44 protein-coding genes and 3 tRNA genes (1 of these 47 running past the window's edge) are annotated in these 57,671 nt (G+C 64.1%); 11 read left to right on the top strand and 36 right to left on the bottom strand.

Going from position 1 to position 57,671, the window contains the following annotated elements; translation table 11 throughout:
• Together hrpB and htpG are read right to left on the bottom strand one after the other, a co-directional pair.
• Positions 1–894 carry the beginning of an ATP-dependent helicase HrpB gene (gene hrpB, locus ABXH26_RS08295; protein ID WP_353566584.1) on the bottom strand. Its footprint begins 1,677 nt before the window's first position, so the window shows 894 of its 2,571 coding nt (coding positions 1–894); the start codon lies at positions 892–894; the stop codon falls past the left edge of the window.
• Positions 895–1,149: 255 nt separating this feature from the next.
• Entirely contained in the window at positions 1,150–2,994 is a 1,845-nt protein-coding gene (gene htpG / locus ABXH26_RS08290; protein WP_353566583.1) for a molecular chaperone HtpG, read from the bottom strand.
• A gap of 265 nt (positions 2,995–3,259) precedes the next feature.
• Here htpG and ABXH26_RS08285 point away from each other — a divergent pair, with 265 nt between their 5' ends.
• Entirely contained in the window at positions 3,260–3,826 is a 567-nt protein-coding gene (locus ABXH26_RS08285) for a fasciclin domain-containing protein (RefSeq protein ID WP_353566582.1), read from the top strand.
• 241 nt (positions 3,827–4,067) lie between these two features.
• Positions 4,068–5,072 carry a BON domain-containing protein gene (locus ABXH26_RS08280; RefSeq protein ID WP_353566581.1) on the top strand — a complete coding sequence of 335 codons (1,005 nt, stop codon included), beginning with the start codon at positions 4,068–4,070 and terminating at the stop codon, positions 5,070–5,072.
• Between the two features lie 14 nt (positions 5,073–5,086).
• Here ABXH26_RS08280 and ABXH26_RS08275 read toward each other — a convergent pair whose 3' ends face one another.
• From ABXH26_RS08275 to ABXH26_RS08260, 4 genes are all read right to left on the bottom strand, one after another.
• Positions 5,087–6,049, bottom strand: coding sequence for a PhoH family protein (locus ABXH26_RS08275; RefSeq protein WP_353566580.1), 963 nt, complete (start codon positions 6,047–6,049; stop codon positions 5,087–5,089).
• Positions 6,046–7,746 carry a dihydroxy-acid dehydratase gene (gene ilvD / locus ABXH26_RS08270; protein ID WP_353566579.1) on the bottom strand — a complete coding sequence of 567 codons (1,701 nt, stop codon included), beginning with the start codon at positions 7,744–7,746 and terminating at the stop codon, positions 6,046–6,048. Before ilvD ends, ABXH26_RS08275 begins: the two co-directional genes overlap by 4 nt.
• An 82-nt stretch (positions 7,747–7,828) precedes the next feature.
• Positions 7,829–10,024, bottom strand: a complete 2,196-nt coding sequence (locus tag ABXH26_RS08265) for a transglycosylase domain-containing protein (RefSeq protein ID WP_353566578.1) — start codon at positions 10,022–10,024, stop codon at positions 7,829–7,831.
• Entirely contained in the window at positions 10,021–11,901 is a 1,881-nt protein-coding gene (locus ABXH26_RS08260) for a peptidoglycan D,D-transpeptidase FtsI family protein (protein WP_353566577.1), read from the bottom strand. The genes ABXH26_RS08265 and ABXH26_RS08260 overlap by 4 nt, the downstream gene beginning before the upstream one ends.
• Before the next feature lie 208 nt (positions 11,902–12,109).
• On the opposite strand from ABXH26_RS08260, the gene ABXH26_RS08255 reads away from it, so the two are divergent.
• The gene (locus tag ABXH26_RS08255; RefSeq protein WP_353566576.1) at positions 12,110–13,576 is read left to right on the top strand and encodes an OmpA family protein; all 1,467 of its coding nucleotides are present in this window, start codon (positions 12,110–12,112) and stop codon (positions 13,574–13,576) included.
• 4 nt (positions 13,577–13,580) lie between these two features.
• Here ABXH26_RS08255 and ABXH26_RS08250 read toward each other — a convergent pair whose 3' ends face one another.
• A complete protein-coding gene (locus ABXH26_RS08250) occupies positions 13,581–13,940 on the bottom strand; it encodes a hypothetical protein (RefSeq protein ID WP_353566575.1) in 360 nt (119 codons plus the stop codon).
• 400 nt (positions 13,941–14,340) lie between these two features.
• On the opposite strand from ABXH26_RS08250, the gene ABXH26_RS08245 reads away from it, so the two are divergent.
• Positions 14,341–14,571 carry a hypothetical protein gene (locus ABXH26_RS08245; RefSeq protein ID WP_353566574.1) on the top strand — a complete coding sequence of 77 codons (231 nt, stop codon included), beginning with the start codon at positions 14,341–14,343 and terminating at the stop codon, positions 14,569–14,571.
• Positions 14,572–14,665: 94 nt separating this feature from the next.
• Here ABXH26_RS08245 and rpoC read toward each other — a convergent pair whose 3' ends face one another.
• The 12 genes from rpoC to ABXH26_RS08185 all read right to left on the bottom strand — a co-directional run bounded on the left by rpoC (position 14,666) and on the right by ABXH26_RS08185 (position 28,729).
• On the bottom strand, positions 14,666–18,826 hold the full coding sequence (rpoC, locus tag ABXH26_RS08240; protein ID WP_353566573.1) for a DNA-directed RNA polymerase subunit beta': 4,161 nt from the start codon (positions 18,824–18,826) through the stop codon (positions 14,666–14,668).
• Positions 18,827–18,861: 35 nt separating this feature from the next.
• Positions 18,862–22,812: a DNA-directed RNA polymerase subunit beta gene (rpoB, locus tag ABXH26_RS08235; protein ID WP_353566572.1), complete on the bottom strand. Its 3,951-nt coding sequence runs from the start codon at positions 22,810–22,812 to the stop codon at positions 18,862–18,864.
• Between the two features lie 207 nt (positions 22,813–23,019).
• The gene (gene rplL / locus ABXH26_RS08230) at positions 23,020–23,400 is read right to left on the bottom strand and encodes a 50S ribosomal protein L7/L12 (protein ID WP_353566571.1); all 381 of its coding nucleotides are present in this window, start codon (positions 23,398–23,400) and stop codon (positions 23,020–23,022) included.
• Between the two features lie 137 nt (positions 23,401–23,537).
• On the bottom strand, positions 23,538–24,050 hold the full coding sequence (gene rplJ, locus ABXH26_RS08225) for a 50S ribosomal protein L10 (RefSeq protein WP_353566570.1): 513 nt from the start codon (positions 24,048–24,050) through the stop codon (positions 23,538–23,540).
• A gap of 11 nt (positions 24,051–24,061) precedes the next feature.
• Complete coding sequence (rplA, locus tag ABXH26_RS08220; protein ID WP_353566569.1) at positions 24,062–24,763, bottom strand: 50S ribosomal protein L1; 702 nt, start codon at positions 24,761–24,763, stop codon at positions 24,062–24,064.
• Between the two features lie 80 nt (positions 24,764–24,843).
• Positions 24,844–25,272 carry a 50S ribosomal protein L11 gene (gene rplK / locus ABXH26_RS08215; protein WP_353566568.1) on the bottom strand — a complete coding sequence of 143 codons (429 nt, stop codon included), beginning with the start codon at positions 25,270–25,272 and terminating at the stop codon, positions 24,844–24,846.
• Positions 25,273–25,313: 41 nt separating this feature from the next.
• Positions 25,314–25,883, bottom strand: coding sequence for a transcription termination/antitermination protein NusG (nusG, locus tag ABXH26_RS08210; RefSeq protein WP_353566567.1), 570 nt, complete (start codon positions 25,881–25,883; stop codon positions 25,314–25,316).
• Positions 25,884–25,928: 45 nt separating this feature from the next.
• Positions 25,929–26,156, bottom strand: a complete 228-nt coding sequence (locus ABXH26_RS08205) for a preprotein translocase subunit SecE (protein ID WP_353566566.1) — start codon at positions 26,154–26,156, stop codon at positions 25,929–25,931.
• Between the two features lie 31 nt (positions 26,157–26,187).
• A tRNA-Trp gene (locus ABXH26_RS08200) sits at positions 26,188–26,263 on the bottom strand.
• Positions 26,264–26,393: 130 nt separating this feature from the next.
• Positions 26,394–27,578 (bottom strand): elongation factor Tu, encoded by a 1,185-nt coding sequence (tuf, locus tag ABXH26_RS08195; protein ID WP_353566565.1) that lies wholly within the window; start codon positions 27,576–27,578, stop codon positions 26,394–26,396.
• 45 nt (positions 27,579–27,623) lie between these two features.
• Positions 27,624–27,698, bottom strand: a tRNA-Thr gene (locus ABXH26_RS08190).
• 197 nt (positions 27,699–27,895) lie between these two features.
• On the bottom strand, positions 27,896–28,729 hold the full coding sequence (locus tag ABXH26_RS08185; RefSeq protein ID WP_353566564.1) for a TIGR00282 family metallophosphoesterase: 834 nt from the start codon (positions 28,727–28,729) through the stop codon (positions 27,896–27,898).
• Positions 28,730–28,783: 54 nt separating this feature from the next.
• On the opposite strand from ABXH26_RS08185, the gene ABXH26_RS08180 reads away from it, so the two are divergent.
• Positions 28,784–30,082 carry an N-acetylmuramoyl-L-alanine amidase gene (locus ABXH26_RS08180; protein WP_353566563.1) on the top strand — a complete coding sequence of 433 codons (1,299 nt, stop codon included), beginning with the start codon at positions 28,784–28,786 and terminating at the stop codon, positions 30,080–30,082.
• A gap of 4 nt (positions 30,083–30,086) precedes the next feature.
• Positions 30,087–30,929, top strand: a complete 843-nt coding sequence (locus ABXH26_RS08175; protein ID WP_353566562.1) for an NAD-dependent epimerase/dehydratase family protein — start codon at positions 30,087–30,089, stop codon at positions 30,927–30,929.
• On the opposite strand, the gene ABXH26_RS08170 is transcribed toward ABXH26_RS08175, so the two are convergent.
• The 3 genes from ABXH26_RS08170 to queD are packed head-to-tail and all read right to left on the bottom strand — an operon-like array spanning position 30,881 to position 33,425.
• Positions 30,881–31,771 (bottom strand): YihY/virulence factor BrkB family protein, encoded by an 891-nt coding sequence (locus tag ABXH26_RS08170; protein ID WP_353566561.1) that lies wholly within the window; start codon positions 31,769–31,771, stop codon positions 30,881–30,883. The genes ABXH26_RS08175 and ABXH26_RS08170 overlap by 49 nt on opposite strands.
• A 13-nt stretch (positions 31,772–31,784) precedes the next feature.
• Positions 31,785–33,011 carry an AI-2E family transporter gene (locus ABXH26_RS08165; protein ID WP_353566560.1) on the bottom strand — a complete coding sequence of 409 codons (1,227 nt, stop codon included), beginning with the start codon at positions 33,009–33,011 and terminating at the stop codon, positions 31,785–31,787.
• Positions 33,012–33,059: 48 nt separating this feature from the next.
• Positions 33,060–33,425, bottom strand: a complete 366-nt coding sequence (queD, locus tag ABXH26_RS08160) for a 6-carboxytetrahydropterin synthase QueD (RefSeq protein ID WP_353566559.1) — start codon at positions 33,423–33,425, stop codon at positions 33,060–33,062.
• A 109-nt stretch (positions 33,426–33,534) separates the two neighbouring features.
• Between queD and ABXH26_RS08155 the strand changes: the two genes are divergently transcribed.
• Together ABXH26_RS08155 and ABXH26_RS08150 are read left to right on the top strand one after the other, a co-directional pair.
• A complete protein-coding gene (locus ABXH26_RS08155; protein WP_353566558.1) occupies positions 33,535–34,308 on the top strand; it encodes a glycosyltransferase family 2 protein in 774 nt (257 codons plus the stop codon).
• Positions 34,305–34,937, top strand: a complete 633-nt coding sequence (locus ABXH26_RS08150; RefSeq protein WP_353566557.1) for a methyltransferase domain-containing protein — start codon at positions 34,305–34,307, stop codon at positions 34,935–34,937. Before ABXH26_RS08155 ends, ABXH26_RS08150 begins: the two co-directional genes overlap by 4 nt.
• Before the next feature lie 67 nt (positions 34,938–35,004).
• On the opposite strand, the gene ABXH26_RS08145 is transcribed toward ABXH26_RS08150, so the two are convergent.
• On the bottom strand, positions 35,005–40,413 hold the full coding sequence (locus tag ABXH26_RS08145) for a hypothetical protein (protein ID WP_353566556.1): 5,409 nt from the start codon (positions 40,411–40,413) through the stop codon (positions 35,005–35,007).
• 265 nt (positions 40,414–40,678) lie between these two features.
• Here ABXH26_RS08145 and ABXH26_RS08140 point away from each other — a divergent pair, with 265 nt between their 5' ends.
• Complete coding sequence (locus ABXH26_RS08140) at positions 40,679–41,221, top strand: transposase (protein WP_353566555.1); 543 nt, start codon at positions 40,679–40,681, stop codon at positions 41,219–41,221.
• A 60-nt stretch (positions 41,222–41,281) separates the two neighbouring features.
• On the opposite strand, the gene ABXH26_RS08135 is transcribed toward ABXH26_RS08140, so the two are convergent.
• A complete protein-coding gene (locus ABXH26_RS08135) occupies positions 41,282–41,767 on the bottom strand; it encodes a fasciclin domain-containing protein (RefSeq protein WP_353566721.1) in 486 nt (161 codons plus the stop codon).
• Positions 41,768–42,012: 245 nt separating this feature from the next.
• On the opposite strand from ABXH26_RS08135, the gene ABXH26_RS08130 reads away from it, so the two are divergent.
• Positions 42,013–42,978 (top strand): MerR family transcriptional regulator, encoded by a 966-nt coding sequence (locus tag ABXH26_RS08130; RefSeq protein WP_353566554.1) that lies wholly within the window; start codon positions 42,013–42,015, stop codon positions 42,976–42,978.
• Positions 42,979–43,020: 42 nt separating this feature from the next.
• Here ABXH26_RS08130 and ABXH26_RS08125 read toward each other — a convergent pair whose 3' ends face one another.
• From ABXH26_RS08125 to ABXH26_RS08070, 12 genes are all read right to left on the bottom strand, one after another.
• Entirely contained in the window at positions 43,021–44,232 is a 1,212-nt protein-coding gene (locus tag ABXH26_RS08125; protein ID WP_353566553.1) for a polysaccharide deacetylase family protein, read from the bottom strand.
• Complete coding sequence (locus ABXH26_RS08120; protein ID WP_353566552.1) at positions 44,229–45,155, bottom strand: LpxL/LpxP family acyltransferase; 927 nt, start codon at positions 45,153–45,155, stop codon at positions 44,229–44,231. The genes ABXH26_RS08125 and ABXH26_RS08120 overlap by 4 nt, the downstream gene beginning before the upstream one ends.
• Positions 45,152–45,715, bottom strand: coding sequence for a DUF1802 family protein (locus ABXH26_RS08115; protein WP_353566551.1), 564 nt, complete (start codon positions 45,713–45,715; stop codon positions 45,152–45,154). Before ABXH26_RS08115 ends, ABXH26_RS08120 begins: the two co-directional genes overlap by 4 nt.
• 53 nt (positions 45,716–45,768) lie before the next feature.
• Positions 45,769–46,851, bottom strand: a complete 1,083-nt coding sequence (rfbB, locus tag ABXH26_RS08110) for a dTDP-glucose 4,6-dehydratase (RefSeq protein WP_353566550.1) — start codon at positions 46,849–46,851, stop codon at positions 45,769–45,771.
• 92 nt (positions 46,852–46,943) lie between these two features.
• The gene (locus tag ABXH26_RS08105) at positions 46,944–49,142 is read right to left on the bottom strand and encodes an HAD family hydrolase (RefSeq protein ID WP_353566549.1); all 2,199 of its coding nucleotides are present in this window, start codon (positions 49,140–49,142) and stop codon (positions 46,944–46,946) included.
• Positions 49,139–49,909, bottom strand: a complete 771-nt coding sequence (locus ABXH26_RS08100; protein WP_353566548.1) for an HAD-IIB family hydrolase — start codon at positions 49,907–49,909, stop codon at positions 49,139–49,141. The genes ABXH26_RS08105 and ABXH26_RS08100 overlap by 4 nt, the downstream gene beginning before the upstream one ends.
• Positions 49,910–50,165: 256 nt before the next feature.
• Positions 50,166–52,760, bottom strand: a complete 2,595-nt coding sequence (locus ABXH26_RS08095; protein ID WP_353566547.1) for a glutaminase family protein — start codon at positions 52,758–52,760, stop codon at positions 50,166–50,168.
• A 129-nt stretch (positions 52,761–52,889) separates the two neighbouring features.
• Entirely contained in the window at positions 52,890–53,519 is a 630-nt protein-coding gene (locus ABXH26_RS08090) for a hypothetical protein (RefSeq protein ID WP_353566546.1), read from the bottom strand.
• 73 nt (positions 53,520–53,592) lie between these two features.
• A complete protein-coding gene (fumC, locus tag ABXH26_RS08085; protein WP_353566545.1) occupies positions 53,593–54,969 on the bottom strand; it encodes a class II fumarate hydratase in 1,377 nt (458 codons plus the stop codon).
• A 104-nt stretch (positions 54,970–55,073) separates the two neighbouring features.
• A tRNA-Ser gene (locus tag ABXH26_RS08080) sits at positions 55,074–55,165 on the bottom strand.
• Positions 55,166–55,236: 71 nt separating this feature from the next.
• Positions 55,237–56,100, bottom strand: a complete 864-nt coding sequence (gene purU / locus ABXH26_RS08075; RefSeq protein WP_353566544.1) for a formyltetrahydrofolate deformylase — start codon at positions 56,098–56,100, stop codon at positions 55,237–55,239.
• Between the two features lie 40 nt (positions 56,101–56,140).
• Positions 56,141–56,671: a hypothetical protein gene (locus ABXH26_RS08070; RefSeq protein WP_353566543.1), complete on the bottom strand. Its 531-nt coding sequence runs from the start codon at positions 56,669–56,671 to the stop codon at positions 56,141–56,143.
• Positions 56,672–56,815: 144 nt separating this feature from the next.
• Between ABXH26_RS08070 and ABXH26_RS08065 the strand changes: the two genes are divergently transcribed.
• On the top strand, positions 56,816–57,319 hold the full coding sequence (locus tag ABXH26_RS08065) for a glycine cleavage system transcriptional repressor (RefSeq protein ID WP_353566542.1): 504 nt from the start codon (positions 56,816–56,818) through the stop codon (positions 57,317–57,319).
• Positions 57,320–57,671 lie beyond the last annotated feature (352 nt).

Below are 57,671 nucleotides of genomic sequence, written 5' to 3'. Positions count from 1 at the left end.
ATCGATCACCGTCCGCACACCCTCGATCGTCAGCGAGGTTTCCGCGACATTCGTCGAAACGATGATCTTCGGCGGTCCGCCGGACGCCACCGCCGCCTCCTGCGCCGCCGGCGGCAAACTACTATGCAAGGGGTAGATCGTCCTTCCCCGGGTCCAGGCCGCGTTCCGCAGCAGCTCCTCGGTTTTCCGGATCTCGTGCATTCCCGGCAGAAAGCACAGCACATCCCCGCACTCCGGGTCCGCCAACGCCTCCCTGCAGGCCGCCGCCGCCTGTTCCCAGGCCGGCGGATCGACCATCCGCCCGGTCCGGTCGCGCACCGGCTTCGAAGGCCGATACACGATCTCCACCGGATAAGTCCGCCCACCCGCTTCCAACGCCTCGGCATCTCCGAGAAACTCCGCCAATCCCGCCGTCTCCAGCGTCGCCGACATCACCACCACCGCCAGGTCCGGGCGCTCCATTTCCTGCAAATCGAGGCACCGTCCCAACGACACATCCACCGCCAGCCGCCGCTCGTGGAATTCGTCGAACACCACCGCCGACACGCCCGCTAATTCCGGATCATCCTGAATCCACCGCTGGAACACGCCGTCGGTCAGGAAGACGATCTTCGTGTCCCGTCCGTATTTCGTATCGAAGCGAACCGCATAACCCACTTCACCGCCAACATTTCCGCCGCGCTGCTTCGCCACCCATCCGGCCAAGAGCCGCGCCGCCATCCGCCGCGGCTCGATGACCAGGATCGTCCCGTCCAGACCCGCATCGCGAATCATTCCGGGCACCGCCGTCGACTTGCCCGACCCCGTCGGCGCCTTCAGCAGCACCCTGGCGCGATCGCCCGTGGCGACCGCGCGCTTCAACTCCTCCTCGATCTCAAAAACCGGCAATCGCACGGGCGATTGGTAGCACAGAGGCGCCCGCAGTCAGGAGCGCCGATTATGAAATCGGCAACGCCTGTTCGGAGACCAAGCCTGTTCGGAGTAGAAAGCCTCCGGGCCTCCGATCGAGGGATCTTCTAGCCCGGCAGGCGAGGCGTGCCGATTTCATAATCGGCGCTCCATCTGCGGTGCCGATTTCATGATCAGCGCCGTCTGTGAGGCCGATTTCATCATCGGCGCTCCTCTCGCAAGCCTGGAGGCTCGCGCCACTCAGCCCAGCGCCTTCGCCATCAGCGCGTTCATGCGCTTCACGGTTTCCCGCGCATCCTCAAGCAGGCCGGCGGCCATCAATGCGTTGTCGAGGAGCTGGCCAGCGACCAGCTTGGCGGTCTCCGGGTTGCCGTCCTTCGCCTTCGACAGAGCGCGGATGATCTCGTGGCGCGGGTTGATCTCCAGTTCGACCTTCACCTCGTCGCTGAAGTTCTCGTCCATCGCCTTCATCATCGCGCGCATCTGCGGCGTCATGGCGTCCTCGGGCGTCAGCGCCACCACCGGGCTGTCGACCAGACGCTTGCCGGCCTCGACCTTGGTCACGCGGTCTCCGAACTCAGCCTTGAGGAACTCGCACAGCGCCTTCGTTTCCTCCTCGGAAAGCGACTCGCCCTCGAGCTCCGCGTCTTCCAGCTCGACGCCGGCCTTGGCCACGGAGACCAGCTTCTTGCCCTCGAACTCGCCAAGCGAATCCACGACATATTCGTCCACCGCATCGGTGAAATAGATCACCTCCAGGCCGCGCTTGCGGAAGCCTTCGAGGTAGGGGCTGGCCTCGATCTGGTCGCGGTTGCTACCGACAATATAGTAGATTGTGTCCTGCCCGTCCTTGGCGCGCGTCAGGTAGTCGGCGAAGCGGGTCAGCTTGCCCGCCTCGGTCATCGAGCTTTCGAAGCGCAGCAGCTTGGCGAGCGCCTCCTTGTTGGCGAAGTCGGTGGCGATGCCTTCCTTGAAGAAGCGGTCGAACTTCTTGTAGAACGCCTGCCATTTCTCCGGATCGCCCGTGGCTTCCTTGTCGAACATCTTGATGATGCGCTTGACGATCACCTGGCCGATTTTCCGCACCAGGGCGCTGTCCTGCATCGACTCGCGGGAGATGTTCAGCGGCAGGTCGGCGCTGTCGATGACGCCCTTCATGAAGCGCAGCCACTCGGGCAGCAGGCCTTTCGGCTCAGGGTCGATGAGGACCTTCTTGCAGTAGAGCGCGACGCCCGGGTCGAGCTTCGACATGCCCATGCGCTCGATGTTTTCCGAGGGCACGAAGAGCAGCGCGTTGATCGCGATCGGCGCGTCGGCGGCGAAATGCAGGCGATACTGCGGCTCGTCGAAGGCCTTGGCCTGGAACTGGTAGAAGGCCTTGTATTCCTCCTCGGAAATCTCGCTCTTGTTCTTCAGCCACAGCGCCTCGACCTCGTTGACGCGCTTGCCATCGACCATGACCGGGAAGCCGACGAAGTTGCTGTAGGTTTCGACCAGGTGCTTCACGCGGTAGTCCTCGGCGTATTCCCTCTGGTCGTCCTTGAGCTTGAGCACGATCTTCGAGCCGCGGGCGACGCCCTCGGCCGGCTCGATCTCGTAGCCGGTGCGGCCGTCGCTGGTCCACACGAGGCCCTCGCCGTCCTGGCGCCAGCTGCGGGTGTAGACCTTGACTTCATCCGCCACCATGAAGGCCGAGTAGAAGCCGACGCCGAACTGGCCGATCATGTCGGCCGGCGAGCCGCCGCTGTCCTTCATCGCCTGGAGAAACGCCTTGGTCCCCGAGTGGGCGATGGTGCCGAGGTTTTCCACCAGCTCCTCGCGGGTCATGCCGATGCCATGGTCCTCGATGGTCAGCGTGCCGGCCTCCTTGTCGGCGGTGATGGTCACCTCCAGCGGCAGGCCCGGGTCATGGACATCCTTCTCGGTGGCCTCGATGTGCCGGAGCTTCTCCATCGCGTCGGAGGCATTCGACACCAGCTCGCGGAGGAAAATCTCGCGGTCGGTGTAGAGGGAGTGGACGACGAGATCGAGCAGCTGCTGGATCTCTGCCTGAAAACCGTGTTTTTCGGAGGTCGTTTCGCTCATGGCGGGGCGAAAAATAGTGGGCCGGCCCGTGGTGTCAACCACCCCCGTTTGCCCGACCCTTGCCTTCATTGCGCCCTGCATCCCACACGGTGCGAACCGCCTTTCAGCGGAGCCGACGTGCTACCGGTCGTGAAGTTTAAATTTTCCATAAACCATTGGTAATCCGTCACTCATGAACCATCACCCAAGCTGGACCAGGACCTGCAGAGTCGGGTGGCGAGAATCCCGGCCGCAGCGGCCGGCCCATCCAACCCCAGCTCCTATTATGAAACTGACCGAATTTGCCCTGATGCTCGCCATTCCCGTCGCCGGACCCGCCGCTCTCGCGGACGAAAAGACGGACATGGACCACACGACCGACAGCCCCGCCATGGTGGTGGATCCCGCGCTTCCGCAAAACGTCTACAAGGCCATCAAGGACGGCGCCACTTTCCAGCTGCTCGAGGAGGCCATTGACGCGGCTGGCTTGGAAGAGAACCTCACCAACGCGGGCGCCATCACGGTGTTCGCGCCGACGGACGAGGCCTTCCGCAAGCTCCCCAGCGAGACCATGGCCCAGCTTCTGGCGCCGGAAAACAAGCTCAAGCTCCGCGAGCTGTTGCTGAGCCACGTGATTGCGGGTCGCATGATGTCATCCTCGATGCAGGACGGCGAAATGAAGACCATGAGCGGCGATAAGATCGAAATCGATGTCGATGGCAAGGAAGTCAAATTCGGCGACGCCAAGGTCGTGAATGCCGACATCGACGCCGGCAACGGCGTGATCCAGGTGATCGACAAGGTCGTCGTTCCCGAAGCGCTCGACGGCTTTGCGGGCCTCGACGAAGACTGATGCACCCATATTTTCCCCCTCCCCCCGTTCAAGCGCGGCCTGATATGCAGGCCGCGCTTTTTTTGCGTCCGGCGGGAAGCTGCGTCGGTATCGCACAAAGCAACGTCGGCAGGGTGCAAAAGCCCCATCCCGTGGCCGGCGACCACCGGCGAAAAACTGTCCAAACGGCGGCAACCGTTGAAGATCCGCCACTTACCGACGACTCGTCCGCGACGGCACGGTCCTTGCGAAAATGCCCGGCATGAGAACCTCGTCCTGGGCCACCCTCGTGAGGCCCGCCCTGCTGACCGCCGTGCTCGTCGCCGTCGACATCGCCACTTCCTACTCCGCCGAGCTGCCCACCACCGGTCCGGTGGAGCGCCTCAATGATTTCCTGGCCGCCAGCGGTCGCACCCGTGGCGCGGATTTCACCGTACAGGTGGAGGATCACATCGCCCATCTCAGCGGCACTGTCCGCACCATCGATCAGGCCGAGTTCATCGCCGAGTCGGCCATGTGCATGGATGAAGTGTTCGGGATCGTGCAGGACCTCCGCGTGGACGCTCCTGCCGCCAAGGCCGAACTCGTCGCCACCGAGCTGCTCTCGCGTTCGCCCGTGCTCGAGAACGCCTCGATCCGGGTGAGCGTCTCCCATGACGGGGTGGCGGTGGTTTCGGGGAGCGTCGGTTGTTTCGATGAAGAAGACGTGGCCCGCGAGCTGGTCTCGAGGGTGGAGGGGATTCGGGAAATCGACATGCAGGTGAAGACCGATCCTTTCCTGATGCGTCCTCAGGGCGCCGTCGAAGCGCAACTGCTGATGTCCTACGCGGATGATCCGATCTCCAGCAGCTATGCTCTGGTTCCCACCTTCTCCGACGGACGGCTGGTGCTCACCGGCACGGTCGCTTCACCCGAGGAAAAGGATCGCCTGCTGCTGACCTCGCTGGTTTCCGGCGTGATGGAGTGCGATGCCGCCGGCGTCGTGGTCGATCCGCAACTCGCCGTGGCGGGCATCGCGGAGAAGGACTACCAGACCTCCGACATTCTCAAGGTCCTTGACCGTGTGATCGAAACCGACCCGCGTCTGGCTGAGTGCCAGCTGGTGACCGGGTTCGTCGGAAGCCGGCTGACCATTGACGGTGTGGCTCCGAGTGCGGCCGCCCGCGAAGCCTGCCTTGCCGACGCCCGCGCGCTCCCCGGCGTGACGGGTATCGACGCCCGGATCGCGATCGGCGACGGGGTCGGACCCAGCCTCAGCGCCAACTGAGCACCGGCCGGCGTTTAGTTTCCCCGCGCCTTGCGGTAGGCGGTGATGATGCGGCCCACCACCGGGTGCCGCACCACGTCATCACCGGTGAAGCGGACGAAGCCGATGCCCTTCACTCCCTCCAGCGCGCGCTCGGCTTCGGTGAGGCCGGAGGAAATGTTCGGCTTGAGATCGACCTGGGAGGAATCGCCCGTCACGACCATCCGTGAATCCTCTCCGAGCCGGGTCAAGGCCATGAACATCTGCTCGCGGGTGGTGTTCTGCGCCTCGTCCAGGATCACGAACGAGCGGGCGAGCGTCCGCCCGCGCATGAAAGCAAGCGGGGCGATCTCGATGGTTCCATCCTCGAAGTAGCGCTCGCCCTGCTCGAAGCCGATCATGTCGTGGATCGCATCGTAGAGAGGCCGCAGGTAGGGCGCGACCTTCTCGCGCATGTCGCCGGGGAGGAAACCGAGGGCCTCGCCGGCTTCTACGGCGGGTCTCGTAAGAACGATCCGCTGCACCAGCTTGGCCTTGAGCATGGAAAGCGCCATGGCCATCGCAAGGTAGGTCTTGCCGGTGCCCGCCGGGCCGAGCCCGAACGTGACGTCGCTGGCCTCGATCGTCTGGAGGTATTCGAGCTGGGTCGGCGTCTTGGGCACCACCGGCTTGCGGCCGCGGAAGCCGAGCAGCCGCACCCCGGACAGGGCGCTGACTCCCCCCTCGCCGCCTTGCGCGGCAAGGTCGATGGCCATCTGGAAGTCCCGCGCTTCAATTTCCGCGCCATTCCGTTTCGCATCCTCGAGATCGCGGAAGGCCCGCTCGGCGGCCTCGACCCCCGGGGCGGGGCCGGCGATCAGGATCCAGCCATCGCGGGTGACGGTGCGCACGCCGAGCTTCTGCTCGAGGTAGCGCAGTTCGCCCGCGTCGTTGGCGAACAACGAGTGAAGGAACGGAGCCGTCTCGAACTCCAGCCGGACTTCGATTTCCTGGCTCACAGGTTCTTGTCGGTCACCGCCCCCTCGCTGGCGCTGGTCGTCAGCTTGGCGAACTTCGCCAACACACCGCGGGTGTAGTGCGGGGACGGCTGGTGCCAATTGTCCCGGCGGGCCTTCAGGGCATCGTCGTCGAGGTCGACCGAGATGGTGTTGTTGACCGCGTCGATGGTGATCGTATCGCCATCGACCAGCAGCCCGATCGGGCCGCCATCGAAGGCTTCCGGCGTAATGTGGCCGACCACGAAACCATGGCTGCCGCCGGAAAAACGACCGTCCGTGATGAGGGCCACCGTTTTCCCGAGACCACGGCCCATGATGGCGCTGGTGGGGCCGAGCATCTCGCGCATGCCGGGGCCGCCCTTCGGGCCCTCGCGGCGGATGACGATCACGTCCCCGTCCTTGATGCCTCCATCGAGGATCTCCTTCATCGCATCGCTCTCGGAGTCGAACACGCGGGCCGGGCCGGTGAAGGATTCACCTTCCTTGCCGGTGATCTTGGCCACCGCTCCGCCGGGAGCGAGGTTGCCGTAGAGGATGCGCAGGTGGCTGTCCTTCTTGATCGGGTTGTCGAGCGGGCGGATAATGTCCTGGCCTTCCGGGTAGTGAATGGGTGAGTTCTTGAGGTTTTCCTCCAGCGTGCGGCCGGTGACCGTCATGCAGTCGCCGTGCAGCAGCCCGGCTTCGAGCAGGATGCGCATCAGCGGCACCGTGCCGCCGATCTTCACCAGCTCGGCGACGACGTATTTCCCGGAGGGCTTCAGGTCCGCCAGCACCGGCACGCGTTTTCCGATCTCGGTGAAATCATCGATGCTCAGCTCGACCTCGGCGGCATGGGCCATGGCCAACAGGTGGAGCACCGCATTGGTCGAGCCGCCGAGCGCGATCACCACGGTGATCGCGTTCTCGAAGGCCTTGCGGGTCATGATGTCACGCGGCTTGATGTCGTGCTGCATCAGGTGCAGCACCGCGGCACCGGCGTCGAAGCAGTCGCGCATCTTGTCATCCGACACGGCGGCCTGGGCGGAGCTGTTCGGCAGCGACATGCCGAGCGCCTCGATGGCCGAGGCCATGGTGTTGGCGGTGTACATCCCGCCGCAGGAACCCTCGCCGGGAATGGCGCAGGATTCGACGGTTTCCAGCTCCTCGTCGGAGTACTCGCCGGAAGCGTGTTTGCCCACGGCTTCGAAGATCGAGACGATGTCGAGGTCCTTCTTCTCGCCCTTGATGGTGGCGCAGCCGGGCAGGATGGTGCCGCCGTAAACGAACACCGCCGGGCGGTTCATGCGGGCCATCGCGATCAGGCAGGCGGGCATGTTCTTGTCGCAGCCGCCGATGGCCACGAAGCCATCCATGCCCTCGCAGCCGACCACGGTCTCGATCGAGTCGGCGATCACCTCGCGGGACACCAGCGAGTATTTCATCCCCTCGGTACCCATCGAGATCCCGTCGGAAATGGTGATGGTGTTGAAAATGACCGACTTGCCGCCCGCGGCATCGGCACCCTTGGCGGATTCCCTGGCGAGGCGGTCGATGTGGATGTTGCACGGGGTGACCTGCGACCAAGTCGAGGCGATACCGATCTGGGGTTTGGAAAAGTCCTCTTTTTCAAAACCGACGGCGTAGAGCATGCCGCGCGACGGGGCGCGGTCGGGACCATCGAGCATGGGCGAGGAGTACGGGCGACGCGGATCGGACATGGGGGGAATGTGTTTTTCCCGACCCCCCCCGTCAAGGCGGCTCCCTGACGTCGCGCGAGTCGAAGGGAAGCCCCCGGCTGAACTAGCGAAGCTCGACGCGATAAGGATCCTCGCCTTCCACGATCGGGCCCTGCGGCTCGACGTAGCGGTGGTGCGCGGAATTCACGACCGGCACCGCCTTGGGCGGCGCGTCGGGTTCATGGTCGAGATCCGCGTGCCTGCAGGCTTCCGAGCGGAAGCCGGCAAGCACGGGGGACCGGATGACCAGGCCTGCGGGATCGTCCAGGCAAGCCGCCGTGGCCCGGCCGTCGGAGCGCAGGCACACGGCGTCGTCGAGATGATCGGCATCGAGCGGCCAGCCCTCGGGATGCGAGTCACAGGCGGCGGCCATGATTTCCGACCAGATCGGCATCGCCATGGTGAGGCCGGGGTAGTCGACTGGCAGCTTGCGGCCATCGGCCTGTCCGACCCACACGGCGCAGGTGACATGGCGGTCCGAGCCCAGGAACCAGCCATCGTGGAAACCGTAGGAACTTCCCGGCTGGCCGATCAGCCCGAGCCGGTCGAGGCCGTTCACGGCCAGCATTTCCGCATAGCGGGGCTCGCGCAGGCGGGCGGCCATCAGTTCGCGCAGGATCACGGCGGTTTCAGGTCGCATCGCACCGGCCGGAGGAAGGCCGTCAGGCCCGACGTGCCGGCCGCCGTGGCGGTCATTGACGGCGGTGACCGTCGTCACCGGCGGGCACGGCGCACCGGCATTGGGAAAGGCCGTGAAGGCACGCGCCAGCTCGATCACCCGCACCGAGGAGGAGCCCAGAAAGCTGGCCGGGTAAGGGCGCAATTCCGATCGGATCCCCGACTGTTTCACCAATGCGATGAAGTCATCGAACTTACAGCGATTCCCGATCCTCACCGCGGCGCCGGTCTTGGATTTCACGAACGCGAAAGGCATCGTCAGCCGGTCCTCGAAGCGGCCGGCATCCGCCCCCCACTCGGCGAGCATCCCGTCGGTGCCGCCGACCATGACCGAGGCGTTGTCGAGCGGCGCATCGAGCACCTCGGCGTGCAGATGGGTGGGGTCCTGATCGAGGTAGGTGGCATAAACGAAGGGCAGGAACGCGGTGCCCGGAGGCCGCCGCCCGAGGAAGGCGCGATCAAAGGACCCGGTGGCGAAGTCCCGCCCGCCCACGGCGGCAAGCAGGGCTCCGCTTTGGTTGTCGATCACCACTGCCGCGCCCTCCAGGCGTTCGTCCGCGGAGCAACGGCGATCGCCCGTGCGGGTGCTCTCGGGATGCTCGGCCTCGACCTTTTCCAGCTGCCGTTGGATGGCCTCCACGGCCACCAGATTGAGCCGGCCCTCCAGCGTGGATTCGACCGTCCCGCCGTCCAGTTGCAGGCGTTTGGAAAAGTGGCTCTCGACCTCCCGGCGGATCGCCTCCAGCGCGAAGTCGGGCTGGTTGTCGCGTTGACTTTCGGGAAGCACCTCGACCGGCAACGCGCAGGTTTCGGAGCACTCCTTTTCCCCGATCATGCCGAGGTCCCGCATCCGGCACAGCGTCAGGTTCCGCACCCGCCGCGCCTCATCGGCATCGACAAAGGGCGAGAAGCTCGACGGTCCCTTGATGATACCCGCGATGGTCGCCGCCTGGGCCAGGTTCACCTGCGAGGGCGCCACTCCGAAATAACCTTCAGTGGCGGAGCCGATCCCATAGAAGCCGCTGCCGAGATAGATGCGGTTGAGATAATGCTCGAGAATCCGGTGCTTCGAGTATCTCTCTTCCAGCCGGAGGGCGACGAAGATTTCGGTAAACTTGCGGTCGAAACTTTTGCCCCGGAGATGATAGACATGGCGGGCGAGTTGTTGGGTGATGGTGCTGCCGCCCTGCTTGATCTCGCCGGCCTCGACGTTCACCACAGCGGATCGCAGCATGCCGATCATGTCGAATCCGGGATGATGAAAAAAACGGGCGTCCTCGGTGGCGACGACGGCATCGACCAGCAGCGGGGAAACCTCATCGAGCCGTACCAGGGAACGGCTTTCGATGAAGATCCGCCCCAGATCCTTCCCCGCCGAGTCTCTTACCAAGGCACCGGTCTCCATTTCATCCACGGCCTTCAAATCGTAGCCCGCGGCGATCCGCGAATACTTGATCGCGATGCCACCCACCGTCGCGATCCCGGCGAGGGCAATGAGCGCCACCAGCGCGGCAACGATTTTAGCCCACGCGGGCCAATGGCGCGGATGAAACAAGCGGCGGAAGGAGCGGAGGCGGTTCATCGGACAAGGGTCACGGGTTCGGCCAGCGGAATGGCCGCGGGGACATCAAGACTTTCGATAAGCGTGTAGTCCTGCAGAGGGACCGGGCCGGAAGTGGGCCCGCGGCGGATGCAGCCCTCATGATCGCGCCGGAAGACATCGTGGAGAAACTGCGAGGCCACCGGTGCGGCGGTCGAGCCGCCGAAGATGCGCTCGCCCGGCTCGCCCTCCATCACCACCGCGAATGAGATGGGAGGCGTGGAGTTCGGCACGAAGCCCGCGAACCAGACGACCGAGGCATCCCGGCCATGATTCTTCCACTGGGCTGTTCCCGTTTTTCCGTAAACCGGCACGTATTCGTGGCGGGCCGCCTTGCCGGTTCCGCGCTCGTGGTTGACCACGCCATAGAGGCCGCTGTTGACCGCGTTCAGGGTGGTTTCAGAAAGCCCGAGCCGGACCGCCGGACGCAAATCCCGGGTCTCCACCAAGCGTCCCTGGCCATCCTGCACCTGCTGAAGCAGGCGGGGCGATGGCAGATAGAATCCGCGGCACCAGCCCCCCATCATGAGGGCCACCTGAAGCGGACTGGCATCGATCGGGCCCTGGCCGATGGAAAGATTGGCCACCGCTTGCGCGGACGGAGCGGAGCCCGGCAAAGCTCCCGCCCCCGTGCCCACCACCATCGTCGGCGCACTGCCGAATCCGAAGCGGCGGGCCCATCCCAGCAGCGGGCGATCGCCGGTGCGGAGACCCAGTTCATAAAAGTAGGTGTTGCAGGACCTCACCAAGGCGCTGGACAGCGTGAACAAACCTTCGTCGCGATCGGACCAGTTGCGGAAGATCCGGCCCGCAATCTCCAGCTCGGGTCCGCAGAAAATCCGTTCGGATGGTGAAACGACCCGGCTCTCCATGGCGGCCGCCGCCGTGACCGGCTTGAACACGGAACCGGGCGGATAATTTCCCTGAAGAGCCCGGTCAAACAGCGGCGCCCGCGGGCTCTCGGAAAGCTCTTGGTAGACCGCCGGTTTCACCGACCAGGCGAAGTCCGCCGGACGGAACGTCGGCCATGAAGCCGAGGCCAGCAGGTCGCCCGTGCGGCTGTCGAGGATCACCGCCGCGCCGGGTCGGCCGGCCTGGCGCAGGGCGGACTCGACCGAGCGCTGGACCGCGAGGTCCAGGGTGAGCACCACCGCGTTACCCGCTTGAGGCGCCTCGATCGTATCTTGAGAAACCGGACGGCATGCGTCGTCAAAGGCGACCGACATCAAGCCGGGCTGACCGCTCAGCGCTTTGTCCATCGCACCCTCGATGCCTGACTTGCCCACCGTGGTTCGCCACAGTGGCTCGCGCTGGCGAAGAAGACCATGCTCGGGAATGAAGTCGCTTCCCAGATGCCCGATCAGATGAGCCGCCGTTCGGTCGCCGGGATAGTGGCGGAGATAAACCGGTCGTAGCAAGAAACCCGCATCGGTCGCCTCCTTGCGAACGGTGGAGTCGTCCGCCATTTCGAGCGGATCGGAAATCACGAGCGGCAGCCGGCGGCGGAACTGGAAATGTTTTTTCAAGGTCGGCTCGCTCGGCATGTGGAGCAAGGCCCGCAATGAGTCGGGCGCCTGCGACAGACGGTCATGCACCGACTCGATGTAATGCTCGGCTGACTCGCCGCCATCCACCGGGATGGCCAGCAGCACTTGCCGGGCGACGACCGTGTCCGCCAGGACGCGCCCAGCCCGGTCGAGGATCAGTCCCCGCGGCGCCGGCACCTCGAACAGGCACGGGGTCACATCGTCCCGTGTCACCGCCGAGGGAGCGAACCCGCTTTTCTCATCCGCCATGACCGCACCCAATGCGACCGCCAGGCCGGCGGCGGGGAGCAAGGTCTTCGAGATCGCGTTCATGGGCTTCCTTTCTTCGCAGGCCGGGTGCCACCCCTCAGGGCCCGGAGTTCGGGCGCGATCCATCATGTCGACCGGATTCAGGAATTGCAGATTGCAGGCGAAAAAGGTCCCGTCCGGCAATTTGCGCCGCCGGTTTCCCACCCGCGGCGTCGAAAGCCCGAGCCTTCAAGGAAACTTCGGCGGCACGCATCGCGCGACAGCCCTTCCCATGAAAACTCCACCTTCCATCACTGCCACTCTTGCCGCCCTGCTGACCCTCGCGCCCCTCACGGGTCCGATCGCTTTCGCGAAAGACACGGCCAACCCCGAGTCGCAACCGGTCCGCGACAGCGCCCGCGCGGCAGGCGAGGAATCGACTCCGGTTCGCGACCCGAACGATGCCGCCAATCCCGAGTCCAAGGAAGTTCGTGATACGACTCCTCTCACCAGCCGGGAAACGCAGCCGTCCCGTGATTCCGACCCCAAGGCCTCCCCCGACTCCGAGCCGGTGCGGGATGACAGCTCCAAGGCTTCCCCTGAAGCCCGGAGAGTTGAAGACAACGAGCCCGAAGCCAGTCCCGAGGCCACTCCGGAAATGGACTCCTCCCGAGGCCAGGCCGGCGATGATTCGCATCCGGTTCAAGACCGCGAAGATTCCAAGGCCTCGCCGGAAGCCCGGTCGCTGAAGGACCGGGATCCTTCGAAGGCCTCTCCCGATGCCCGGCCTTTGGAGGATGCTCCCGCCGTTTCACCCACCGCGCCCCTGCCGGAAACCGACCGCTCCCCCGGCTCGATTCCCCCCGTCGAAGAAGCCACCAGCAGCTTGGAGGAAGACCTTCAGGCCACCAAGCTGGATCTCAAGGGAGAAGACTCCGCGATGGCGGTCATCGAGCAGGTCCTGGGCGCGGAGGGACCGGTGTCGCGCGCCGAGGTGGCCCGGGAGGAGCAAACCTTGCGCGTCGGAATGGATGACGAGATGTCCCCCGCCGATCGAGACGTGCATCAGCAAGCCGTCGACTTCATCCGCGCCCGCCTCAACGGCAGGGAATCGGCCGATCTCGCCCCCGAGTTTTTCCGCACCTCCATCCGCGATCCGAGACCGATGAGCAACGAGGCGGGCGAAACCAACGAAGTCCCCGCCCGCTTCGCGGATCATGGAAAGCGCTATGTCACTTATCCGGACCGCGCCGCGATTCCGGCAGTGCTTCTCGCTTCGGCCGCCCTCGACCGGGTCGCCATCCAGCCGTTGAAGGAGGCGCGGAAGACGGTGCCGGCCGACTGGGACAAGCTGCCCGAGTCCGAACGGGCCGATCAGGCGCAAGTGGTCTCCTATGCGATCGATGATAATTCGATGCTCTCCAGCAATGACATCCTGTTCATGGAAGGCAGCACCCAGCTGGCCGACGATCATTCCTTCGCCATGCTCCATGCCCTCGGCGATGCGATCAGCGGGGGCGGTTTGGAAAACGACCGCTTCGTGATCGAGGTCCACACCGCGGCGGGCAGCAGCTCGGCGCGCAAGCTGACCCAGCACCGTGCTGAATCGATCGCCCGTGCGTTGGTGCGCGAGGGCGTTGATCCCACGCGGCTGATTCCGATCGGCCACGGAGATACCGAAGCTCGCTTCCCCGCGGATGCCGACCCCAGCCTGCGCCAAGTCGATCAGCGGGTGATCATTTTCCGCAGCGGAACCTGAAGGCCTATTCCTGTGGCGTTTCCGTGACGATCAGATTCGGATCGGCGGGAACGCGCAGGCACTTCTTTTCACTGGGGGGAAAGGTGGGGTCCACCACCAGGGTTCCCGGCGGTATCCCCTTCACGTCGATGATCTTGTTGTTGAAGGGGCTGAAAACGAAGCCGGCCTTGCCCGGCACCGCCGTCGCAACCGCCGGACCATCGCCCGGCTCTTTCTCCTCGACTTCGGGAACCACGAAATAGCCGTGTTCATCATCGGGAAACTCCGGATCCCTCATCACCGTGCCGGCCTCAAGACCCTCGATGAACACCTCCTTGCCTGACATCGGGCTGATGGCATATCCCGCCTTGGTTATCTTCGCCACCGGCCGCCCTTCGGTCTTGGGAGGCCGGACCCTCAGTTTCGGGGAAACCCCCTCGGTCGCATTGTCGGAGGCGACGGAGGGCTCGATCGACGAAGAGCCCACGGAGCGGGATCCCGCACCATCGGAGGGCGGGACACCGTCCGCATCCTTTTCATCACAACTTCCCAAGAGACCCAGAGAAAGACCGGCCAAAGCTATCCATTTCATACCCCTTAACTCCTGTCGGATTCACATCGGTTCGTCAATGGGTTCGTTCCCAGCCGGGCGAACACGCTCCCCCCTTGCGACGCGCCCGCAGGATGGCCCAGACTCCGCGCAAGCATGGAAGACGCCTCCTCGAACCCCTACGCCCCGCCGACGACGTTGGGCAGTCCACTACTCCCACCGGAACTGCCGAACCGTGCTAACTTCCGGGCCGAGGGCCGCCGTTGTTCTCGCAGCCACCACCGACAATGACTCCACCGCCGGCGCCTGCGGGCTCGGAGGCACTCTGCTGGTGATTTTTTCCCTGATCGCGATCATTGTCTCCAATCCGATCAAGCCGGTGGGTCACAAGGAGGGATGGTTCAAGCTCAAGGGCTGCTCCCGCGACCTGCTGGCCACCCTGCCGCAAGGGCGACCCTCGGTTTGAGGAAAAAGCCCGCCTCCTCCGGCTGAGCGGGGTTTCCGGGGAAACAAAAAAGCCGGCCCCGCGGATGGCGGGACCGGCTGGAAGGAATCGGTCGTCAGGCGCTCTCGACTTCGGTCGCGGGAGCCTCGTCCTCTTCGGACACGGGCTCCTCGAAGACCGGCTCGGGTTCCTCGACGGTGAACTCGATCTCGCTGTCGCGGTGGCGCTCGAAACCGGTGCCGGCGGGGATCAGGTGACCCATGATCACGTTCTCCTTGAAGCCGCTGAGGTAGTCGATCTTGCCGAGGGTGGCCGCTTCGGTCAGCACGCGGGTGGTATCCTGGAAGGACGCCGCGGAGATGAACGAGTCGGTTTCCAGCGAGGCCTTGGTGATGCCCAATAGCACCGCTTCGGCTTCGGCCGGCTTACCCCCGTTGGCGATGATCTGCTCATTGACCTGATTGAAGGTCGTGCGGTCGATCTGGTCGCCCCACAGGAACTGGTCGGCATCGCCCGGGTCGGTGATCTTCACCTTGCGCAGCATCTGGCGGATGATGATCTCGATGTGCTTGTCGTTGATTTCCACACCCTGGACACGATAGACCGACTGGACTTCGTTGACCAGGTGCTCCTGAAGCTCCTGGGCACCGCAGGCCTCGAGAAGGTCCTCCGGAGAAACCGGGCCTTCCGTGATCTGGTCGCCCCGCTTCACCTGGTCACCTTCGGTCACGATGATGTGACGGCCCATGGGCACGAGGTGATCGACGCTCTCGCCGCTTTCCGGATCGGTGGCGATGACCTTCTTCTTGCCGCGGACCGTGCCGCCGAAGGAGATCTCGCCATCGATTTTGGCGATGACGCAGGCATCCTTGGGCTTGCGGGCTTCGAACAACTCGGCCACCCGCGGAAGACCGCCGGTGATGTCCTTGGTGCGGGCCACCTTCCGGGGAGTCTTGGCGAGCTGCACACCGCCGGCCACCTTGCTGTTTTCCTTCACGGAAAGGTGGGCCCCGACCGGAATCGAGTAGCTGGCGAGCACGTCGCCGCTCTTCGGATCCACGATCACGACCTGCGGGTGGAGGTCCTCCTTGTGCTCGGTGACGACCATGCCCTTCTTGCCGGTCGACTTGTCCGTTTCCGACTGGACGGTGATGCCCGCGATCATGTCGCGGAACTCCACCTTACCGGCCTTCTCGGTGATGATCGGCACGTTGTAGGGGTCCCAGGTGGCGATCGTCGCACCCTTCTTCACTTCCTCGCCATCCTTGATCTCGATGACCGAGCCGATGACGATGTTGTGGGCCTCGAGTTCCAGGCCGCCCTTGTCGCGGACGGAAAGCGAACCGTTCTTGTTGAGCACGACCCAGTTGCCCTCGTCGTTCTGCACGACGCGCAGGTCCTTGTAGACGACCACGCCGTTGTTCTTGGCGTTGATGATCGGCTGCTTGAAGGTCGAGGCCGCCACACCCCCCACGTGGAAGGTCCGCATGGTGAGCTGGGTGCCGGGTTCGCCGATCGACTGGGCGGCGATGATGCCGACCGCTTCACCGATCTTGACGCTCTTGCCGGTCGCCAGGTTGAGGCCGTAGCACTTCGCGCAGCAGCCGCGTTCCGACTCGCAGGTGAGGACGGAACGGATCTTCAACTGTTCGTAACCGATCCGCTCGGCGGCATCGGCGCGCTTTTCATCGACGAGGTCATCGACGGCGATCAGCGTTTCACCCGAAACCGGATCCTTCACGGCCTCGCACGAGGTGCGGCCGTAGATGCGTGTCGCCAGCGAGGCGGCTTCCTCATCGCCGTCGTAGATCGGACGGACGATGATGCCATTGACGGTGCCGCAGTCAGGTTCGGTGACGATCACGTCCTGGGCCACGTCGACCAGCTTGCGGGTCATGTAACCGGAGTCCGCGGTCTTGAGCGCGGTATCCGCCAGACCCTTGCGGGCGCCGTGGGTGGAGATGAAGTACTCGAGCACCGACAGACCCTCGCGGAAGTTCGAGGTAATCGGGCGTTCGATGATCTCACCGGACGGCTTGGCCATCAGGCCGCGCATGCCGGAGAGCTGCTTGATCTGCGACTTGTTGCCCCGGGCGCCTGAGTCGACCATCATGAACAGCGGGCTGATGCCCTTGCCGTCGTTGTGCTCCAGCTTGCGATAAAGCGCGGAGGCGATGGTGTCGGTGGCGTGGGTCCAAATGTCGATGACCTTCTGGTAGCGCTCGCCATCGGTGATGACGCCGTTGCGATACTGCTTGGTGACCTTTTCGACGTCCTCGTAGGCCTTGGCGATGATGGCCGGCTTTTCCTCCGGGATCACCATGTCGACGATACCGATCGAGGTGCCGGAGCGGGAAGCTTCGCGGAAACCAAGGCCCTTCAGGAGGTCGAGGGTCTCCACCGTCTTCTGCTGGCCGGCAACCTGGTAGCAACGCCAGATCACGTCTCCCATCTGCTTCTTGCCGACGGTCTTGTTGATGAAGCCGAGCTTTTCGGGCCAGATTTCGTTGAAACGAACACGGCCCGGGGTGGTCTCGATGATCTTCACGTCGTCCACGCCATAGACCGTGCCCTTGGTCCCGAAGTTGGGGTTCCGGAGGCGGATCCAAGTGTGGTAGCCGATCTTGCGCGAGGCGATCGCGAACTCGACTTCCGAGGAATTCTCGAACAGCGGCAGGTGCTCCTGCTTGTCGCGGTCGGCCTGGGTGCGGGTCGGCGCCCAGGTCAGGTAGTAGGAACCCAGAATGATGTCCTGCGACGGCGTCGTGATCGGGCGACCGGACGCGGGCGAGAAGATGTTGTTCGGCGCGAGCATCAGCTGGCGCGCCTCCATCTGGGCCTCGACCGAGAGCGGCACGTGCACGGCCATCTGGTCACCGTCGAAGTCCGCGTTGTAGGCGGTGCAGACGAGCGGGTGGACACGGATCGCCGAACCTTCGATCAGCTTCGGCTCGAAAGCCTGGATCGAAAGGCGGTGCAGCGTGGGCGCGCGGTTCAGCATCACCGGGTGACCCTTGGTCACCTCGGCGAGGATGTCCCACACCTCGGTGGTCTTGCGGTCGATCATCTTCTTCGCCGAGCGAACCGTGTGGCAGTAGCCGAGTTCCTTGAGGCGACGGATGATGAAGGGCTCGAACAGGGTGAGAGCCATCTTCTTGGGAAGACCGCACTGGTTGAGCTTCAGCTCGGGACCAATGACGATGACGGAACGGCCCGAGTAGTCGACCCGCTTGCCGAGGAGGTTCTGGCGGAAACGACCACCCTTGCCCTTGAGCATGTCGCTGAGGGACTTGAGTGGACGGTTGCCGGCACCGGTCACGGCGCGGCCGTGGCGGCCGTTGTCGAACAGGGCGTCGACGGCTTCCTGCAGCATCCGCTTTTCGTTGCGGATGATGACCTCCGGCGTTTTGAGCTGGAGGAGGTTCTTGAGCCGGTTGTTGCGGTTGATGACCCGGCGGTAGAGGTCGTTGAGGTCGGAGGTCGCGAAGCGGCCACCTTCCAGCGGAACCAGCGGACGGAGGTCCGGAGGAATCACGGGAAGGACCGTCATGATCATCCACTCGGGACGGCTCTTCGACTGGGCGAAGCCCTGCGAGATCTTGAGACGCTTGGAGAGCTTCTTCTTGTTCTGCTTGGAGCGGGTCGTCGCGAGTTCTTCCTCAAGCTGCTTCTGCAGCTCGACCAGGTCCACCTGCGAGAGCAGATCCTGGAGGGCCTCGGCCCCCATGCCGGCGCGGAAGCTTTCCTCGCCATAGGTGTCCTCGGCCTCACGCAGCTCGGTCTCGGTGAGCAGCTGGCCACGCTCGAGCGGGGTGTTTCCCGGCTCGGTGACGATGTAGTCCTCGTAGTAGATGACGCGCTCGAGTTGGCGGGCGCTGATGTCGAGCACCAGGCCGATGCGCGAGGGCATGCACTTGTAGAACCAGATGTGCGACACGGGCACGGCCAGCTCGATGTGGCCCATGCGCTCGCGGCGCACGCGGCTCAGGGTGACTTCCACGCCGCAACGGTCGCAGACGACGCCCTTGTGCTTGATGCGCTTGTACTTGCCGCAGGCGCACTCCCAGTCCCGGGTGGGACCGAAAATCCGCTCGCAGAACAGACCGCCTTTCTCGGGCTTGAAGGTCCGGTAGTTGATGGTTTCCGGGTTTTTGACCTCTCCCTTGGACCAGGAGCGGATCGTGTCCGGCGCGGCCACCGTGATCGACACCTGATCGAAGGCGTCGGGCTTTTCGTCGACACCGAAGAGTTCGCGGAGGTTGGTTTCAACACTCATGTTGGTAATGGGTCGTAGTTGGGTGGTGGCTGGAATCAGAGGGTGAGGTCGTCGAGGTTGAAGTCATCGGCGGCAGCAGTTCCAGCGGCTCCGAGCTCCGAACCCCGCTTGCCGGGACGCACGTCCAGGCCGAGGGATTGCATTTCCTTGATGAGGACGTTGAACGACTCGGGCGTGCCCGCCTCGAGGTTGTTGTCGCCCTTGACGATGGCTTCGTAGATCCGGGTCCGGCCCTGCACGTCGTCGGACTTGACGGTGAGCAGCTCCTGCAGGGTGTAGGCGGCACCGTAAGCTTCGAGCGCCCACACTTCCATTTCCCCGAACCGCTGGCCGCCGTATTGCGCCTTACCCCCGAGCGGCTGCTGGGTGACGAGCGAGTAGGGACCGACGGCACGGGCGTGGATCTTGTCGGCCACCAGGTGACCGAGCTTCAGCATGTAGATGTAGCCGACCACGACCGGTTGGTGGAAGGCCTCGCCGGTGCGACCGTCGTAGAGGGTCGACTTACCGCCGATGGAGCCGTCCTTGCCGTCACCGATCCAGGTAAACCCGCGGCCTTCCGGCTCGTTGGGCTTCCGTTCGCGGGATTTCTGGCTGCCGTCGCCGATGATGTTCACGCCATCGACCTTCTTGGCCTCGGTCATGAACTCCCAGATTTTCGCTTCGGGGATCCCGTCGAAAATCGGGGTGGCCACCTTGAAGCCGAGCGCCTTGGCGGCGACGCCGAGGTGGGTTTCAAGCACCTGGCCGACGTTCATCCGCGAAGGCACGCCGAGCGGGTTGAGGCAGATGTCGACCGGGGTGCCGTCGTCGAGGAAAGGCATGTCCTCCTCGGGCACGATGGTCGCGACCACACCCTTGTTGCCGTGGCGGCCGGCCATCTTGTCCCCCACCGACAGCTTGCGCTTGGCGGCGACGAAGACCTTGACCTCCTTGATGACGCCGGGATCGACATCGTCGCCGGCTTCGAGCTGGTCGAGCTTGCGCTCACGCTCGTTGTCGAGCTCGGCGAAGCGACCTTCGAAAGAACCGATGATTTCGAGGATCTTGTTCCGGATCGGGGACGGGTCGATTTCGATGTGATCGTGGACGGCGGCCAGCTTGCGCAGCAGCGTCTTGGTGATCTTGCGGTTGGCCGGGATGATGATCTCGCCGGTCTGGGCGTTGACCACGTCGAGCGGAATCTTTTCGCCAAGCAGGATGTCCGAGAGCTTCTCGGTCAGGTCATCGGTGAGCTTGTCGGCTTTTTTCTTGTGCTCGTCGTTGATCTTCTTGAGCTGCTTCTTGAGCTCGGTCGGATCGACCTTCTCGGCGCGCTTGCGGGCGGTGCCGTGGGAGGAAACGCGGATGTCCTGGACGATGCCGGTGCAGCCCGAGGGGACGCGCAGCGAGGTGTCCTTCACGTCGGCGGCCTTTTCCCCGAAGATCGCGCGCAGCAGGCGCTCTTCCGGGGCAAGCTCCGTCTCCGACTTCGGCGTGATCTTGCCGATCAGGATGTCGCCGGGCTTCACCTCGGCGCCGATGCGGATGATGCCGTCGTGGTCGAGGTTGCGCAGCGCGTCCTCGCCGACGTTTGGGATGTCGCGGGTGATTTCCTCCGGACCGAGCTTGGTGTCACGTGCGGCGACCTCGAACTCGGAGATGTGGATGGAGGTGTAGATGTCCTCCTTCACCACGCGTTCGGAGATGACGATGGCATCCTCGAAGTTGTAGCCGTTCCACGGCATGAACGCGACCAGCACGTTGCGGCCGAGGGCCAGTTCGCCGTCCTCGGTGTTCGGGCCGTCGGCGAGCACGTCGCCCTTCTTGATCTTCTGGCCCGCCTTGACGATCGGCTTCTGGTTGATGCAGGTGCCGGCGTTCGAGCGCATGAACTTGCGCAGCGGATAGGCGAAGACGCCCTTCTTGACGTTGGTTTTCACCGACTCCGGATCGGAAAGGAACTTCTCGTCGGAAACGGGAAGCTTGCCGTCCTCGGTGGTGATGATCATTTCCGCGGTCGCGGCGGCCACGATGCCATCGGCTTCGGACACCACCACGGCGCGGGAATCGCGGGCGGTCTTGCCCTCGAGGCCGGTGCCGACGAGCGGCGACTCGGAAACGAGCAGCGGCACGCCCTGGCGTTGCATGTTCGAGCCCATGAGCGCGCGGTTGGCGTCGTCGTGCTCGAGGAACGGGATCAGACCGGCCGCCACGGAGACGAGCTGCTTCGGCGACACGTCCATGTAGTCGACGGTCGCCGGGTCCACTTCGATGAACTCACCGCCGGCTTCGCGGGCGGTGACCTTCTCGTTGAGGAACTTGCCGGACTTGTCGATCGGGTTGTTCGCCTGGGCGATGAGGAACTTTTCCTCCTGGTCGGCGGTCAGGTACTCGATGTCGTTCGAAACCTTGCTGCCCTTGACGCGGCGGTAGGGAGTTTCGATGAAACCGAACTCGTTGATGCGCGCATAGGTGCACATCGAGTTGATCAGACCGATGTTGGGACCTTCCGGGGTCTCGATCGGGCAGATCCGTCCGTAGTGGGACGGGTGGACGTCGCGCACCTCAAAGCCGGCGCGGTCGCGGTTCAGACCGCCCGGGCCGAGGGCCGAGAGGCGGCGCTTGTGGGTCAGCTCGGCCAGAGGGTTGGTCTGGTCCATGAACTGCGAGAGCTGGGACCGGCCGAAGAAGTCACGCACGACGGCCGAGAGGGCCTTCGGGTTGATCAGCTTCTGCGGGGTCATGCCCTCGATGTTCACGTCGAACAGGGTCATGCGCTCCTTCACCAGGCGCTCGGTGCGGGCGAGGCCCACGCGGCACTGGTTGGCGAGGAGTTCACCCACGGCGCGGACGCGGCGGGAGCCGAGGTGGTCGATGTCATCGATCACACCCTCGCCCTTCTTGAGGCGGAGGAGATACTTGGTGGCGGCGAGGAAGTCCTCGGACACCATGATGCGCTGGTCGGAATCGATCCCGATCTCGAGCTTGCTGTTGATCTTGTAACGACCGACGCGGGTCAGGTCGTACTTCTTCGGGTCGAAGAACAGGCGCTTCAGAAGGGCGCGGGCGTTGGCAGCGGTCGGCGGGTCGCCGGGGCGCAGCTTGCGGTAGATGTCCTTCAGCGCGCTTTCCTCATCGTGGGCCGGGTCCTTGCGGAGCGACTTGAGAAGGATTTCGTCCTCGCGGCCGTCGATCACGTCGACCTGCTTGTTTCCGAGGGCCAGCAGTTGCTTGACGATGCCGATGGTGAGCGGCTCGTAGGCCTTGGCGACGACCAGCTCACCGTCGAGGATGTCCTCGAACGGCACCTTGTGGCCGAGCTCCTGCTCGTCCATGTCGTCCTTCAGCTTGAGCTTCTCGATGGTGTAGAAGTTCGAGACGATGTCGCGGTCGGTCGGGAAACCGAGAGCCCGCAGGAAGGTCGTCGCGAGGAACTTCCGCCGACGGCGGCGGCGGTCGAGGTAAACGTAGAGCAGGTCGTTGGTGTCGAACTGCACTTCCAGCCAGGATCCGCGGTCGGGGATGATGCGGAAGCTGTGCAGGGTCTTGCCGTTGAGGTGCTGGGAGGTTTCGAAGCAGATGCCCGGCGAGCGGTGCAGCTGGGAAACGATCACGCGCTCGGCGCCGTTGATGATGAAGGTGCCGCGGCGGGTCATCATCGGCAGCTCGCCCATGTAGACGCGCTCCTTTTTGACGCCGGTTTCGTCCTTCAGCTTGAAGTTGACGTAGAGGGCGGCGGAGAAGCTTTCACCGGTGCGCAGGGCATCGAGCGAGGTGATCTTGGGGTCCTCGATGTCGTAGGATTCGAAGTCGAGCTCGATCGCTTCGTCGTAGCTCTTGATCGGGAACACCTCGCGGAACACGGCCTGGAGACCGTTGTCGCCCCGGTCGCCGGGCGGAATGTCTTTGGAGAGGAAATCCTCGTAGGAGCGGCTCTGAACCTCGATCAGGTTCGGCGCATCGATCACTTCCTCGATTTTCCCGAAATGGAGACGGCTGGCCATGATGTCTGTAATGTTTGCGGGGTGCGGTTTAAGCCCGGGCCGAAGGCTCGGCCGGGCGAAATTCTTGGATCAGGATTTGGAGCTTGAATCCGGGATCGGCGCGAAAGGTCGATGCGAGTGAATCGGGGACGTTTCGCGCCGGCGCCGGAGCCGGGAAATCCGGAGCCGCGCTGGGCGACTCCGGATTTCTTGGAAAAACCGAGAGTCTTACTTGAGCTCGACCTTGGCGCCGGCTTCCTCGAGTTTCTTCTTGGCGGCGTCGGCGGCGTCCTTGGCGGCACCCTCGACAAGGGTGGCCGGAGCGCTTTCGACGAGTTTCTTGGCGTCGGCGAGGCCGAGGCCGGGAACCACTTCGCGGACCGCCTTGATGACGGCGATCTTGTTGCCACCTGCATCGGCAAGCACGACGTCGAAGTCGGTCTTTTCCTCAGCAGCTTCGGCAGGACCGGCGGCAGGGCCGGCCGCGACAGCGGCGACGGGAGCGGCGGCGGAAACGCCCCACTCTTCTTCCAGTTTCTTCACGAGTTCGGCAGCTTCCAGGACGGTGAGCTTTCCGAGTTCTTCAGCAATTGCAGCGATATCAGCCATTGTATTTCTCCTTTGCGGTATCGTCGCACCGGGAGGCCTCCCGGCATTTCAGCCCACGGCTGCGGGTCCGACGAGGAACCATTGTGAGTTCGGGCGCCACCCGGAGAGGCGGCGCCGTCCGTTCAGATTGTTTCGATTTAACCCTCGGGGTTGAATTTTGCTTGAATGACGCGCGCCAGCGAGGCGCCCGGCTCGTTGATGGTGCGGAGCAGCTTGGTCGCCGGGGCGTTGATGACGCCGAGCAAGGTGGCGAGCAGCACTTCGCGCGAGGGAAGTTCGGCGATGGCCTTGACTTGCTCTTCGTCGAGCAGGTCGCCATCCAGAATGCCCAGCTTGATGGCCGGCTTCTGGAATTCCTTTTCGAAGGTCTTGAGGACCTTGGCCGCGGCGGCCACGTCGGACTCACCGGTCACGAAGGCGGTCTGACCGACCAGCTGGTCGCCGGTGTCCGGCAGACCGGCCTCGGCGAGGGCCTTCTTCATGTAGGTGTTCTTGGCCACGTGGCACTCGGCGCCGGTGGCGGCGAGGCGGTTGCGGAGTTCGGAGAACTGCGGGACGGTCATGCCGGTGTATTCCACCACCAGCACGAAGGGCGAGGTGTTCACCCGCTCGAGCAGCTCGTCGATGATGATCTTTTTATCGGGATTCATGGCGGGTGGGCTCAGTTCTTGGTGTAAATGGAGGACTCGAGCGGCACGCCGGGGCACATGGCGGCGGCGACCGTCACACTCTGGACGTAGTTGCCCTTGGCCGAGGCGGGCTTGGCGCGCAGGACGCTGTCGATGAAGGCCTGGGCGTTTTCAAGCAGCGCTTTTTCGTCGAAGGAAACCTTGCCGATGGCGCCGGAGACATTGCCGTTCTTGTCGAGTTTGTAGTCGATCCGGCCGGCCTTGACTTCGTTGACGGCCTTGGCGGTGTCGTCGGTCACGGTGCCGGTCTTGGGGTTCGGCATGAGACCCCGGGGACCGAGGACCCGCGCGATCTTGCGGACTTCGGTCATGGCTTCCGGGGTGGCGATGGCGACGTCGAAGTCGGTGAAGCCGCCCTGGACCTTCTTGATGAGTTCCTCAAATCCGACGAACTCGGCCCCGGCGGCGGTGGCGGCCTCGGCGGCGGCACCGGCGGCGAAGACGGCGACGCGGACGTTCTTGCCCGTGCCGTGCGGCAGGGAAACGGATCCCCGGACCATCTGGTCGCTCTTCCGCGGGTCGACACCCAGGTGGAAGGAAACGGTCACGGTCGGGTCGAACTTCGGCGCCGGGAATTTCTTCACGGTGCCGACGGCTTCCTCAAGCGCATAGGTCTTGCCGGTCTCGACGAGCGCGGCGGCCTTCTTGTAGCGTTTGCTGCGTTGTTTTTGCATGGTCAGTGGGAGCAGTGCGATCGGGTCGGGCGACCCTCCTGCGGTTTTCGGATCTCCAGCCGGAGCGGGAGCGGAAAGGATTACATGCCTTCGATCTCGAGGCCCATCTGACGGGCGGTGCCGGCGAGGATGCGCGCGGCGGCTTCGGGATCGTTGGTGTTGAGGTCGGGCATCTTGGTTTCCACGACCTCCATGAGCTTGGCCTTGGTGATGGTGCCGATCTTCTTCTTGTTCGGCTCACCGGAACCCGAGGCGATGCCGGCAGCCTTCTTGAGAAGGTTCGCTGCCGGCGGCTTCTTGGTGATGAAGGTGAAGCTCTTGTCCTTGAAGACGGTGATCACGACCGGCAGCACGTCGCCGGCCTGGCTCTGTGTCGCGGCGTTGAACTCCTTGCAGAAGCCCATGATATTGACGCCGGCCTGACCAAGCGCCGGACCCACGGGCGGGGACGGGTTGGCGGCGCCAGCCGGGATCTGGAGCTTGATGATGTTGGTGACTTCCTTGGCCATGGTGGTGGGATGCTAGATGGTGGTTTTGAAAGGGATCGGTCTCAGGCCTTCTCGACCTGCCAGAACTCGAGTTCGACCGGCGTGGCACGGCCGAAGATGGTGACCGAAACGCGGAGCTTGCCCTTTTCGAGGTCGATCTCCTCGACCACGCCGTTCTGGCTTTCAAAGGGACCGTCGGCGACCTTGACGGTATCGCCGACCTCGAAGGTGATCGCCGGGCGGGCGCTTTCCTCGCGCTCCTTGATCTGGGAAAGCATGGCGTCCACCTCACGCTGGCGCATGGGAATCGGACGGTCCTTGGTGCCGGCAAAGCCGATCACGCCTTCCATTTCCTTGATGAAATACCAAGTCTTCTCGACGAGCTGGTTGTCCTCCGTGAGGAGGTTCATGTTGACGATGATGTAACCGGGAAAGAATTTGCGCTTGGTCTCGGTTTTCTTGCCCTTGCGGACCTCGGACACCATTTCCATCGGCACCAGCACTTCGTAGATGCAGTCGCCGAGTTCCTCGGCCTCTGCTTCGCGCAGGATACGGCTTTTCACCTTCTGCTCCTGGCCGGAGAGAACGTGGACCACGTACCATTGCTGTTCGGCTGGTGGGATGACGGGCATGAGCGAGTGATGGAAGAATTCCCCGGGGCGGCGCCGCGGCGGGCGTCAGCGTCCGAGCTTGGTGAGGAAAAAGATGACCTGGGTGTGGATGATGTCCCACAAGGAGACGAACCCGGCCAGGAGAACGGTCGCGATCAGCACGACCACGGTGGAATCGACGAGTTCCCGGTATTTCCTGAAGCCCTTGATCTTCGGATCGGACTCCCACGGCCAGCTGGCCTTGCGGAGCTCGTTCTTCACCTCGCCCAGGAATCTGGAAATCTTGGAAAACATGGCGGAAATCGAAGACGGGGGATCAGGAAAATGGCACGGCAGGAGGGACTCGAACCCCCAACCCTCGGTTTTGGAGACCGATGCTCTACCAATTGAGCTACTACCGTGTTGGGAAAAAATGCTGGTGGATGGAGGCGATGCCGGGGCACCCCGGATGGAGAATCCAGGGTGCCCCGTGAGAGATTCGGAATCAGGTCCGCATCGCGGCGGGCGGCGAACCTGAGACCGTGATCGTAATTAGTCAAGGATATCGCCCACACGGCCGGCACCCACGGTGCGGCCCCCTTCGCGGATGGCGAAGCGCATGGTCTTCTCCATGGCAATCGGGGTGATCAGCTCGACTTCGAGACTGACGTTGTCGCCCGGCATCACCATTTCGACGCCTTCCGGCAGCTTGATGGAACCGGTCACGTCCGTCGTGCGGAAGTAGAACTGCGGGCGGTAGTTCGAGAAGAACGGGGTGTGGCGGCCGCCTTCTTCCTTCGAGAGAACGTAGATCTCCGCGTTGAACTTCTTGTGCGGCTTCACCGAACCCGGCTTGGCGATGACCTGGCCGCGCTCGACGTCGTTCTTCTTGAGGCCACGGATGAGGAGGCCGACGTTGTCACCCGCACGACCTTCGTCGAGCAGCTTGCGGAACATTTCGATGTCGGTGACGGTGGTCTTCTGCGTGTCGCGGATGCCGACGATCTCGACTTCTTCCATCTTCTTGATGATGCCACGCTCGACACGACCGGTGCAAACGGTGCCCCGACCTTCGATCGAGAACACGTCTTCAACCGGCATGAGGAAAGGCTGGTCGATCGGACGCTCGGGCTCCGGAATGTAGGAGTCCACGGCTTCCATGAGCTTGAGGATGTTCTCCTTGTGGGTGGCGTCGCCTTCAAGAGCCTTGAGGGCGGAACCCTTGACGATCGGAATGTCGTCGCCCGGGAAGTCGTAGGTGGAGAGAAGGTCGCGGACCTCCATCTCGACGAGCTCGAGAAGTTCCTCGTCGTCGACCATATCGACCTTGTTCATGAACACCACGAGGGCCGGCACACCCACCTGACGGGCGAGCAGGATGTGCTCACGGGTCTGGGGCATCGGGCCATCGGCGGCGGAAACCACCAGGATCGCACCGTCCATCTGGGCGGCGCCGGTGATCATGTTCTTCACGTAGTCGGCGTGGCCGGGGCAGTCGACGTGCGCGTAGTGGCGGTTGTCGGTTTCGTATTCGACGTGGGCGGTCGAGATCGTGATGCCGCGCTCCTTTTCTTCCGGAGCCCCGTCGATTTCGTCGTACTTCTTCGCCTTGGCGTAGCCCTTGTCGGCGAGGGTGTTGGTGATCGCGGCGGTCAGGGTCGTCTTGCCGTGGTCAACGTGACCGATGGTCCCGACGTTGACGTGGGGCTTGTTGCGCGTGAATGCTTCTTTGGCCATGATGGTGGTGGTTCGCGTTGGACTGCTGATGAAGTAGATAACCGATGGAGCTTGTGGTGGGAATTGAACCCACGACCTCACCCTTACCAAGGGTGTGCTCTACCCCTGAGCTACACAAGCGATTCGGCTGGATGCCTTCCCGGTGAGACCATCACCTCCACCGCCTCAGCGGAAACCTTGCGGAACCCGACGAAAAGCGGCTTCCGTGGTGACCCCCCCGGAAGAGCGGGGCGGACGTTAACAGAGCCGACCACCCTGTCAAAAAAAATATGGGATGAAAATACATTTCCCGAAATGGCCCGGAATCCCTTGATTTTTCAAGGTTTTCCGGGGGCCGGAGGAACGTTTGCGTCATCCTCGATGACAAGTCTCTGGAAGCGCTCGATGGCCACGCAGCGACCGCTCTCCGGGTCCAGGTCGGCGATCACCCCGCACAGCCGGACAGGCCCTCCGGCGATCGGGAACCGGGTCGGCATGCTGGCGCGGAAACGCCACACCACCGACTCGACCGCGCGGCCCAGCACGCTGTCGTCCGGCCCGCACATCCCGGCATCCGTCAGGAAACCCGTACCGCCGGGAAAAATCCGCTCGTCGGCCGTCTGGACGTGAGTGTGGGTGCCGACCACCACCGAGGCCCGGCCATCGAGCGCCCGGCCCATGGCGATCTTCTCGCTGGTGGTTTCCGCGTGGAAATCGACGAAGATCATCCGCACGCCCCCCGCCCTGAGGCGATCAATGGCCTCATCCAGCGCCAGGAATGGATTCTCCAGCGGCGGCTGCATGAAACTCCGCCCCTGCGCCTGCAGCACCGCCACCCTGCCTGCCGCCGTATCCAGCACCACGGAGCCCGCCCCGGGTGTGCCCTCCGGATAATTGATCGGCCGCAGCAGCCGCGGCTCGGTGGGGAAATAATCGACGATCTCCTTCTGGTCCCACACATGGTCGCCCGTGGTGACCACCGCCGCCCCGGCCCGCAGGAGGTCGATGCACAACTTCGGCGTGATCCCCCGCCCGCCCGCGGCGTTCTCGCCATTGACGATCGCGAACCCGACGCCGAGTTCTTTCTTCAACTCCGGAAGGAGCTTCATCACGGCCGTCCGCCCGGGTTCCCCCACCACGTCGCCCAAGAAAAGAATACGCAAGGAATTCATGTTCCGCTTGCCTGTCATCGCACCCCGCCGTCCCATGCCCGCCAAGCAAAAACCATGAAGGGCCCACGATCGTCCATTTTCCTCATGCTCCTCGGTGCCCTGGTGGCCGCCGTGGCGCTCTGGAAATGGCGGACTCCGATGGCGCGCCCCCCGTCTCCGGCCCCTGCCGCCAACACCGTGGACCCGGAACCGGCGCCGCCGGGTCCGTCGCCCATGCTGTCGGACCTCGCGGAGCCGCCCGATTGGAGCCAGCTCGACCTGTGGCAGGGCACCGCCCGTCGCGAGGACTTCGTGCGCCTCATGGAAAAGGTCTTCACCACCTCGTCGGAATGGCGCGAGTGGTTCATGCTCGGCGCGGACGACGTGCTGATCCAGACCGGCGTCCCGAACCGGCCCTACCATCTCCGCTTCGCGGAAAATCCCGCTCCGCCGCCTCGGTTCTGGCGCTCGGCCACCGAGCTCGGGCCCGCTCCGGACGACCTGCCGCTCAAGGGCCTGCGCGTCGCGATCGATCCCGGCCACATCGGCGGCGACTGGGCGAAGCTCGAAGAGCGCTGGTTCCGGATCGGCGACGACGCTCCGGTGGCCGAGGGCGACATGACCCTGCTCGTCGCCAAGCTCCTGCGCCCGATGCTCCAGGACCTCGGCGCGGAGGTGACGCTGGTGCGCGCGAACAACGAGCCGGTCACCCACTACCGGCCCGATTCCTTTCTCGGCGAAGCCACCGAATCCGTCCTCCAGACGCCCACCCAGCTCGCCGAGCGCTTGTTTTACCGCACCGCCGAAATCCGCGCCCGGGCGGCCCGCATCAACAACGACATCCGCCCCGACCTCGTCGTCTGCCTCCACTTCAATGCCGAACCCTGGGGTGAGGCCTCGCATGCCTCGCTGGTTCCCTTCAACCACCTCCACCTGCTGGTCAACGGCGCCTACACCTCCAGCGAGCTCGCGTTGGCCGACCAGCGCTTCGAACTCACGCGCCACATCCTCGGTGGCAGCCATGCCGAGGAAACGGCGGTCAGCCGCCGGGTGATCGAAGCATTCACCGAGCTCACCGACCTGCCGCCCTTCTTCTACGAGACCAATTCCAGCCGCGCGGTGAACATTGCAGGCGACCCCTACCTGTGGGGCCGCAACCTGCTCGCCAACCGCATCTATGAGGCCCCGGTGATCTACACCGAGCCCTACGTCATGAACTCGGAGGAGGACTACGCCCGCATCCAGGCCGGGGATTACGAAGGCCTGCGCCACATCGCCGGCGAGCTGCGTCCGTCGATCTTCCACGAATACGCCCACGCCGTGGCCCTCGGGCTCGAACGCTACTACCGCTCCGCCCGTCCCGGTGCCGGCTGAACCGATGAAGCACCTCCTCCTCTGCGGCCACGGCTACCTCGGCCAGGCGGTCTCCGGCACCTTCCTCGCCGCAGGCTGGCGGGTCACGGCGGTTTCCCGCGGAAACGAAGACCCGGCCGGAGTGCCGCACCTCACCGAACGCACGGCCGACCTTTCCTCGGCGCAGAGCATCGGCTCGCTCGCCGGTGCCATCGCACCGCCCGATTTCATCATCCACTGCGCCTCCTCCGGCCGCGGCGGCGAAGAGGCCTACCGGACGGTGTTCCTCGATGGCTGCCGTCATCTGCTGGAGGCCTTCCCGGCTGCCCCCCTGCTGTTCACGTCGTCGACCTCGGTCTACGCCCAGACCGATGGCTCCGTGGTCACCGAGGAAAGCCCCGCCGAGCCCGACCGCGGGACCGGCCGGGTGCTGCGGGAGGCCGAGGACCTCGTGTTGTCCCGCGGCGGCCTCGTCTTCCGCCTCGCCGGCATCTACGGCCCCCACCGTAGTTACCTGCTCGGCAAGTTCCTTTCCGGCGAGGCCGGCATCGAGGAGGACGGCCGGCGTTTCGTGAACCAGATCCACCGCGATGACGCCGCCACGGCCATGCTCCACGCCGCCACCGCGCCGCTGCCGCCGGGCATCTGGAACGTGTGCGACTCCCATCCACGCAGCCAGCTCGCCACCTATCAGGCGCTCGCTTCCCGGTTCGGGAAACCCTTGCCGCCGCGGGTGCCGCGCGACCCGAACCGCAAGCGCGGCTGGACCCACAAGCACGTCAGCAACGCCAGGCTGGTCGCCAGCGGCTGGCAGCCCGCCTACCCGGACTTCCTCGAGGTCGCGGAGTCGATCGCGACGGCCCTCTGATGCACGGTCAGCACCTTGACCAGCACCGCCCCGCCGAGCAGCACCAGGGAGTTGAAGTAAACCCACAGCTGCACCACCAGCAACGAGCCGACGATACCATAAGCATCGTACTTCGCGCCGAAGGAGATGTTGACCAGCACGCGGCTGCCGATTTCCCAGCATACCGCCGCCAGCCCGGCGGAAATCCCGCACGCCCGCCAGGTCACCCGGCGTTTGGAAAGGAAACGGTAGAGGGCGGTGAACACCAGCATGTTGATCGTCAGCCCGATCGCCACCGCTCCGGCGCTGGACAGGAAATCGACGTGCGGCAGAAACCGGTCGGCCGCTTCCGAAACCGCGCGCAGCACCAGCCCGCCGATGAACACGACCACCACCAGCACCACCAGCCCGAGGAGCAACGCCAGCGCCCTCAGCCGGGATAGCAGGAACGAGCGCGCCTTCTTCAACCACGGTCCGGACGCGTGGTGATCCTTGGTTTTCCAGATCCTCGCGAAGGCCTGGTCGATCTGGTGAAACACCATCGAGGCACCGAGAATGAAGCCGGCGATCGCGATCGGGCCTTTGGAAAGCGCGCTGGCCTGCAGGCTGGCCAGCACCGTATCGAGCGCCTCGCTGAATTCCGGCGAAAACTGGCGCGAGGTGATCGCAAGAACCTCCGAGCGCGCGTTCTGCCCCTGGGCGGCGAACTCGAAGAACCAGCCGAGGCCGGCCAGCACGAACCACATCAGCGGCACGATCGACAGCGCCCCGTAGAATGCGATCGCGGCGGCCAGCGCCCCCGCCTCCGCGTCCTTCCAGGCGGCCAGCCAGCCCCTGGCGTCTTCAAGCAACCGTTTCCACATGTCAGGCCGGAGGTCACGCGGTGAGCACCCGTCGGAACCGTTCCATCGTGGCCGTGTTTTCGCACACGATCTTGAAAGTGACCAGCGCCGGCATCGCAATGAGCATCCCGGCCACGCCCCAGAACCCGGCCCAGGCGAAGATCCACAGGAACACGATCAGGGGATTGAGCCGGAAGCGCTCGCCCAGCACCATGGGGGTGATCAGGTTGCCCTCGATCGCCGTCAGGGCGAAATACGCGACCGGCACGATCAGCACGTGGCCGGGCGTTTCAAAGGTCGCGGCGGCGGCGAGAAAAACGATTCCGGTCCCGATCAACGCCCCCAGATACGGAATGAAATTGAGCACCATTCCCAGCACGCCCCAAAGCGCCGGGTTCGGCATGCCCAAGGCCCACATCGCCAGGCCGATGGCCAGCCCGAGGCAGAAATTGATCGCGGTGATGGTGAAAAGATAGCGCGCCACGTCTTCTCCCATTCTTTCGAGGATCGCCGCCGTATGTTCCTCCTCGCTCAGCCGGCGCACGATGCGGTTCCCGTAGGCCAATCCGAACAGGACGATGAACAGGAAAGCCACCGCCGCGACGCCGAAGTCCTGCGTGCCGGCCAACACGGTATCGAGGGGATCCTCCTGGATCTGCACCCGGACCGGACCGGTATCGTCCTCCGGATCCGCGGCGGGTGCCGTGCTCCCGGTCACCTCGATTGCAACCTGCATGTCGTCACCGGACGCGTCGTTGCTTTCCGCATCCTCCTGGCCATCCTCCGGCACCTTTTGATCGGCGGCCTGGGTGACGGCCTCCATCTTGGACGCCATCCGTTTGATCTCGCTCTGGACCTGCTTCACCGGCCGGAAGACCTCCTGGAGGCGCCGCGCGACCACGTCGCGGTTGATGGAGTCCATCCACTGCTCGCCCGGCTCCGACAGCTGATAGGCCCCGAAGCCGAGCAGCCCCATCAAGCCCGCCACGGTCAGCAGCGAAGCCAGCATGCGCGGGATCCGCACCTGGCGGAAAAGACGATAGACCGGGTAAAGAACCAGCGACACCAGGGCCGCCAGCACCACCGGCAGCAGCACGCTCTTCGTCTCGTGCAGCACCCACGCACCGACCAGCACGAACAAGCCGACCTGCGAGACGCTGATCACGTTGACCGAGTCCCGCAGGCTGCAGAACCGGGACCGTCGGTCGGAGAAACTGTCGTCTTCGGGCGCTTCTTCGGCGGTCGCCTGCTCGGAAATCATGCGACTTCCCTTCGCAAGCGGCAGACCAACCTCGCGGGCCGGCTTTTCTCAGAACTCGCCGTAAAACGAGCAGCTCGAATTCGGCGTCTCATGCACGCAGATCTCCGCCAGGCCCGGCAGGGACGGGTCGAGCTTGCGCCAGAACCACGCCGCGATCCGCTCGATGGTCGGACTTTCCAGGCCCTCGATGTCGTTGAGGTAGGCGTGGTCCAGCTGGTCGAGGAGCGGCTCCATCGCCTGGGTGATGTCCTTGTGATCGTAGACCCAGCCGACGGCCTCGTTGACCTCACCCTCAACGTGGATGACCACCTTGAAGCTGTGTCCGTGCATCTGGCGGCAGCGGTGTCCCTCCGGCAGCGTGGGAAGGGTGTGGGCGGCCTCGAAGTGGAAGATTTTGCTCAATCGTGCGCGCATGGCGCAGGCAAGGTCGCGCCACCCGGCCCCGGAGTCGAACCGGGATTCAGTCAGCATCCCGCTCAGCACTTGTCCGCAGCCCTCATCCGGCTCTAAAACGCGCACGCCCATGGCAGTGCCGCGCCTCACCGTCCTCATCCCATCCTTCAATACCGGACCGCTCCTGCGCGAAACCGTCGCCGCCGCCCTTGGCACCGGCGTGCCCGTCCTGGTCGTCATCGATGGTTCCACCGACGGCTCCGACGCCGGCCTCGAATCGCTCTCGCCGGAGCTGACCGTCCTGCGCCTGGAAAAGAACGCCGGCAAGGGCCGCGCCATCCTCGAAGGGGCCCGCCACGCCGCCGGGCTGGGCTTTTCCCACGCCCTGTGCATGGATGCCGATGGCCAGCATCCGGCCGCCGCCGTGCCTCGCTTCGCGGAAAGCGTGGCTGCCCACCCGGAGGCCGCCGTCTTCGGCCGTCCGGTCTTCGACGACTCCGCGCCCGCCCTGCGCGTCAACGGCCGCAAGATCTCCAACTTCTGGGCCAACCTCGAAACCCTCGGCTGGGGCATCGACGACTCGCTCTTCGGCATGCGCGCGTACCCGATTCCGCCGCTGGTCGAGGTTTTCGGGGAAACGCCGTTCGCCCGCCGGTTCGACTTCGATCCCGAGGTCGCCGTACGCCTCGCCTGGAAGGGTGTGCCCATCATCAACCTGCCGACGCCGGTCCGCTACCTCACTTCGGAGGAAGGAGGTGTCTCGCAATTCCGTTATGTGCGGGACAACACGCTTCTCACCTGGATGCATCTCCGCCTCTTCCTCGGCTTCCTCGCGCGGCTGCCGTGGCTCGTCTACCGCGGTCCGAACCCGCTGCTCCACCTTAGCCCGCCGCACGATCGATGAACGCCGTCTATTCCCACATCCGCCGGACCTGGGACGGCTACTACGTCGCCGCCAAACTCAGGTCCGACCCGCTCTACGAGGCGGTCCTCGCCGAGATCGGCGACAGCCCGCTGCCGCTGCTCGACCTCGGATGTGGCCTGGGCCTGCTGGCCTTTTACCTGCGGGAAAAAGGAGTCGCCGTGCCGATTCACTCGCTCGACTACGACCGCCGCAAGATCGACGAAGCCAACCGCCTGGTCGCCGAACGCGGACTGACCGGCCTCAGCTTCGCGTTTCACGACGCGCGCGAGGGCCTGCCGGACCACCATGGCAACGTCACCATCCTCGACATCCTCCAGTTCTTCACTCCGGAGGAAATCGAGACCCTCCTCAAGCTGGCGGCCGAACGGGTCGCTCCCGGCGGCAAGCTGGTGATCCGTTCCTGCCTGCGCGACACCTCCGGCCGCTACCGCGCGACCGTGGCCGGGGACATCCTGGCCAAGTGCACCTTCTGGATGAAGGCCGCCCCCACCCACTATCCCAGCCGGGGGGACCTCGAGCGTGTGCTCTCGAACTACGGCGAGGTCCGCATTTCCCCTCTGTGGGGTGCCACGCCGTTCAACAATCATCTCATCGTCCTCGAGTGCTGAGAGAATCTCCTGTCGGCAATGGCAACTCCGGGTTCCTCTTCATTCCCGGGCAGTCAGCCCCAGCGACTCAACGATCTCCCAACCACTCGAAGCGGATGTATCCACCTCTACTTTCTGAGGCAGGCAGCTGGACCTCCACCTCTCCAACTGGAATCCCATCCACCATCCGAGTCCCAACGACGGTTTCAGAGAGTTCGTCCAGTTCGATCCAGTCATTGAGGTTCTCGCTGTAAACCAATCGACACAGCCCGGGTGGAAGACCAAACCGGCGTTCAAATCGACAAACGACCCGCTCTTCGGCAACTGCATTTGTGTCAATCCGGATAGGATTGGCCGAAACGCTGCCAGCTGGAGTCGCGAAATAGTACTCGAAGCCGTCGCTCAGTCCGTCGTGATCGTAGTCCCCACCCGGGGTCTCCACCAACGGGTCGAGCGGACTAACCACAGGATGCTCTTCCCGACTGGCTCCAGTCCATCTTGCGAACCTCACCAGCCCCGTTTCACCCACACCCAACTGGGTGTTGAACAACAGCGCGTATCCGTCATCCAGCGTGCGGACCGCTCTCGTCAAAGTCCCCAACGGCGTCGGCAACAAAGTGCGAGACCGGAGGCTTGCTAGGCTTCCAGAGTCGATTCGCCGGATCGTCGTTCCATTGATTTCATCCATTTCCCCTCCGCTTCCCAACAACCATTTGCCACCTCCACCAAAGAGCGGGAAGTCTGCCGAAAGGCTCATGTCCGAAAGACTCAGCACTTTCCCATTCGAGCTGAAAAGATGACCGTTTTTCACCGCAAAAGAATCACGTTTCGGCCATCCAAGGAAATTGGATTGAGATTGCTTTCGCTCCACTACGACCCCCGAAGGCTCCACCCGAAGATGCATCAGATCATACTGCCCTTGGGCATAGAAAAGGGTCGGATCGTCGGAGCCCGTCAGATAGTTCTCGATCTGGAAGTCGAGGGCGACCTGGTCCCTCTTCCGAGTTCCGTCGAAGACCGCCACTCCTGCCGCGCTCGAGGAAGTCGCGGAGTTCACCAGCACGACGATGATACTCGTCCCATCTCCCTCAAGGACATGGATGTCACTGGCACGGATGTCGCCATCCACCTCCTCCAACGGGATACGGACATCAAAGCCTTGGCCGGTGAGATCGAGCCTTTCGATGACCGAGCTATCCTTCCTCCCCACATAAAGGTAGTGGCCATTCCGCGAGATGGCCATGACGTCCGGGGTTCCCTCCATCTCGATCTCCTGCCGATCCAGTCCGGTAACAGGGTCGATTCCCACCACCTTTGCCGGTAAAGGAGGTCGACTTTCCGGGGGCACACATGCCCAGACCCAGCCCCGGGACCTATCCTCCACGATATCCCTCGCGAGGATTTTCCGGTCGGCAAATCCATCCGCAACCGAGACGAAACCCGCGGGAACCTTGAGAACCTGCTGGTTGTTGGAATAGTCAGGGTCGCCACATTCAGGCGTCACACTTCCTTTGATGACCATCGAGCCCACGATCGACGGCTCGACACGGATCTGAAACTCCCTCGACTCACCTGCTGCCATCGCCCCCACATCCATCTCAACCACCTCGAAACCATAATTCCTAAGATGGCGGAGTTTCTCGGGCGAAATCACCTCCGCCCCCTCCACCCGCAGTCCGATTCGCGCGCCATCCAGGTCGTCGGGCCCTTGATTCTCAACCGAAACCGTAAGCTCGCACCATTCTCCGATGGTCGCCGTAGCCATTGAGGGGCTGAGCCCCAGCCGGAGGTCGCACGAGGAACTGGTGGGCATTGTCATGCCGCCGTCGGACAACGCAATGCCACTCTCTCCCCGGAAAGCAAATCCATGATCCCCAGCCAAAATGAATCCATCGCACGAAGGATCCGTGCCTGGCAAATCGACCGAGGAAAGAAAGCACCCGCTGGTTGCCGAGTAGGCCGCAACTCTCTGACGGTTGCCGAAGGTTGCGGTTTCCAAAAACCAAACCCGATCAATGTTCGGACCGGCCAGACATGGGCCTTGGGGCGCGAAATGATCGTAGTCGATAGTGAGGTCCGCTCTAAGATAGTCTGTCTTGGGAAAAAGGGTTTCCCAAACAAGTGGCTGCCCTGAGATTACCACGCCACCCGAGTTGACCAGGTATTCCCCAACCCCATGGCTGAATCGGCCCAGTCTCTCATCAACGTGCACCTCATCTATCCTGGTCACCCCCGTACCATCCACCCTTAGACGGCTGAATGCACCCGGGATACTCCGGAATTCTATCCCATGGAACTCCGTCTGCACCGAGGTCGGCTCAATGTCATCGATCCGACCGTCCTGCAATTGCAGCCCCAGTTCAACCGGGCGCTTCGATAGGCCATCATACGCAGCGAGACCCACAAACGGAATCGATGTGCTACGATTCTCCTTCAATACCAGAACACTTCCCGGCCCGTCCGGGAGTGCCTCCAAATCCCCGGCATACTGATCCACACCGAGATAAACCGACTCATCCGCGGAACCGTCGGTGACATCCATTCTCCAGAACTTCGGCGCATCCAACGCTGCCACCAACAGCGAGCTTCCATCCGAAGACAGTGCGAGTTTTCCCGGGGCTGAAACCTGGGGCAAAACCGTGGTGATCCGCCCAGTGGCCGGATCGATCGCCACCACAGTGCGTTCGAGACCGGGTGGCCCGAAGGGCGAAACACTCGCCCATATCAGGTCCCGTGAAGGGTCGTGGAGCAGATCGACCGTCGGAATGGGGATCTCATGGTAGAACCCCGGTTCACTGCCGAATCCAACGGGAATGATGGAAGTCGCTGAGTCCGCGTTGGCGAGCGGGCTGCGCGACAGAAGGACCGCGGTCGTGGTCGCCGATCCGGGCTCGGCGACGGAAGATGTGAGGGCGATGTCCGCGACGCCCCCTCCGGGAAGATCCCCAACGTAAAAGTAATTAAATCCGTCCTGCTCAATTACCGGGGCCGGATCAAAGAACGGCAGGTTCTGGTTTTCAGAGACCGAAACTGCGACCCAAACATCTTCCGCGACCGACTCCCCCCTGTTCTCCACCACGATCGTGTGGCCGAGCTCCTCACCGATACCGATACTTTCCGCACCCGGCTCGACGGTGATGACAACGTCCGCCGGATCACCTGCAGGAAGGACATGCGAATCAGACCATAGGTAGAGGAGCCCGTCACCAGCCATAGCGAAACCGTGATCGCCACACTCGGTGGTGGGGCCACGGCTGGACGGCCCATTACCCAAGCCCACCACCGACCGGAGACGGAAGGAGTCCATGTCAAAAGTGAGGAGCTGATCGAACCGGTTGGAATCCCCGAAAACCACGAATCCCACCTGCCGGCTTTCAGGATGGAGGAACATCATGCCATCGACGAAAAGCTCCCCTTCCACCTCGAGCGAGCGACCATTCGCCACCATCCCGGCGCCACCAAAAACGCGATCTCCCAGGCTTCTCACCGACTGATAGAAGTGATAGCCCAACAGCTTCGGGACGACGTCTCCTATTCGGATGCCCGATGGGTCGACATGCAGTTGCCCCAACTCGAAGCCCGTATCCCGATTATTCAGTCCGAAGAAAAGATCAGGGCTTCCCGAGGCTTGGATTTCAGGGAATAGCCGGGAGTCCTGCACCACGTCCGGCCGCCGGGTCGCATCATCATAGACGACCATCCCCGCTTGCTGAGTGCTCCCCGTCCACAACACGGCGATCACGCTTCGCCCATCCCCTTCCAGCACCTGGATCCGGGACGCGCGGACCGCCGAGGAAAATCCTCCGCCGCTCAGGGGAATGATAAGCGGCACTTCTTCAGCACCGGACAAATCAAAGCGGGCAATCTCAGACCGGTCGGCGAAACCCAGATAGAGATAGCGGTCGTCGCTGGACAAAGCAATGGTCTGAGGCAAACCGGAAACCTCCAAAGGGTCGTGAATTTCACCGTTGGCTAGATCCAGCGGAAATACCCGGTTCGCCAGCAGACTTCCTGCCTCCGCCTCCGGAGCAATCCAGAGCAAGTTACGGGTGGCGTCGTAGGCAAAAGCCTCGGTGGGAAACGCCAGCACATCCATTACCCCTTCCTGCCTGCGATAGCCGATGCAGGCGAACGTGCTGTCCACGTTGTTGGACGTGTTGTCTTCGGTCGTCGCGCACCAGACGACGGCTTCACATCCGAAAATACCGGGATCGCCCGCCTCCAGAGAGATCTCGAAAGTCCGGCTGTCTCCTGCCTCCAAATCGAAGGAATCCAGCTCGATCTGAGAACCGTCGAACGAGTAGCTCCCATCCCCTTCCAAACCCAAGACGGACGTCACCCCAATGCAATCAAGTCTCACCGCAACCTGAGCTACATCCACCGCACCCGGATTCGATATCGTCACGGAAACCGGCACTGCCTCCCCTGCATTCGCTATCACAATTGGAGCCGTAACGTGCACTTCGAGGTCCGATCCAGGCCCTGCCGGATCCGGCAGGCCATCCAGAGAAACGAGACGAATCGAACTCGGAAAACCATTGGCATTGAGAGCCCTGAACACCAAGCCCGACGTCCCCCACCGCATCAAATCCGCACAGGTCGTCGACGGCCCCGGAAGCACCCAGGACGGTCCCTCCAACATCGAGTCGAGAAACGTCATCCGAATACGGTCCGGATCTCCATACAAGGAACGATAAGCATCGATGCTGAATGCCGCGCCCCGGTCAGTGTCAGGGCACGTCGTATCGCTGGGGGGCAAGGCTGTGACTACCTCCAGGCTACTGGCATCGCCAATGATTCCGTTGCTGCACAAAACCAGATCTCCAAGGGACTGAAGCCGCAAAGGAGCATGGTTTCCCTCCAGATCCCTGAAGAACGGCTTATAGGCGCTGTCCAGGATGGTGAAACCCTCTGCTCCAACTTGCAGGCCCAAGATGCCTCCCTGCTCCGAATGGAACAGGATCCGATCCGGATCGCCAGTGCGGGCAAGGACTCCTAGTCCCAAAGAGTAGGACGACTCATCTTGAAGAAGCGGAGTTCCCTGGATCGCTCCATCAACAACCAAAGCGATTCCGCCATAGCCGTAGGAGCCGCCACGATTGACCGCCAGCCTTTCGCCCGGGCCATCCAGAACGATGAGGTCATTCGCCGTATAAGGGTAACTGGTAAGCCCAATGAGCTCCGAACCAACACCGAAACTACTATGAACCGACCAAGCATCCAGATCCACTCGAACAACCTTCCCGTCATTCCAGGTCGCCACGTATGCGAACGCTCCGTCAAAACTCAGCCACACCCTCATGGGCTTGTTTGGAATCGAGAGCGAATTCAGAATCTGCCCCGTTGCCGGATCGATCGAATAGAGTTTGTGCTGTGAAGCCCCACTGACGGACCCACATGCCGCATACACCCGGCCTCTTGAGTCATCGACTGCGATGTGATCGGCTGGCAGAGCGACTTCGACCACGGATTCAGCCAGCCCGGAGAGACACAGCAATACCGGAAGCAACCAGCAGAAAACAAGAATCCGAATGCACCCGCCCCCGTTTGTCATGACACATCTCAAAGACATATACCCGATCCTCTGAACGTCACACGAAGTCTTCGTTTTCCCACCCGCTGCACAAGCAAAATGAATGGCTCTCCGACAGATTTGCTGACGCGCTGGAGGGGTGACGCACCCGGGAACGGCTTCGTACTTGGGGTGTAAAGATCCTCAACCTTGAAGCCTTGTATGAATTCGCCGCCTCGATCCGGGCCGTGTGATCGACCGCAACGGTGCCTACCGCGCGGTGCTCGCCGAGCTGTTGCCCGGCGCGGAAGTCGTCCACGACCGGTTCCATGTCGTTGCCAACCTCAATGGAGCCATCGACGAGGTCCGGCGCAGCGAGTGGCGGGAGGCTGAGGTCGAGGGAGAGGAGCTCATCGAGGGCTCGCGCTACCTGCTGATGATGGGCCGTCAGAATCTCGATGAGTCCGGGCTCGACCGCCTTCTCGAAATCACCCGCCTCAACGGGAAACTCTCGACAGCCTACATCCTCAAGGAGGAGTTCCGGCTGATCTACATACAGTCTGTCCGTCAGCGTGCGCTCGGCACGAGCCCGAATGCGTCGCTGGTGCGGGGCGGTGCCGGCATCCTACGCGACCTCGCGGAAATCACCGCCTACTTCAAACACCGCATCAGCGCCGGCCGCTTCGAGGCTTTCAACAACCAGATCGCCCGCGTCATCCGCCGGACCTGCGGGATGACCAATCTCAGGCATCTCTTCGTCAAAATGAGGGCTCAATCACTCAAGCAAATCTGACGGAGACTAAATAAAGACCCCGGGCGTCGCCCGGAGCCTTGGAAGAGAAAGAAGGCCGACTCATTCGGCCTCTTCGTCTTCGGCCGGCATGATCACCGAGTCGATCACGTGGATCACGCCGTTCGAGGCCACGATGTCGGTCTTGATGACCTTGGCGCTGTCGATGGTCACCGTGTCGCCGTCGACCTTGATCATGGCGGTGTCGCCGTTGACGGTCTTCACTTCGCCAGTGGAAACGTCGGCCGCCATCACCTTGCCGGGCACCACGTGATAGGTGAGCACGGAGGCCAGCTTGTCCTTGTTTTCAGGCTTCAGCAGCATGTCCACGGTGCCGTCCGGGAGCTTCGCGAAAGCCTCGTTGGTCGGGGCGAACACGGTGAACGGGCCTTCGCCCTGCAAGGTTTCCACCAGATCGGCGGCTTTCACGGCGGCGACGAGGGTCGAGAAGTCGTCATTGGAGGACGCGATCTCGACGATGTCCTTCTTTTCTCCGGCGAAGGCGCCCAGCGTGGTGGCTGCGGTCAGGGCGAGGATGCGGGTGGTCATGGTCTTCATGGTTCTTTGGATGGTTCGTTTTTCGTGGTTTCAGGGAGGCTCCACACCCGCCTGCAGGGGATTCGACATTTCCTACACAGACGAATTCCACATGGACGAATGTTTCTCCTCCGTTCGCGGAATCCGATCGCGCCTTCCTTTACATTCGTCAAACGAGCGTCAGTCATTTCGCCGTCGCAAGGGGCCATCGTTGATCTTCTGTTGACCGTTGTCTTGGCTCGGAGGAAGCTGGTCCCGTGAACGAGGAGAATCTCTACGACATCAGCGCGGTGTCTCGCCTGACCGGACTTTCCAGTCCCAATCTGCGGGTCTGGGAAAGCCGCTACGGGCTGGTCCATCCCACCCGCAGTTCTTCGAACCGCCGGCTCTACAGCGAAGATGACGTTCGCCGGCTCACGCTGGCGAAGACCCTTTCCGATCGAGGGCATCCCCTGGCCAGCATCGCCCGTCTCTCGGCGGATGAAATGGAGGCGCGGCTTCAGGACGAGGCCCGACTCAGCGGCTCGACGCACCGGGGGCTCGACGGCGGAGCGTGCCGCTGTGTGTTGATCGGCGGAGAAATTCTCGGCCTGCTCGACGGCCGCGAATCCCAACTGGAAAAGGTGCGCATCGTCGGCCGCTTCCAGTCGATGGAGGAAGCGCGCCGCGGCTTCGAAGGAGGCACGGACCTTCTTCTCATCGCCACCCCGACGCTTTTTCCTGAAACGGTCGAGGCGATCCGGTCTCTTCTCGGCTCGTCCGGTGCGCTGCGGGCGGTGGTGGCCTACCGCTTCGCCCCCTCCGGCATTGCCCGGAACCTGGAAAAGGATTTTCAACCCATCACCGCGATCCGGTCGCCGATCGAAATGGCCGAACTCAGGGTGGTTCTCGGCACGGAAATCACCCTCATCCGTGGCCAGGCGGCGACCGCCTCGATGGGGGCTGCGGCGGAAACGGTCGCTCCGCCCCGCCGGTTCAGCGATGAAGAACTCGCCCGCATCAGCCGGATTTCCACCACCATCGACTGCGAGTGCCCGCACCACCTGGCCGAATTGCTCGGCATGCTCAACGCCTTCGCGCGTTACAGCGAGGAGTGCGAGAACCGCAACGAGGATGACGCCCGCATGCACGCCTATCTCCACCTCATGACCTGTCGCGCCCGCTCGCTGGTGGAGGAGTCGCTCGCCGAGCTGATCCGATTCGAGTCGATCACGCTCGACTGAACCCCGAGGCGGACGGCCGAAGCTTGGAACTTACGGGCACCGTCACCTTCCAGGTGGTGGTGCTTTTCCGTTTTCCTCCCGACCGCTGCCGGTCCCGCAGCAACGCTCGAGCACCGCCTTCATCACCTCCGCCGCCACCGGCGTGCTTTCGTGAAGGAGCAGGATGTCGCCATTTCCCGCACCATCGCATAGCGCGGAGACAATTTTTCCGACATCCCGTTCCACCGTGTCGAATCCCCGGCGGGACCAGGCCACGACTTCCAGCCCGAGTTCGGTGGCGAACGGATGGGTGAAATAGTTCCGGTGACCGACGGGGGCGCGATACCAGCGCGGCCTGACGCCCGTCGCCTCTTCGATGGCCTGCTGGCAGTCGCGGATCTCCCGGCGTGTCCGCCAAGGTCCCGCACACCACACCGTCGCCTGCGGATGGGTCATGGTGTGGTTCCCGAGTTCGTGCCCGCGGGCCACGATTTCCCGCGCCAACTCCGGGTAACGCCGTACTTGATCTCCGATCACGAAAAACACCGCCCGGCACCCGTGGGCGTCCAACAGGTCGAGCAGCCGCGGGGTGTCCTCGGGATCGGGCCCGTCATCGACGGTGATGAGCACCCCATCCCCCTCGACGCGCCTGGCGGTGGGCCCGAAGACCTGGGAACCTGGGACGAAGGTGCCCCAAACCCAAAGCAGCCCGGTCGCCAGCACGGCAAGCAGCTCCCAGCCGTAACCCGAGTGCCAGCACCAGGCCAGCGAAGGCACGTGGACCACCCCGCAGGCCAGGAGCCGGACGCCCACGCCGGCCCAGCCTCGGACCGCCATCAGCGCCGCCCACAATCCGGCCACCGGCCGGGCCACCAGCTGAAGGGCCACGAAAACCAGCCACGCCGCCGCCACCCCCATGGCCCATCCGCCTCCCGTCACCCGCCACACGGCCCAGGCGGAGAACACCGCCGACCAGATCCAGAAAGCGGACCGAGGGCCCGCCACGCCGAGCGCGAACACCAGCCCATGCAGCAGCAGCCAGGTGATCGGCAGCACTCCGAGCCAGGCCCACCCCGCCCCGCCCGCGGTCCACAGGGCATCGAAAACCGCCAGCGCCGCCACCCCCGGCATGATCAGCGACAGCACCCGGAACTCAGCCCGGTTCATTCCGGCCTGGCCCGCCAAGCGCGTGCGCTCGCCGCAGATCGGCGCGTCCCACACGGAGCGGAAAAGCGGGGCCGCCGCACGACGGTCGGGGTGGATGGTCCGCCTCATGCCGGGCCTCCCTTTCGTTTCAGGATCTCTTCAAAGACCGCCCAGTCCGCCCAGTGGGACTTGGCGACCTGATAGATCGACCGCGCCCAAGGCTCGGCCGCGGGCTCGCTGCCGCGCTGCCGCGGGGGCAGTTCCAGTTTCGGGAAAACCTTCACCCGGTAACGACGCCAGCCCTCGCGGAGGATGAACAGCGGATACACCGGAGCTCCGGTGATCCGCGCCAGCATCAGCGGCCCGCGCGGCAGCCTCATTTTCAGGCCCGGCTCGACCTCCACCTCCATTTCCGAAACCTCGAACACCACCCGGTCGCCCTGGATCGCCACCACGTCCCCCTCGCGCAGGATTCTCGCCAGCTCCACGCCCAGCATTTCGCCACCGGCATTGTAGAGCGTGCGGAAACGGGGGTGCTGCTTCTCCTTGCGGCGCAGCTCGGCCTCCTTGAGTTTCTGCAGCTCCGGCTCCCGCTCGGGCGCTCGTACGGCAAACACCGTACGTCCGAACTCCTCGGAGAACAACGAGGCCGCCATGTCGTAGTTGCCCATGTGGGCGGTCAGGATGATGCAGCCCTCCGGCGTCGCCGCCATTTCCTCGAAGTCCGCGATGCCATCGATCGCCCAGTCCATCTCGCCGGTCCCGGTTTCCACCCGCGCCGCATCGACCAGGGTCGCGGAGAAATTCCACACCACCCGGTAGGCGCCGGTGAACCGCCGCAGCCAGCCCCACGAGGGGAACATCGCGCCGAGGTTCGCCATCACCGCCCGCCGCTGGGGGCCGGCGAGGCCGAAAAACAGGGTCACCCAGCCGGCCAGCAGCACCGGCTCGAGAAACCACGGCAGCGAGCGCAGGCCACGCCTCAGCAGCCGGGTCGGCAGATCACCGAAGACCCCCGCCCGCCGGCACCACGACCTGCCCTTCCCGCTCACGCCACGGCGCGTTCCAGCTTGTTGGCGAGCCGGGCGAAGGCTCCGTCGTCGAGCACCGGTGCCAGCCCCTCGTGCCAACCCGGCGGAGGCTCGGGCAGCTCGATCCAGCTACGGCATCCACCGTATTTCTTCTCGTAGGTGAACTCCCACGGCGCCGCCATCCGGAACACCCGCACCAGCGCCACGTGGATGCTGCCCGCCGCCATGCCCTTGCCTTCCCAGTCGAAGCGCTGGCGCACCGTCTCCTCAGTCCAGATGTGCTCCGCGGCCAGCGCGGCGACCTCGTCCCAAGCCGTCACCGTGCGCGCCCATGGCACCTCGCAGAAATGATCGATGCGCACCGTCTCGCCGACTTCCCACTCCGGGGCCACGGTGGTCCGACCTTCGCGGACAAACTGCGCCTGGTTGTGAAAGCGCGTGGGAAAAAGGAAGAAGGACTCCTCGGCGAAACGGAAGCCCGCCCGGCCCTCGTGGATGCCCCCCTTGCGCAGGATCACCGCCTGCCGGCCGGACGCCAGCGCGTCACACACCACCTGCCACTCCTTGAATCCCTTTGCCATGCGCGGAAGCTACCCACGGCTTGCATTTCCGCTCAAGCGAGCAAATCCCGGAATCACGAGGATGGCACCGCCCCGCCGGCGCCGAGGCGCTCCAGCCGATAGCCGCCCGAAAGAATACCCCGCCACCAGTCCTCGTTTCCAAGATACCACTCCACCGTCTTGCGAAAGCCGGTCGCGGCGTCCTCGGCCGGTTCCCACCCCAGTTCATCGCGCATTTTCCGGAGGTCGATGGCATAGCGGAGGTCGTGACCCGGGCGATCGGCGACGTGGCGGATGCGGTCGGCATGGGGCTTGCCATCGGGGCTTGGCCGGAGTTCATCGAAGATCGAGCACAGCAACCGCACCAAATCGAGGTTCCGCAGTTCGTTGTGGCCGCCGATGTTGTAGGTTTCCCCGGCCCGTCCGCGCCCGAGCACGGTCCACAGCGCCTCGGCGTGGTCGCGGACATGGAGCCAGTCGCGGACGTGCTCGCCACTCCCGTAGACCGGGATTTCGCGGCCCTCCAGCGCGCGAATCAGCACCACCGGAACGAGCTTTTCAGGAAACTGATAGGGTCCGTAGTTGTTGGAGGAATTCGTGATCAGAACCGGAAGACCGTAGGTGTGGCACCAGGCCCTGACCAAGTGATCCGAGGCCGCCTTGCTGGCGCTGTAGGGCGAGTGAGGGTCGTAGGGCGAAGCCTCGGTGAAGGCTTCCGCACCGGCCGCCAGCGAACCGTAGACCTCATCGGTGGAGACATGCAGGAACCGGAAACGCTCGGCACGGCTGGCGGGAAGTTTCCTGTAATAATCAAGCGTCGCGGCGAGCAGGCGGAAGGTCCCGACGATGTTGGTCTCGATGAATGCCGCCGGACCATCGATCGAGCGGTCGACGTGCGACTCGGCGGCGAGGTGCATGATGGCATCCGGCCGGTGCTCGGCCAGCACGCGGGCCATGGCGGCGGCGTCGCCGATATCGGCGCGCACGAACAGGTGGTCCGGATGGCCCGCCAGCTCGTCGAGCGACCGCAGGTTGCCGGCGTAGGTCAGCTTGTCGACGTTGATGACCCTGAGCCCCTTTTCCAGAACCAGCAGGCGCACGAGGTTGGCGCCGATGAAGCCGGCGCCCCCGGTCACGAGTATCGTTCGAACATCCATCTTCCGTCCCGGGACGGATTATCCCGGAATCGTCCGCTCGGGGAAACGACAATCCTTCCCCGCCCGCCGAAGTTCCGTTTCCCGCCGCCCGCTCAGGTCAGCAGTTCGATGTCCGGCACCGCCTCATCGTCGCTGGTCGAGCTTTGCCCCGGCAGCGGCGGCGGTTCGCCCTCAAGCACGCCGTAGTGGTCGAGGCCTTCGAAAAGCCCGGCCAATCCGGATTCCTTGCACTTGTAGAGGCGCGGCCGCGACTTGAGCCGGCGCAGGACTTCGTCGGCATCCTTGGCGATGGCCGAAAGGTTCCGCCCGCGAACCATCGAAACATCGTTGCCATAGATGCCATAGCAGTAGATCCGGGCCGGATCGATGCCCCACTTGTACTCGAGATAGCGGAGGGAAACGTCCTTCCCCGAGCGCACCGGCACCACATCGAGGTAGGAGTTGGCGGTCATCATCACTTTTCCGGCCACGCCTTTCTCGCGAAGGTGGGAGACGACTTCAGCGGTCGTCGGACCAGTTTCCTTGCAGCGGAAATACGAGACCTTGAGCTCGTGTTGGTTCTCATCCGGCTGCAGTTCCAGCCCATTGAACCCGGCCAGGGCCTCGAGCACATGCTCGCGGCTCCACCGATGGCGGACCTGCTTTTCCCACACCTCGTCGCGAACCCGCGCGCGGCCGTAGTGGATGGTCGCGCCCAGTTCGGCGATCACGAAGGAAGGCTTCGGCATGTTCAGCCGCTCGATCACCGCCCACGCCTCGTCATAGGAAAGCCCGGTCACGAAGCCGAGCCCGAGCCGCACCGAGCCGTCGACCGGATCAAAGAGATGGCGCCAGCGCTCGATCAATTCCCCGGGCTGGTGCTCGATGTCCGGGGGCAGGTCCATGACCACCCAGTGGTCCGCCTGCGCCAGCGTCTGCCGGGTGCCCTGGTGCCATTCGCGCGGGGCCGGCGGCAGCACGCCCTCGAGCTCGTGCAGGTAGTGCTCCACGTGCGCGTCCCACGAATAGTGCTCGCGCACCAGCCGGTGGCCGCGGTGGGACAGCTCTTTCTGTCGTTTCGGATCGGAAAGGATGCCCTCGATGGCGTTGCCGATCGCGGCGGCATCCAGCGGATCGACCAGCTCGCCGTTCTCGCAGTTGGCCAGGATGTCGCGCGGACCGCCATCGTGCGTGGCCACCAGCGGCAGGCCCGCGGCGGAGGCCTCGAGCAAGGTCAGCCCGAAAGGCTCGGTGAAGGCCGGGTTGACGAACACTCCCTTGCGCTCCGCCGCCCAGCGGTAAAACCCGGCCACTTCGTGCGACTCGTGCTTTTTCGGGATGGCACACACGCCGTAGAGGTCGAGGTCGTCGATCTTCCGCAGCAGCGAGGTCCACACCTTGCGGCCGCCGGAAGGCAGCTCGCTGATCTTGTCACGATTGCCGCCGATCACGACCAGATTGGCGTTTTCCCGCAGCCAGGCGTTTTCGCCGAAGGCGCGGACCAGCCCGACGAGGTTTTTCCTCTCGTCCGCCCGCGCGATGGTCAGCACGGCCGGCTTGGACGGATCGTCGAGGAAACGGGAGATCTTTTCGTCCACCGCGGCCATCACGGCGGGGTCGCCCTTGCCGTCGAAGCGAGTCAGATCGACCCCCGGCGGAATCACCTTCATGCGGTCGGCGGCATATTGATCGTACATCGAATACTGCTCATCGACCTCCTGGCGGGTGCTGGTGCAGACCATCGAGGCGGCATCGAGGCTCAGCTCCTCGGCCTCGATGCGGGCGGCGAGGTTGTAGCGCTTCTCGATGTCCTCGGCGGACGCGCCGCCCTCGATGAGGCGCTCCCGTTTCACGCGACCGAGCGAATGCCCGGTGAAAACGAAGGGACAGCCGAGCACCGCCGCCACCTGGCGGCCGACGTAGCCGGCATCCGCGTAGTGGGCGTGGACCAGGTCCGGCACGCGCTTTTCGCGGCGCAGCCAGGCCAGCGTGCCATCAATGAAACTATCGAGGTGACGCCACAGCACTTCCTTCCGCAGATATCTCCGCGGCCCGGCCTCGATCCGGCAGATATCGCCCGAGCCGCCGAGCAGCTCACGGTCCTGAGCGTAATCGACCGAGACGTGGCGGTCGAAGACCTTGCGGGTGACCAGCGACACGCGCCCCACCTCCTCGCGGCGGGCCAGGGCTTTCACCAGCTCCAGCACATAGAGGCACTGGCCGCCGGTGTCGGGATCGCGTCCGAGTTCGAGGTTCGCCCCGCGGATCAGGCCGTGGATGGAAAAGTGGAGGATATCGAGTTTGCCCTTCATGAGTTGGTGGCCGGGATTTCCTCCCGGATGACGCCGAAATGGATGAGACCCTCGAGCACGCCGGCCGCGCACTCGCCGCGGGCCGCATAGACGGAGCTGCCGCGGATCGCCTCGCGCAGTTCGGGCTCGGCATTGCCGACCGCGATCCCGCGCACGCCGGGTTCGAGCAGCATGCGGACGTCGTTGCCCGTGTCCCCGGCGGCCACGGCCTCATCGGTGCCGAGGCCGAGGTGGCCGCAGATCCAGCGCAGGGCGTTGCCCTTGTTGGCAGCCAGCGGCAGCACGTCCAGATCACGGGCGGAGGAATAGATCACTTGGGCGCCGACCCCAGCGTCCGCCAGCGCTTGTTCCAGCTCCGCTATCTGTTCCGGCGAGGCTCCATGCCAGAACCAGCTGCTTTTCCACGGATGCTGCTGCTCGTCCGGTTGCGGATCGATGCCGGAGAACCCGCGCACCACCCGGTCCACCGTCCCGCGCTCCCAGCCCTGGTCGAGTTCGGTGGAAAACTCATCCAGCCGCTTCTGCTCGCGCGCGTTGAAGATCATGGTGCCCACGCCGCCGATCACATAGTCGGGCATCGGCAGGCCATGTTCGGCGGCCACCTTCAGGGCATCGTCGAGCAGCCTTCCGGTGCTGAAAACGAGGATCGGTCGATCCGGCGGGAGTGCCTCCCAGGCGGCCCGCAGCCGGCGGGTGGCTTCCGGTACGCCGAGCAGGGTGCCATCGATGTCCGAGCAAAGCAGGCGGACGGGTTTCTGGTTCTCCATCGGCCGCAACCTAGCAGAGAACCGGCGACCGACAAAGGAAAGGTCCCGCGCGAATTCCCGCGTCCGGCCTCACGAGGTCACCCTGCGGAGGTTCCGGGGCGCGGCCCGCCGACGTTTTCAGGGCCACAAGGGTTCGGAAGAGGGGGTTGATTTCGCCGGATGAGGGATCCTTCCCAAGCAAAGCGGGCCACGAGCCGACTTTCGGCCCGTGACCCGCGAGTGCTTCTTGGGTTGATGAAATGAACCGCCGGGAAGCTTACTTCTTTTTCCCGGGCTTCACCTGCACGAGGCCGGCATCGATGTACTGGCCGCCCTGGGTCTGATGGCAGTGGATGGCGAGGGTGTTCTTGCCGCGCTTGAGCGCCGCCTTGGCCTTCTGGGACAGGTCGAAGATCTCGTAGCTGGTGTTGAAGCCTCCCAGGGTCGCGGCGCTGACGCCGTTGATGAAGATCTGCGCTTCCTCATCGTGGAAGACCCACAGCTTCACGTCGTCCGGGGCACCGGTCGGGAGTTCGAACTCGCGGCGGATCCAGATGTCGCCGGAGGTCCACTTGGTCCGGTTCTTCGCGTTGGGGGTGCCATCGGCGCCGAAACCCCCGGCACCGGTTTTCCACGAACCGGCGTCAAAGTCCGGCTTCATCCAACCCTCGTCGGGTCGGTCGAAGGTGTAGGCCCATTGGATGTTGGCCTTTTCATCCCCGGCCTCGACGACCGGCGTGATCACCGGCGGGATGTATTCGGGCATGGGTGCCCACTTGGCGGCCTTGGTCCGATCGCGGCCGGCATACTTTTTCCACACCTCCTTGTCGTAGAGGGCGCGGAGGAAGACGCCCCCGACCACCGGCCGGGCGGTGAAGCCGCGCTTCTTGGCGGTGGAGGTGAAATACCAGTCGGTCATCGGCGACCGGTCCGGCGTTTCATTGAGGAAGCGGAACACCGGCGAAACCAGCGCATCGAAGTCCCCGCGCTTTTCGGTGAGGGTGGCGGTCCACAGGATCCAGTCGAGCTTGGTGTAGTCCGAGCGGTTGTCGAGGGGCAGGCCGTACTCGTTCTGCTTGGACTTGTAGTAGGTCATCTCGGTTTCGAAGACCTTCTCGGGGAAGAGGTTGAACCCGAGGATGCGGTCCCACACGAGGTTGTATTTCTGGCTCCAGGTATCGGCCCGGTCGAAAGCGAGCCGGTAGTGGTCGCCATCGTCCGCCTCGACCACCCAGCGCTCGGCGAAGCGCTTGGCCGTCTCCAGGAAATCCTTCGCCTTGGCCTGGTCGCCGCGCATCTCGCAGAGCTTGGCGAAGGAAGCGAGGCCGCAGATGGCCTTGGCACTGAGGTTGACGTTATGGGCGAGGTGGCCGGCGAAGTCGTCGGTGCAGAGCTGGTTCGGCGGATCGAAGCCTTCCTTCTTCAGGTAGTTCGCCCATTGCTCGAGGCGTTCCCAGTAAGGTTCGGCGAACCCGGCGTTGCCCTCCATTTCCGCGACGGCGGCGAACAGGATGAGCAGGTTGCCGCTCTCCTCGACCGGCATCTGGTTCTCCTCGCCGGTCTCGCCACCACCGTAGACCTGGCCGTTGGCCAAAGGATAGGTGCCGAGGTCGTGCGGGGCGAAGGGGAACTTCCAGCGGTCGCTCTTGGCGTATTCCATGAACGGCACGATGAACGACTTGGCGACGGTGGGGCCCATCAGCAGGAACTGGGGAGCCATCGGGTAGAAAACGTCGGAGGTGGCGATGCAGCCGTTGGAGTGGTTCTCCTTGGAGAACTGCAGCGGCTGGCCGTTCTGGTCGGCCACGAACTTGCCGGCCGCGAAGCACTGGCGGTAGGCCAGCGAGGAAAGCTTCGCATACTGGATGCCGCCCATCTTTTCGAGGTCGGCGAAAAGCTCCTTGTCGAATTCTTCGCAGTGCTTGCGGATCGCCTCGTATTGCTTGGCGGAGGCCGCCAGCAGGTCCTTGGCTTCCCAGCCGTCCTTGCGCCAGTAGGGACGCAGGTTGGTGTGATTGTACTGGATCGAGTAGATATCGTCATAGGCCAGCATCAACCAGGTCGAGACGGGCTTCTCCCCGATCTTCAACTCCTTGAGCACGAGGCCCGCGCCCGCCTGGTCGGCATGTTCGGCCTCACCCTTGTCGGAGGTCGCCTTGACGTCCGCCGTGGCAAAGGAAAAGGCCATCTCGGCAGGCTTGGCGAAAGCGGTGGTTTCGGTGGCCGACTTCGGCGCGGCCACGTAGAGGAAGCCCCAGTCGATGCGCAGATCGTCGCCCTTCTTGCCGAGGATCCGTTGCTCCTTGGAGCCGATCTTCAGGACGGACAGTCCCTCGTCGGTGCCACCCTCCCATTGCACCGCCTGGTGGGTTTCATTCACGGTGAGTTCGCCGGATGCCGCGAAAAACACCGACACGGTGTGCTCCTTGCCGTCGGTCGCGGATGCCTCGTAGGTGAGATAGGTGACCGGGCGGGAGAGCAGCGCCATGTCCTCAGGCAGCGCCGGAGTCATGAAGGTCAGCCCGATTTCCACACCCTCGCCTTCGAAACGATAGACGGTGCGGGTCGGAAACACGCTGAGATCGGTCTGCTCCAAGGCAGGCACCGAGGCGGGCGAGCTGCCCATCAGGCGGTAGGACTTGCCGTCGATCTTCACCAGGCTGCTCAGCTGCTGGCGGCGGCCGGTCCAGTGGGTGGTTTCGGTGTCGGTCAGGTGGTCGGCAGGCGACCAGATGCTGAAATAGGGATCGCAGGCGACCAGCGGCGTGGCCGGCGGGATGAGCTGGTTGGGATCCGACGGAGCTTCGCGCCCCAGCACGGGGCCGGCCGCGAGGGTCAGCGCGGACACGGCGGATGAGATCAGGATTTTCATGATGGCGTGGATAATGGCCGGCTGCGTGACCGGTCGGCCCACTCAAGCTGGGCAATTCCGTGCAATCAAGGGCTCGAGCTGTCACCCGGTGCACCAGACCATATCGAAATCCCACCCGCCGACCCGGGTTCAAAGGTCGATCACGATGGTGGGGACGGTGACGACCTCAATGATCTCATGACGCGGCTCGTAGACCCTGATCAAACGGTCGCCGTAGAGATAAAGACGGGTGTGGTCGGTGTAGGGGACGCCGGGGATCAGGTTCGCTTCAATCGGCACCAGACTGCCGAGCCAGATCCCGTCGAGGACGTGGCCGGGTTGCAGTTTGTCACGCCAGCCGGGAGGCAGGGGCTTGCCATGGCGAAGTCGTTTGGCGATTCCGGGAGGCAGGCCACCATCGCGGTCCCGGTAGTTGGAAAAGTAGTGCCGAATGCTCTGGCGCTGGGCATCGGTGAACCGGTGGTCCTGCCCATTGTGCCTGCCCACCGGGGCGGCGGCTGCGGGCTTGCGGTCCTTGCCGGCGACCACCTGCGACGGCCGCGCCTTGTGGCCGGCACTTTTGTCCGGCCCGGTCTTCCCGTGCGCCTGCGCCCCATGGCCGTGACTTTTCTTGGAGTTTCCCGGACGGCCCTTGGCGGCTGCCGGAGGTCCGCCGCCCTTGTCCTTGTTTCCCTTCCCCGGCTTTGCCTCCGAGGGAAGAACGACGAGACTTCCAGCCGCCAAAGCAGCCAACCCAAAACGGAATGCGGTGGTTTTCATCACCCGCCACCATCGGCGGTCCGGCAAAAATCCGCCATTGGATCCTTGCACGAAATGGTGTTGCGATCCGCACTCACCCATGCGGCCGTGCCATTTTTTCAGGACGCATCAGGCGATCGAAATCCGCCTCGGATACCCCGGCGGCCAGCGCTTCCTCGCGCAGGGTGGTGCCGTTGGCATGGGCCGCCTTGGCGATCGCGGCCGCGCGGTCGTAACCCATCTCGGGCGCGAGCGCCGTGACCAGCATCAGGCTGCGGTTCACCAGCTCGCCGATGCGGCTGCGGTCCGCCTCGATCCCCGCCACGCAACGCTCGCGGAAGCTGTCGGCGGCATCGGCCAGCAGGCTCATCGACTCGAGCAAGGTCGCGATCATCAGCGGCTTGAAGGTATTCAGCTCGAACTGGCCCTGGCTGCCGGCGAAGCCGATCGTCGCATCGTTTCCCATGACCCGCAGGCAGACCTGGGTGAGCGCCTCGCACTGGGTCGGGTTGACCTTTCCCGGCATGATCGACGAGCCGGGTTCGTTGGCCGGCAGCCGCAGCTCGCCGAGGCCCGACCGGGGCCCCGAGGCCAACAGCCGGAGGTCGTTGGCGATTTTGAAAAGCGAGCCCGCCACCGTCTTCAGCGCGCCGGAGAGAAAAACCAGCGCGTCGTGGGCGGCCAGCGCCTCGAACTTGTCCGGAGCGGAAACGAAGGGCTCGCCGGTCCGGGCGGCCAATTGCTCGGCCATGCGCCGGGCGAAGCCGGAGGGGGTATTCAGGCCGGTGCCCACCGCGGTTCCCCCCTGCGCAAGAGGAAAGAGCCCCTTCAACGCCGAGCGGATCCGCTCGATCCCCGCCGCCACCTGCCGCCGATACCCGCCGAACTCCTGCCCGAGCATCAGGGGCGTCGCGTCCTGGCAGTGGGTGCGCCCGATCTTCACGATGTCGGCGAACTCCTCCGACTTCGCCCCCAACGCATCCGCCAGGGACTCCAAGGCCGGCAACAGCCGCGTCCTCGCCAGCTTCATGGCGGCCAGGTGCATCGCGGTCGGAAACGAGTCGTTCGACGACTGGGACCGGTTCACGTGGTCGTTCGGATGCACCTTCGAGTCCCCGCCCAGCTGATGCGTGGCGCGATGGGCGATCACTTCGTTGACGTTCATGTTCGACTGGGTGCCGGAACCGGTTTGATAGACCACGAGCGGAAACTCGTCGTCCCACCGGCCATCGATCACCTCCTGCGCCGCGGCGACGATCGCCTGCGAAAGCCCGGCATCCAGCTCACCCAGTTCGGCGTTCACGATCGCGGCCGCGCGTTTCACCTCGGCCAGCGCGTGCACCACCTCGATCGGCATCCGCCTGCCGCCGATCGGGAAATTCTCCAACGAGCGCTGGGTCTGGGCACCCCACAACTTATCGGCAGGCACTTGGATTTCGCCCAGGCTGTCTTTTTCCACTCTCCACTCCATGGTCCACCAACGCTCAGGTTCCCGGCTTCGTCCAGTCTCGGGAAAACCCGGGCGGCGGGCCAAAAACACCACCGCCCCTGCCCGGTCGAATCGGGCAGGGGCGGTGGCGGAGAGAGTGGGATTCGAACCCACGGTAGGTTTAACCCTACGCACGATTTCGAGTCGTGTGCCTTAAACCGAGCTCAGCCATCTCTCCTTGGCGCCGCTGGGCGGGGCGCGGTTTTTAGCAGCCCCCGCCGCCTTGTAAAGCCCTCGATTGCGCCGTTTTCAGTCCGGAAAAACGATCGCCCGGTGACCATCAATGATCGTCCGGTCGTGCACATGGTAACGGATGCCGCGCGCCAGGGCCGCCCGTTCGCAGTCGCGCCCCAGCCTCACCAAGTCCTGCGGTGTGTGGAAATGCTGCACCCGCTCGACCTGCTGCTCGATGATCGGCCCGGCATCAAGGTCGGCGGTGACATAGTGACAGGTGGCACCGATCAGCTTCACACCCCGCTCGTAGGCTTGCCGATAGGGATTCGCCCCGATGAAGGCAGGAAGGAAGCTGTGGTGGATGTTGATGATGCGGCCGTCGTAATCGCGACAGAAGTCATCCGGCAGGATCTGCATGAAGCGGGCGAGCACCACCAACTCGACGGCCTCGGCGGAGAGGATCTCACGAATCTTCCGAAAGCCCGCGTCCTTCCGGTCGCCATCCATTTCGACGAGGTGAAACGGAAGCCCTGACTGCGAGGCGATCTCGCGGCAGTCGGTGCGGTTGCCGATCACGGAGGTGATTTCCACCGGCAATTCCCCCAGCCGTGTGCGCCAGAGCACTTCGTTGAGGCAGTGGTCGGTCTTGGTGACCAGCACGGCGGTGCGCATCTTGTAGGGCAGCCGGCGGAAGTGCCACTCGGCCTTCATCGCCCGGCCCAGCGTGCCGAAGCCCTCGATGAAATCCTCGACCTCGACCTGCAGGCCGCCGGTTTCGATCTCCAGCCGGGAAAAAAACCGGCCGCTGAGCTTGTCGGTGAACTGGGCGAACTCGATCAGGTTCGCCGAATAGCCGGCGACGTAGCCTGAGATCTTGGCGACGATGCCCGGCTGGTCAGGGCAGCGGAGCTTCAGGATGAGGCCGGGGCGGGTCGACATGTCGGCCGGACAAAAGCGCGCGCCCCGCGGGAAGACAAGCTCAGGGCGTGTCGGTCTCCCACTGGCTCCGAACCAGGAGAAGCTCGTCGCTTTCCCCACCCGCGGCAGCGGCCCGGTCGATGCGCACGGCGGGCGCCTGCAAGGTCGGCTCGGGATCTGAAGGCATGGCGGAAATCCACACGGCGGTCATCAGGACCGCTGCGGCGATGCCGGAGCCGAGCACGATGGCGAGCCCCTTGACCGAGGTCCGGTCCGCCTTTTGCACCTGAGGACCGCGCGGGCGCGGCGCGGCGGCACGGCGCTCGCTGGCGGCAAAGGCTGGATGGGTCCCGGCTTCCAAAATGGCGGGCTCCAGCTTGAGATCGCGCCGGATCCTGAACGGGGCCTTCTCTCCCAAGTCCGAGCGCCCGGCGAAGTCCGCCATTTCCTCGGCGGGATGCTGGGGCAGCACCGACATCGGACCCACCAACAGCTGGCGGACCACCGACTCGGCGACAAATTCTGTTTCGATTTCCCGCTTTCCGGCGTCTTCCGCCACGGGCAATGGGGCGAGGGTGTCAGGGAGAATCATGGCAAAACCATTTATTTCGTTCAGTTTTTGCGTAAATAGCAGGTTCGGTCAAATATCAATTTTTCTTAAATGAATGGGCGCGCCTTCCCTCTTTCGCTGCGAATTCCATCGATCCCCGACGCTTGCTGTGTTTCGTATCCGGTCATGCAAACCTGCGTCGTGATGACGGTCCTCGCGCCCGACCGGACGGGCATCGTGAAATCCATCTCGGAAACGGTGGCGGCGCATGGCGGAAACTGGCTGGAAAGCCGGATGGCCCGCCTGGCCGGGCAGTTCGCCGGCATCCTGCGGATCGAGTGTGCGCCGACCGATGTGGACGCGATGGTATCGGCGCTGGAATCCCTCGAGGGGCTCTCGATCCACACCAGCCGTGAGGAATTCCCGGAAGACACGCATCGCGATCTCATTCACCTGGACGTGGTGGGGAACGACCGGCCCGGCATCGTGCGTCAGATTTCGGCCGCGGTGGCAGGTGTGGGAGCGAACCTCGAGGATTTGCAAACCCGGCTCGAAAGCGCGCCGATGGCGGGGCATCCCTTGTTTCACGCCATTCTCACCGTGTCGCTTCCGGCGGGCATTGCGCCGGGTTCGTTGACCGACTCGATCGAGCAACTCGGCGAGGATCTGGCCGTCACGGTCGTCGAGTAAAGAAAGGGGCGGCGGGCATGGACCGGGGCGGCGGGCATGGACCGGGGCGGCGGGCATTGACCTGGGGCGGCGGGCATCGACCGCCGGGCTGGAGGGGAGAGATGGTCAGGTCTGCAAGCGGCTTCGAGGTCCCGGGGGCGGTATACGGGCGCTATCGGAGTTGCCTGTGGTCGACCCCGTGGGAACTCGAAGCAACCCGAAGAACCCACGGCTGCCCCCACCCAGCCCGGGGGGGGGGGGGGGGGGGGGGGGGGGGGGGGGGGGGGGGGGGGGGGGGGGGGGGGGGGGGGGGGGGGGGGGGGGGGGGGGGGGGGGGGGGGGGGGGGGGGGGGGGGGGGGGGGGGGGGGGGGG

Source organism: Haloferula sargassicola (assembly GCF_040362925.1).
Lineage (GTDB): Bacteria > Verrucomicrobiota > Verrucomicrobiia > Verrucomicrobiales > Akkermansiaceae > Haloferula > Haloferula sargassicola.
The sequence above is the reverse complement of the archived record's forward strand: the minus strand, read 5'-3'. Positions and strand labels throughout refer to the sequence as shown.

Bases quoted from the DNA above. Each gene is read 5' to 3' on its own strand.
- htpG (WP_353566583.1), bottom strand. From the start codon at position 2,994: ATGAGCGAAACGACCTCCGAAAAACACGGTTTTCAGGCAGAGATCCAG.
- ABXH26_RS08285 (WP_353566582.1), top strand. From the start codon at position 3,260: ATGAAACTGACCGAATTTGCCCTGATGCTCGCCATTCCCGTCGCCGGA.
- ABXH26_RS08280 (WP_353566581.1), top strand. From the start codon at position 4,068: ATGAGAACCTCGTCCTGGGCCACCCTCGTGAGGCCCGCCCTGCTGACC.
- ilvD (WP_353566579.1), bottom strand. From the start codon at position 7,746: ATGTCCGATCCGCGTCGCCCGTACTCCTCGCCCATGCTCGATGGTCCC.
- ABXH26_RS08265 (WP_353566578.1), bottom strand. From the start codon at position 10,024: ATGAACCGCCTCCGCTCCTTCCGCCGCTTGTTTCATCCGCGCCATTGG.
- ABXH26_RS08260 (WP_353566577.1), bottom strand. From the start codon at position 11,901: ATGAACGCGATCTCGAAGACCTTGCTCCCCGCCGCCGGCCTGGCGGTC.
- ABXH26_RS08255 (WP_353566576.1), top strand. From the start codon at position 12,110: ATGAAAACTCCACCTTCCATCACTGCCACTCTTGCCGCCCTGCTGACC.
- rpoC (WP_353566573.1), bottom strand. From the start codon at position 18,826: ATGAGTGTTGAAACCAACCTCCGCGAACTCTTCGGTGTCGACGAAAAG.
- rpoB (WP_353566572.1), bottom strand. From the start codon at position 22,812: ATGGCCAGCCGTCTCCATTTCGGGAAAATCGAGGAAGTGATCGATGCG.
- rplL (WP_353566571.1), bottom strand. From the start codon at position 23,400: ATGGCTGATATCGCTGCAATTGCTGAAGAACTCGGAAAGCTCACCGTC.
- rplJ (WP_353566570.1), bottom strand. From the start codon at position 24,050: ATGAATCCCGATAAAAAGATCATCATCGACGAGCTGCTCGAGCGGGTG.
- rplA (WP_353566569.1), bottom strand. From the start codon at position 24,763: ATGCAAAAACAACGCAGCAAACGCTACAAGAAGGCCGCCGCGCTCGTC.
- rplK (WP_353566568.1), bottom strand. From the start codon at position 25,272: ATGGCCAAGGAAGTCACCAACATCATCAAGCTCCAGATCCCGGCTGGC.
- nusG (WP_353566567.1), bottom strand. From the start codon at position 25,883: ATGCCCGTCATCCCACCAGCCGAACAGCAATGGTACGTGGTCCACGTT.
- ABXH26_RS08205 (WP_353566566.1), bottom strand. From the start codon at position 26,156: ATGTTTTCCAAGATTTCCAGATTCCTGGGCGAGGTGAAGAACGAGCTC.
- tuf (WP_353566565.1), bottom strand. From the start codon at position 27,578: ATGGCCAAAGAAGCATTCACGCGCAACAAGCCCCACGTCAACGTCGGG.
- ABXH26_RS08185 (WP_353566564.1), bottom strand. From the start codon at position 28,729: ATGAATTCCTTGCGTATTCTTTTCTTGGGCGACGTGGTGGGGGAACCC.
- ABXH26_RS08180 (WP_353566563.1), top strand. From the start codon at position 28,784: ATGAAGGGCCCACGATCGTCCATTTTCCTCATGCTCCTCGGTGCCCTG.
- ABXH26_RS08175 (WP_353566562.1), top strand. From the start codon at position 30,087: ATGAAGCACCTCCTCCTCTGCGGCCACGGCTACCTCGGCCAGGCGGTC.
- ABXH26_RS08170 (WP_353566561.1), bottom strand. From the start codon at position 31,771: ATGTGGAAACGGTTGCTTGAAGACGCCAGGGGCTGGCTGGCCGCCTGG.
- ABXH26_RS08165 (WP_353566560.1), bottom strand. From the start codon at position 33,011: ATGATTTCCGAGCAGGCGACCGCCGAAGAAGCGCCCGAAGACGACAGT.
- queD (WP_353566559.1), bottom strand. From the start codon at position 33,425: ATGCGCGCACGATTGAGCAAAATCTTCCACTTCGAGGCCGCCCACACC.
- ABXH26_RS08155 (WP_353566558.1), top strand. From the start codon at position 33,535: ATGGCAGTGCCGCGCCTCACCGTCCTCATCCCATCCTTCAATACCGGA.
- ABXH26_RS08150 (WP_353566557.1), top strand. From the start codon at position 34,305: ATGAACGCCGTCTATTCCCACATCCGCCGGACCTGGGACGGCTACTAC.
- ABXH26_RS08135 (WP_353566721.1), bottom strand. From the start codon at position 41,767: ATGACCACCCGCATCCTCGCCCTGACCGCAGCCACCACGCTGGGCGCC.
- ABXH26_RS08125 (WP_353566553.1), bottom strand. From the start codon at position 44,232: ATGAGGCGGACCATCCACCCCGACCGTCGTGCGGCGGCCCCGCTTTTC.
- ABXH26_RS08115 (WP_353566551.1), bottom strand. From the start codon at position 45,715: ATGGCAAAGGGATTCAAGGAGTGGCAGGTGGTGTGTGACGCGCTGGCG.
- rfbB (WP_353566550.1), bottom strand. From the start codon at position 46,851: ATGGATGTTCGAACGATACTCGTGACCGGGGGCGCCGGCTTCATCGGC.
- ABXH26_RS08105 (WP_353566549.1), bottom strand. From the start codon at position 49,142: ATGAAGGGCAAACTCGATATCCTCCACTTTTCCATCCACGGCCTGATC.
- ABXH26_RS08100 (WP_353566548.1), bottom strand. From the start codon at position 49,909: ATGGAGAACCAGAAACCCGTCCGCCTGCTTTGCTCGGACATCGATGGC.
- ABXH26_RS08095 (WP_353566547.1), bottom strand. From the start codon at position 52,760: ATGAAAATCCTGATCTCATCCGCCGTGTCCGCGCTGACCCTCGCGGCC.
- ABXH26_RS08090 (WP_353566546.1), bottom strand. From the start codon at position 53,519: ATGAAAACCACCGCATTCCGTTTTGGGTTGGCTGCTTTGGCGGCTGGA.
- fumC (WP_353566545.1), bottom strand. From the start codon at position 54,969: ATGGAGTGGAGAGTGGAAAAAGACAGCCTGGGCGAAATCCAAGTGCCT.
- purU (WP_353566544.1), bottom strand. From the start codon at position 56,100: ATGTCGACCCGCCCCGGCCTCATCCTGAAGCTCCGCTGCCCTGACCAG.
- ABXH26_RS08070 (WP_353566543.1), bottom strand. From the start codon at position 56,671: ATGATTCTCCCTGACACCCTCGCCCCATTGCCCGTGGCGGAAGACGCC.
- ABXH26_RS08065 (WP_353566542.1), top strand. From the start codon at position 56,816: ATGCAAACCTGCGTCGTGATGACGGTCCTCGCGCCCGACCGGACGGGC.